The organism is Vulcanisaeta sp. (genome assembly GCF_049966235.1).
Lineage (GTDB): Archaea > Thermoproteota > Thermoprotei > Thermoproteales > Thermocladiaceae > Vulcanisaeta > Vulcanisaeta moutnovskia.
In genome coordinates this window covers 1-43,957 of the sequence record NZ_JBMFVA010000018.1, presented here as the reverse complement: position 1 = coordinate 43,957, position 43,957 = coordinate 1, and the positions used below count along the sequence as shown (strand labels likewise).

The 43,957-nt window shown below is 41.8% G+C and carries 43 protein-coding genes; 18 read left to right on the top strand and 25 right to left on the bottom strand.

Going from position 1 to position 43,957, the window contains the following annotated elements:
- On the bottom strand, positions 1-1,175 hold a 1,175-nt coding region (locus tag ACP5L5_RS09440), incomplete at its 3' end, for a hypothetical protein (protein ID WP_428763324.1).
- Between the two features lie 500 nt (positions 1,176-1,675).
- Between ACP5L5_RS09440 and ACP5L5_RS09435 the strand changes: the two genes are divergently transcribed.
- Complete coding sequence (locus tag ACP5L5_RS09435; protein ID WP_428763322.1) at positions 1,676-1,930, top strand: hypothetical protein; 255 nt, start codon at positions 1,676-1,678, stop codon at positions 1,928-1,930.
- On the opposite strand, the gene ACP5L5_RS09430 is transcribed toward ACP5L5_RS09435, so the two are convergent.
- On the bottom strand, positions 1,919-3,019 hold the full coding sequence (locus tag ACP5L5_RS09430) for an AAA family ATPase (RefSeq protein WP_428763320.1): 1,101 nt from the start codon (positions 3,017-3,019) through the stop codon (positions 1,919-1,921). The two genes, ACP5L5_RS09435 and ACP5L5_RS09430, sit on opposite strands and share 12 nt — an antisense overlap.
- Before the next feature lie 157 nt (positions 3,020-3,176).
- Here ACP5L5_RS09430 and ACP5L5_RS09425 point away from each other — a divergent pair, with 157 nt between their 5' ends.
- Positions 3,177-3,734 (top strand): ADP-ribose-binding protein, encoded by a 558-nt coding sequence (locus ACP5L5_RS09425; RefSeq protein ID WP_428763319.1) that lies wholly within the window; start codon positions 3,177-3,179, stop codon positions 3,732-3,734.
- A 25-nt stretch (positions 3,735-3,759) separates the two neighbouring features.
- On the opposite strand, the gene ACP5L5_RS09420 is transcribed toward ACP5L5_RS09425, so the two are convergent.
- From ACP5L5_RS09420 to ACP5L5_RS09385, 8 genes are all read right to left on the bottom strand, one after another.
- Positions 3,760-4,296 carry a hypothetical protein gene (locus ACP5L5_RS09420; protein ID WP_428763317.1) on the bottom strand — a complete coding sequence of 179 codons (537 nt, stop codon included), beginning with the start codon at positions 4,294-4,296 and terminating at the stop codon, positions 3,760-3,762.
- A gap of 167 nt (positions 4,297-4,463) precedes the next feature.
- Positions 4,464-4,907 (bottom strand): 30S ribosomal protein S12, encoded by a 444-nt coding sequence (locus ACP5L5_RS09415; protein ID WP_428763315.1) that lies wholly within the window; start codon positions 4,905-4,907, stop codon positions 4,464-4,466.
- A 44-nt stretch (positions 4,908-4,951) separates the two neighbouring features.
- Positions 4,952-5,404 (bottom strand): NusA-like transcription termination signal-binding factor, encoded by a 453-nt coding sequence (locus tag ACP5L5_RS09410; RefSeq protein WP_013605420.1) that lies wholly within the window; start codon positions 5,402-5,404, stop codon positions 4,952-4,954.
- 5 nt (positions 5,405-5,409) lie between these two features.
- Entirely contained in the window at positions 5,410-5,721 is a 312-nt protein-coding gene (locus ACP5L5_RS09405; protein ID WP_013605419.1) for a 50S ribosomal protein L30e, read from the bottom strand.
- A 62-nt stretch (positions 5,722-5,783) separates the two neighbouring features.
- The gene (rpoA2, locus tag ACP5L5_RS09400) at positions 5,784-6,941 is read right to left on the bottom strand and encodes a DNA-directed RNA polymerase subunit A'' (RefSeq protein WP_428763329.1); all 1,158 of its coding nucleotides are present in this window, start codon (positions 6,939-6,941) and stop codon (positions 5,784-5,786) included.
- 24 nt (positions 6,942-6,965) lie between these two features.
- Entirely contained in the window at positions 6,966-9,641 is a 2,676-nt protein-coding gene (gene rpoA1, locus ACP5L5_RS09395) for a DNA-directed RNA polymerase subunit A' (RefSeq protein ID WP_428763312.1), read from the bottom strand.
- Between the two features lie 39 nt (positions 9,642-9,680).
- Positions 9,681-13,070 carry a DNA-directed RNA polymerase subunit B gene (locus ACP5L5_RS09390; protein WP_428763327.1) on the bottom strand — a complete coding sequence of 1,130 codons (3,390 nt, stop codon included), beginning with the start codon at positions 13,068-13,070 and terminating at the stop codon, positions 9,681-9,683.
- Between the two features lie 155 nt (positions 13,071-13,225).
- Positions 13,226-13,498 carry a DNA-directed RNA polymerase subunit H gene (locus ACP5L5_RS09385; RefSeq protein ID WP_428763310.1) on the bottom strand — a complete coding sequence of 91 codons (273 nt, stop codon included), beginning with the start codon at positions 13,496-13,498 and terminating at the stop codon, positions 13,226-13,228.
- A 137-nt stretch (positions 13,499-13,635) separates the two neighbouring features.
- Here ACP5L5_RS09385 and ACP5L5_RS09380 point away from each other — a divergent pair, with 137 nt between their 5' ends.
- Positions 13,636-15,567: an arginine--tRNA ligase gene (locus tag ACP5L5_RS09380; protein ID WP_428763308.1), complete on the top strand. Its 1,932-nt coding sequence runs from the start codon at positions 13,636-13,638 to the stop codon at positions 15,565-15,567.
- Between the two features lie 8 nt (positions 15,568-15,575).
- Here ACP5L5_RS09380 and ACP5L5_RS09375 read toward each other — a convergent pair whose 3' ends face one another.
- The 4 genes from ACP5L5_RS09375 to ACP5L5_RS09360 form a co-directional block, all read right to left on the bottom strand.
- Positions 15,576-16,793: a redox-regulated ATPase YchF gene (locus ACP5L5_RS09375; protein WP_428763307.1), complete on the bottom strand. Its 1,218-nt coding sequence runs from the start codon at positions 16,791-16,793 to the stop codon at positions 15,576-15,578.
- A gap of 62 nt (positions 16,794-16,855) precedes the next feature.
- The gene (locus tag ACP5L5_RS09370; RefSeq protein WP_428763326.1) at positions 16,856-17,485 is read right to left on the bottom strand and encodes a mechanosensitive ion channel domain-containing protein; all 630 of its coding nucleotides are present in this window, start codon (positions 17,483-17,485) and stop codon (positions 16,856-16,858) included.
- A 120-nt stretch (positions 17,486-17,605) separates the two neighbouring features.
- The gene (gene thiE / locus ACP5L5_RS09365) at positions 17,606-18,223 is read right to left on the bottom strand and encodes a thiamine phosphate synthase (protein WP_428763305.1); all 618 of its coding nucleotides are present in this window, start codon (positions 18,221-18,223) and stop codon (positions 17,606-17,608) included.
- A 56-nt stretch (positions 18,224-18,279) separates the two neighbouring features.
- Positions 18,280-19,227 (bottom strand): aldo/keto reductase, encoded by a 948-nt coding sequence (locus ACP5L5_RS09360; RefSeq protein ID WP_273301789.1) that lies wholly within the window; start codon positions 19,225-19,227, stop codon positions 18,280-18,282.
- A 120-nt stretch (positions 19,228-19,347) separates the two neighbouring features.
- On the opposite strand from ACP5L5_RS09360, the gene cutA reads away from it, so the two are divergent.
- Together cutA and ACP5L5_RS09350 are read left to right on the top strand one after the other, a co-directional pair.
- Positions 19,348-19,677, top strand: coding sequence for a divalent-cation tolerance protein CutA (gene cutA, locus ACP5L5_RS09355; protein WP_013605409.1), 330 nt, complete (start codon positions 19,348-19,350; stop codon positions 19,675-19,677).
- 49 nt (positions 19,678-19,726) lie between these two features.
- Positions 19,727-20,971, top strand: a complete 1,245-nt coding sequence (locus ACP5L5_RS09350) for a 2,3-bisphosphoglycerate-independent phosphoglycerate mutase (protein WP_428763303.1) — start codon at positions 19,727-19,729, stop codon at positions 20,969-20,971.
- A 23-nt stretch (positions 20,972-20,994) separates the two neighbouring features.
- On the opposite strand, the gene ACP5L5_RS09345 is transcribed toward ACP5L5_RS09350, so the two are convergent.
- Together ACP5L5_RS09345 and ACP5L5_RS09340 are read right to left on the bottom strand one after the other, a co-directional pair.
- Positions 20,995-21,546, bottom strand: a complete 552-nt coding sequence (locus ACP5L5_RS09345; protein WP_013605407.1) for a GNAT family N-acetyltransferase — start codon at positions 21,544-21,546, stop codon at positions 20,995-20,997.
- 50 nt (positions 21,547-21,596) lie between these two features.
- Positions 21,597-22,031, bottom strand: coding sequence for a signal peptidase I (locus ACP5L5_RS09340; RefSeq protein WP_013605406.1), 435 nt, complete (start codon positions 22,029-22,031; stop codon positions 21,597-21,599).
- 87 nt (positions 22,032-22,118) lie between these two features.
- On the opposite strand from ACP5L5_RS09340, the gene thsA reads away from it, so the two are divergent.
- Both thsA and ACP5L5_RS09330 read left to right on the top strand, forming a co-directional pair.
- Positions 22,119-23,780 carry a thermosome subunit alpha gene (gene thsA, locus ACP5L5_RS09335; protein WP_428763301.1) on the top strand — a complete coding sequence of 554 codons (1,662 nt, stop codon included), beginning with the start codon at positions 22,119-22,121 and terminating at the stop codon, positions 23,778-23,780.
- A 57-nt stretch (positions 23,781-23,837) separates the two neighbouring features.
- Positions 23,838-24,191, top strand: a complete 354-nt coding sequence (locus ACP5L5_RS09330) for a DNA-directed RNA polymerase subunit K (RefSeq protein WP_013605404.1) — start codon at positions 23,838-23,840, stop codon at positions 24,189-24,191.
- A gap of 5 nt (positions 24,192-24,196) precedes the next feature.
- On the opposite strand, the gene ACP5L5_RS09325 is transcribed toward ACP5L5_RS09330, so the two are convergent.
- Positions 24,197-24,541, bottom strand: coding sequence for an arcadin 1 (locus tag ACP5L5_RS09325; protein WP_428763299.1), 345 nt, complete (start codon positions 24,539-24,541; stop codon positions 24,197-24,199).
- A 138-nt stretch (positions 24,542-24,679) separates the two neighbouring features.
- Here ACP5L5_RS09325 and ACP5L5_RS09320 point away from each other — a divergent pair, with 138 nt between their 5' ends.
- Both ACP5L5_RS09320 and ACP5L5_RS09315 read left to right on the top strand, forming a co-directional pair.
- The gene (locus ACP5L5_RS09320) at positions 24,680-25,177 is read left to right on the top strand and encodes a hypothetical protein (RefSeq protein WP_428763298.1); all 498 of its coding nucleotides are present in this window, start codon (positions 24,680-24,682) and stop codon (positions 25,175-25,177) included.
- A gap of 10 nt (positions 25,178-25,187) precedes the next feature.
- Positions 25,188-25,742 (top strand): GTP-binding protein, encoded by a 555-nt coding sequence (locus tag ACP5L5_RS09315; protein ID WP_428763296.1) that lies wholly within the window; start codon positions 25,188-25,190, stop codon positions 25,740-25,742.
- A gap of 53 nt (positions 25,743-25,795) precedes the next feature.
- Here the strand turns inward: ACP5L5_RS09315 and albA are convergent, their stop codons facing one another.
- Together albA and ACP5L5_RS09305 are read right to left on the bottom strand one after the other, a co-directional pair.
- The gene (gene albA / locus ACP5L5_RS09310) at positions 25,796-26,083 is read right to left on the bottom strand and encodes a DNA-binding protein Alba (protein ID WP_428763295.1); all 288 of its coding nucleotides are present in this window, start codon (positions 26,081-26,083) and stop codon (positions 25,796-25,798) included.
- Positions 26,084-26,137: 54 nt separating this feature from the next.
- On the bottom strand, positions 26,138-26,497 hold the full coding sequence (locus ACP5L5_RS09305) for a hypothetical protein (RefSeq protein ID WP_013605399.1): 360 nt from the start codon (positions 26,495-26,497) through the stop codon (positions 26,138-26,140).
- Positions 26,498-26,569: 72 nt separating this feature from the next.
- Here ACP5L5_RS09305 and ACP5L5_RS09300 point away from each other — a divergent pair, with 72 nt between their 5' ends.
- The 9 genes from ACP5L5_RS09300 (at position 26,570) to ACP5L5_RS09260 (ending at position 36,770) form a co-directional block, all read left to right on the top strand.
- Positions 26,570-26,902, top strand: coding sequence for a hypothetical protein (locus ACP5L5_RS09300; protein ID WP_273301798.1), 333 nt, complete (start codon positions 26,570-26,572; stop codon positions 26,900-26,902).
- 6 nt (positions 26,903-26,908) lie between these two features.
- The gene (locus ACP5L5_RS09295; RefSeq protein WP_428763293.1) at positions 26,909-28,219 is read left to right on the top strand and encodes a heat-shock protein Hsp70; all 1,311 of its coding nucleotides are present in this window, start codon (positions 26,909-26,911) and stop codon (positions 28,217-28,219) included.
- A 72-nt stretch (positions 28,220-28,291) separates the two neighbouring features.
- The gene (locus ACP5L5_RS09290) at positions 28,292-28,978 is read left to right on the top strand and encodes a hypothetical protein (RefSeq protein ID WP_428763291.1); all 687 of its coding nucleotides are present in this window, start codon (positions 28,292-28,294) and stop codon (positions 28,976-28,978) included.
- Positions 28,965-29,147: a hypothetical protein gene (locus ACP5L5_RS09285; RefSeq protein WP_273301802.1), complete on the top strand. Its 183-nt coding sequence runs from the start codon at positions 28,965-28,967 to the stop codon at positions 29,145-29,147. Before ACP5L5_RS09290 ends, ACP5L5_RS09285 begins: the two co-directional genes overlap by 14 nt.
- On the top strand, positions 29,137-31,620 hold the full coding sequence (locus ACP5L5_RS09280) for an AAA family ATPase (protein ID WP_428763289.1): 2,484 nt from the start codon (positions 29,137-29,139) through the stop codon (positions 31,618-31,620). The genes ACP5L5_RS09285 and ACP5L5_RS09280 overlap by 11 nt, the downstream gene beginning before the upstream one ends.
- Before the next feature lie 41 nt (positions 31,621-31,661).
- Positions 31,662-32,531: a dihydrodipicolinate synthase family protein gene (locus tag ACP5L5_RS09275; RefSeq protein ID WP_428763288.1), complete on the top strand. Its 870-nt coding sequence runs from the start codon at positions 31,662-31,664 to the stop codon at positions 32,529-32,531.
- Between the two features lie 137 nt (positions 32,532-32,668).
- Positions 32,669-34,345: a hypothetical protein gene (locus ACP5L5_RS09270; protein ID WP_428763286.1), complete on the top strand. Its 1,677-nt coding sequence runs from the start codon at positions 32,669-32,671 to the stop codon at positions 34,343-34,345.
- A gap of 97 nt (positions 34,346-34,442) precedes the next feature.
- Positions 34,443-36,095, top strand: coding sequence for a hypothetical protein (locus ACP5L5_RS09265; RefSeq protein WP_428763284.1), 1,653 nt, complete (start codon positions 34,443-34,445; stop codon positions 36,093-36,095).
- A gap of 87 nt (positions 36,096-36,182) precedes the next feature.
- A complete protein-coding gene (locus ACP5L5_RS09260) occupies positions 36,183-36,770 on the top strand; it encodes a DUF99 family protein (protein ID WP_428763283.1) in 588 nt (195 codons plus the stop codon).
- Here the strand turns inward: ACP5L5_RS09260 and ACP5L5_RS09255 are convergent.
- The 6 genes from ACP5L5_RS09255 to ACP5L5_RS09230 all read right to left on the bottom strand — a co-directional run bounded on the left by ACP5L5_RS09255 (position 36,757) and on the right by ACP5L5_RS09230 (position 43,893).
- Positions 36,757-37,815: a hypothetical protein gene (locus ACP5L5_RS09255; protein WP_428763281.1), complete on the bottom strand. Its 1,059-nt coding sequence runs from the start codon at positions 37,813-37,815 to the stop codon at positions 36,757-36,759. The two genes, ACP5L5_RS09260 and ACP5L5_RS09255, sit on opposite strands and share 14 nt — an antisense overlap.
- 2 nt (positions 37,816-37,817) lie before the next feature.
- A complete protein-coding gene (locus ACP5L5_RS09250; RefSeq protein WP_428763279.1) occupies positions 37,818-38,183 on the bottom strand; it encodes a hypothetical protein in 366 nt (121 codons plus the stop codon).
- 219 nt (positions 38,184-38,402) lie between these two features.
- A complete protein-coding gene (locus ACP5L5_RS09245) occupies positions 38,403-39,326 on the bottom strand; it encodes a DNA double-strand break repair nuclease NurA (RefSeq protein ID WP_428763277.1) in 924 nt (307 codons plus the stop codon).
- 1 nt (position 39,327) lies between these two features.
- On the bottom strand, positions 39,328-39,984 hold the full coding sequence (locus ACP5L5_RS09240) for a hypothetical protein (RefSeq protein ID WP_428763276.1): 657 nt from the start codon (positions 39,982-39,984) through the stop codon (positions 39,328-39,330).
- Between the two features lie 11 nt (positions 39,985-39,995).
- Entirely contained in the window at positions 39,996-43,421 is a 3,426-nt protein-coding gene (locus ACP5L5_RS09235) for a hypothetical protein (RefSeq protein ID WP_428763274.1), read from the bottom strand.
- 166 nt (positions 43,422-43,587) lie between these two features.
- On the bottom strand, positions 43,588-43,893 hold the full coding sequence (locus ACP5L5_RS09230) for a nucleotidyltransferase domain-containing protein (RefSeq protein WP_428763272.1): 306 nt from the start codon (positions 43,891-43,893) through the stop codon (positions 43,588-43,590).
- Positions 43,894-43,957 lie beyond the last annotated feature (64 nt).

The window sequence follows — 43,957 nt, the reverse complement described above, 5'->3', positions numbered from 1 at the left end:
ATGTCCGTCCCAGGTATTGTAATTGAGCTTCTGCCCAACTCCTTGACCTCCATGTTAGCCAACTTGATTATTCGCTTGAGCTTCTCGCCGTCCGGTAGACTTGAACCTAACTCGACTAACTCCTTAATGTCTTGTATTGAGAACCACTCCTTGGCGAGCCTAACGGCCTTGCTTGATCTAATTTTGACTTCGATTATGTTTTCTATGCGTATCGTAAAGCCTAGCTCGTTGATTAACCTCTCGATTATGCCGTACCATAAGTCGTACTTGCTTAAACCTATTAAAAGATTCATATGTTTTGTCTTTCCCTTAATGTAAACATGGCCATCACCCCATATTGCAGATACTATAAATGACCTTAGATCTTTATCATTGAATTTGAGCACTTCTTTAACGATCTCCTCCTTAGACATTATCTTGTGGCTGTTTGCGGTTAAGTGCCATTTAATTGAAACGTCCTCCTCATTAATGCTTAAGCCGTTTATGTACATATGGATTTCGCCAGGGTAGCAAAGCGACCACAGGGCTGCTTGCCACGGCTGGTTCGTACTCATAGTTGGGTGGCCGTCTTGAACGCTCCCATCCGTCAATGCCCAACCGTGCTGAACGGCCTTTAATACCTTTTTGTCACTGAAGGTGTTAGATAATTTAACAGTATCTCCTTCAGACCCAGACAGCGATAAGCTTATTGTGATTCTCCCATTTGTTGATACCTTATTTACTATGACCGCTATGTTCTTGTTGAATAGATGGACTATGAATGACTTATTTCCGCTATTACTGCCAGTCACTATGATGTCCGTTGTGTTCCTCTCGAGCGAATTCATGAGCTCAAGAAATTGTTTCCAGTAGATCTCGCTCCATTTCTCCCTGAGCTTCCTTAAAAGCCATATCATGAATTTGACTACTCTTCTTGCAACCTTAGCCTTCTTGCCGCCATCCTTTTTATGCGTTTCGAGCCACTGTTTTAACTGGCTAATTATCTCATCAATGAAGCTACCACTCTTTAGGGCGTCTTTATGCTTCTCAATCCTCCTTTCTAATTCCTCGACTAATTCCTTGACCTTCTCGATTGTTGCTTCATCGGTCACCGGTTCCTTACAAACAAGTTTTCCATCACGCCTGGCGCCCCAACAAATCCTAGGCTTGTCGGCATTCACCTGAGCCGAAGACATCAAACGAATCAATGCATAAACTCTTTAAAAATCTTACCATTTTATCAGAAAAAATTAAATAGAGTTCAGCAAAAGTTTTGGCTAACCCCTATTCACGCAATTAAGCCCTACAAACACGACGGTTACGCTGTGCAGTTAGATATAGAGGTGGGGAAGCCCTACGCAGAAGTCAACGTACTGCAGACCGAATGCTCCTCATGGAGAGCCTCGTGCTCGTAGCAAAAAATTCGACAAATCTGACAACTTCAAACATTAAGGCTTAAGGAGATAAAGCAGCAACCCAATAATTAACAAGCATTATGAATTAAATCAACAAAATCTCACCACCCAAAATTAAATTCTATTTCGCGTAAATCCTAAAGGATTAACTGGTAAAGGTTCGATGGGAATTCATAATTATTACGCTTTTTCTTTACAATAATCATAAATGTACAAATACTTCAACACATCATCTGGATTAACCCAAAGACCGCCACTTAGTACAGTATTAAAGATGATGATTGGATCAAACTAACCAACAAGAGTTTTTCAGTTGGGCAACATCGATCGTGTGGAATGGGGCTGTGACTGGCGGTAATGTGTTAGGTTCATTACTGACAGGATTGCTTGCTCAGTACTATGTCCCGGTTTATGGGCAGGTTGGTGCTTTAGAACATGCATTATTAATAATACTGATACTAGCTTTCATATCTGGGGCTTTGTGGGTTGCTGTACCAGGGCCACCAAAGAGAAGCAGGGTACCACTATTTGGCTGAGCTGGCTTCAAAGGCCTTAGCTATAAGTGGGTCACTTGGTTTATAGATATCATTTTCCTTCATTAGGAATGAGGAGTCTACGAGATTTTGCAGCAGTTCAGTTATTTTCTTATCATCAATACGAACACCCTCTTTCGCCTCCAGGTATCTCTTAGCATCGCTCCACCTACATCCATGACTACATATCATCATCAACGTATAATAACGTTCTCTAGCCTCCTCCCTATTTTTAAGGAAATTCTCAAACTCCTGCTTAATTAAGTCAATGGCATATTCAAGGGTTCTCCTAATACTTTCGTAATGATTACCTGACTGTAAATAATTAAAACCATAGAACGTCAGCCAACCAGGTATCCCACCTAAGTTGTTATACGCATCCTCTAAATACTCATCAGAAACAGACAATCCTACCTCTCTAAATCCAGCCTTAAGGAATTTAATCGCTTGCTCCCTAGTGAATGGCTTTATGAAGACCTCATACATAGCTCTACCGAATAGTGGCGAGTCTGGATCGTTAAGCCTTAAGAACCGGTATACCATACCTATTTGCGACCCAGTAAGCAGGAAGTGGAGTTTAAGATTATCATAGGCATATGCCAACGGATACAGTATGTTGTAGCCCTTAAGCTTCCTTAACTCTTGCGACTCATCAAACACAACAATAACCCTCTTACTCTCGCGCTCACTAATCTCAGATAATTTATCGAATAAGTCGGCTAGCTCAACTCTATTCTTACCCCAACTCAACCTTAGCTCAATACCTGGGTCTGAAATATTAATACCACGGATACCATGAAGCAGTTTCCTTAACCATTCAGGCCACGTATTTAATGCTCTCTCAACCTCGTTAATTAAATGCCTATATGTTAAGTATGCATTTCCTTCGTATTTCCTGAGGTCGATGTATAACCAAATATTGTTGTTCTTCCCCTCGTTCATTAATACCTTAATTAGTGAGGATTTACCACTTCTCCTAATGCCAAGCAGGAGGGTGATTGGGTAATTTAGACCAAGCCTTAATTTACTTAATTCCTCATCTCTATCAAATAGATCTTCCCTCTTCTCTTTAGGCTTTGGGTCAAATAGCACTGGCTATCTACCCAGTAACTGGTTATCTAACCAGCTATAAACTTTAAGCATCCCTTAAGGCACATGCCCACCTATCTATGCCATTAACCCTTATTCAGCATTGCGACAATGTATACGATAGGAATACATTAAAAGAAGACAGGGGAGTAATTCGTCGATGCCTACCTTTAGATTCCCTAATGGTACTGTGGTGGATGTAATTAAGGGTGATATTACTGAGGTTGAGACTGACGCAATTGTTAATGCGGCTAATTCATACCTTGAGCATGGCGGTGGTGTTGCGGGGGCCATTGTTAGGAGGGGTGGTTATGAGATTCAGGAGGAGAGCCGGGAGTGGGTTAGGAGGTATGGTCCGGTTCCCGTGGGTGGTGTTGCTGTTACGAAGGCTGGCAGGTTGAAGGCTAGGTACGTAATACATGCCGTTGGACCTAGATGCGGCATTGAACCCATTGAGAAACTAGGTGATGCAGTAATTAATTCACTTAAGAAGGCCGAGGAACTCAGCCTAACCAGTATAGCCTTTCCAGCCATCAGTACGGGGATCTTTGGATGTCCATATGATGAAGCCGCAAGAATAATGGCCAAAGCCATTAAAAACGCCGTGCAAGGTCTCAAGAGCGTTAGGAGGATAATAATTTGCCTATATGGAGATGAGACTTACAGCATTTTTACTAAAATATTTAATGAAGAATTAAGTGAATTCAAGATTAATTGAATTTGAGTCTTAATTAGTAAAAGACTTAATCTTCATTGCCTTGTTCGTTATCTCCCTGGTTATTGTATGACGTATTATTATTGTGCCCCTCCTCATGTTCACCGGCGGGTTTTATCGTTATTAATGGCTTATTAGTGACGTTAGGTGGACCGTGTGGATTCATGCTAACGGTATAGTAGACCGTAATATTCACAGTGTAATTGCCTGGTATTAAGTAAACTGAGGCTTCATCCCTATGTAGATTGAGTGTTATGGTTTGATTTCCAATTGTTATCACTACTGTGAAATTGCTAAACACATGTTCAAACCCTTCATCATGAAGGTGTATCTTGAAGTATCCTGATGAGTTAACGTATAGATAGGCCGTAGCACTTACGCTACCGCTTTCTCCCGGTGTTAGATTACCGAGATTTATGTAGGCCGACACGGTCTCGTATGCCGGCGGTGGTGGTAATGCTAGGTGATAACTTATATATGCTAATACCCCATTCATGTTTGCAGCGACTGCCATACCACTTAACCCAGCTGCAAAGGCCAGTACTAGTAGTAACCAGGTCTTCATATTAAGAAGAGAAATTGATTGAGATATTATAAAGGTTGCGCAGCATAGGAATTTAAAGAGAACAACGCATTACTAGTTCGGTGATGTAAAGGTTTCCGGCCTGATTAATTGATGAATTCATCCCTTGCTGATAAAACCAATTAATTAACTGTGAGACAGATAGAAAATTATCTAACAGGTTTTTGTTTCTTTCCCAATAGGATCGCCTTTAGGCTAACACCATTAACCATAATGACCCTAAACCTAACACCAGGCAAGTCACCATAGGCCCTACCCTCTGGACCACCTATTCTCTCAATTATTACCTCATCATGTTCATTAATTATATTAAGCCCACCATCCCAAGGTACGAATGCCGTGACAACCTTTCCATTCTTCGTTATTTGGACCCTGACGCATTTCCTCACGGCAGCATTTGGTTTCCTTGCTTCCACACCAACCTTCTCGAGAACTATTCCCCTGGCCATTGGTGCTCCCTCTAACGGGTCGAACTTCTTGGCTATGCCAAGCATCCTCCTTTTATAGTACGTGTCACTCCACCTAAATCTCTTCCTCTTCTCCTTCAATCCCCTAGCAGCGAACATGCCAAGCGGTGATTTTTTACCGGGCATTGCTATCACCGTTGATTTAAGTGCTTATTTACTTTTTCCTCACGTCACTGGCTTTGTTCCGGCGATACTATCTTTATTTTATCAATATCGAAGTACCGCTTAGCCAGTAGTTTAGCCCTATTAATGTTCCTTCCCTGCTTACCTATTGCTATTGCCTTGTCCTCATTATGTACTGTGGCTATGGCAATACTGCCATTGTTAGGAAGCTTTGTTATTTTTATTGAAAGTACCCTTGCTGGATATAGACTGTTCTTAATTAACTCCTCAGGCGTTTCTCCATACTCAACAACCTCGACATCCTTACCAGTCAATTCCTTTAGCTTTCTAATATTAATACCATTTTTACCAACCGCCAGTGGTGCGAAGTTCTTATCAACTATGAATATTATCCTATTATACTGGCTATCAATTACAGTATCCCTTGGTGTTATTCCAGTTATCTTTTCAAACAATGCCACGTATCTAATTTCCTCTTCTGTTAATCTAATGCTCGGCATGAATATCACCCAGTACGTTGCGCTACTAAAGCCAATATATTGCTTTCTCCTGGATCGATTATAGCTATTGTTGAGACCTTGAAGGGCTTTCTAACGGCTGCACCAAGGTCCCAGCTTGATCCCTGAAACACGTACACCGGCACATTTGACATTTTTGCATAGTACTGTACCGTATTCATCACCTCAGCAGGCGCATTTGAAGCAAGTATTACTAGCTTTGCTGATCCATCAATTACTGCCTTAAGTGATTCCCTATAACCAAGCATCACCTTACCCGTGTTCAACGCGACTTGTAGTTCTCGTGAAATATCAATCATTCAAGACAGCCCTGAAAAAACCCTATTTAAACCTAATGCCAACGATAGGCTTAAGTATTATTTTACTCAAATTCCATTAGCAACTGAACAATACCAGTACCAATAGGTATATACTTACCAGCAAGAACACTCTCAACAACACCTCTGAAATTCTCCAACTCGCCCTTAATCGAAGCCTCAACCAGATTCTTAACCGTAACCTCAAAGGCAGCCCTAGCTAACGGGCTCTCCTTCTCACCAACTACACCATGCCTACCAACCTGTCTAACCTTACCTGTCCAGGTCATTACGTCTGAAACAAGCATTAAATGCCTTAGATCCGTATCCAGACCCTGCTGATCAAGAACCTTCTTTAACTCTCTCATTATCACTGTCCTCGCTGCCTCAACACCCAACACCTCAGCAACCTCATGTATGTCATTGGATATTGTCCTCCTATAGTCAACACCATCTATCGTGAGAACGGCCTCAAGGTTAGTGCCCTCAGTCTCTATTATCCATTCACCATCTCTCTCACTGTATCTAACCAGTGACTTCTTCACATTCTTAATCCCAGCAAGTCTGGTCTGCATTACCTTATCCCTAATCCTCCTAAGCTTTATTATGTCGGCCTCCTCAAGCGTGATCCTTATTACGTTACCCTCAATCTCCACTTGAGCACCCTTACCCTTAATTCTCTCAACGACCTTCCTAACATCCTCCATACTCAAACCTCTCTGGCTAAGTTCGTTCTCATCAATCTCAATGGTTATTTGCGAATTGATGTAATCAACCTCAACACTCTTGGTGACATTTTCTATCGTTGTTAGCTGAATCTTATAGGCAACCTCCTGGGCCTTATTTGGATTATTCCTATGCTCTTCATCTAGGTATATCGTCATCATGGGTACTGACGGCTTTCTCCTGGCATCAACAAGTTCAATCATTCTTGGCAAACCAAGTGCCATTGAGAATTCCCTAAGTCCTGCGAAGTGGAATGATCTAAGAATCATCTGTGTACTTGGCTCACCAACAGACTGCGCAGTGACTATGCCGATCGCCTCGCCTGGATCGATTAACATTTTATAATACTCATTAATTAGGATCCTAATGAGATTAGCCAATTGCTCTCTAGTTATTTCCATGCTTGATAATTTATTTTTCAATTCATTAATGATCTTCGGAGGCAATACATTGGCTAATTGGGCTAATACATTGCTCACTTCCTCCTGGGAGACCAGATTCTTTGCCTCAGCCATGCCTCATCACCTACTTAAACCAGCCCTTCTAAATATTTCATCAAGGTTAAGCCTACCATGATCACTCTTACTAACATCAATACTATCCTCAGCATACTTAGTCTGTATTATGGAGCCTGAGGCGTTCCTAACGGTGCCATCATATGTAACGTAGATATCCTGCAACGCATTAATGAGCCTCCTTTGCATATAACCACTCTGTGCTGTCCTAACGGCAGTATCTACTAGGCCATCCCTACCACCAGCTGCATGGAAGAAGAACTCAAGTGGTGTTAACCCGGTCTTAAAGTTATTTCTAACGAAGCCCTTGGCTATGGGACCAAGATCGCCAGGTTCAAAGTGAGCAGTCGTCCTGCCAGCGAACCCTCTCTTGAAACGTTCGCCCCTTATTGTTTGTTGCCCAAGCATTGCAACCATTTGGGTTATATTAACAATGCTACCCCTAGCGCCCGTCTTTGCCATTATGTAAGCCTCACCATCCTTATTGATGTACCTCTCGGCAACACGAGCAGCTGCCTCCCTTACACGACTTAACTCTATAGTAATATCATTCTCCAGAGTCTCATCAATTGTTAGACCCGGTTCGGCCTCAAGCCTACCCTCCTTATACTTCTGTATATAATCAAGAACCTTCCTTTCACTTTCCTCATACAATTTCTCAAGCTCCATATAACTCTCTCTCGGCATTTCTAGTGAATCAATACCCATTGAGAACCCTCTTAGATCTAGGAATCTGAGTAATGCCCTTAGTATTGAATCAACCCACCTCCTCGCATAGTCATTACCATACCTCTTAACTACAACGTGCCAGAGCGAATCAACTTGCTCAGCGCCAATTGACTTCTTATCAAGGACTCCAGTGGCCATATAACCATTAACAATGATTATATACTCATCAGTATAGCAATTGTATGGCTCCTTACAACTCTCCTTGATCGCCGTCGGCTGAACCCAATTCAAATCCTTAGGTAGGAGCATTGAGATTACTTGCTTACCTGTCCAAAGCTCCTTCGGATGCATTATCGCTGGTTCATCAATTTCACCATCATAATTAGCCGCAGCTAATAAGTATGTAAGTAATTCCTTATTTATGAGATTATCCTTTCTAGTCAGTAGGTAACCGCCCGTTATATAGTCCTGCCTTGCACCTATTATTGGCCCACCGTACCTAGGCGTTATTATGTGGTTCTGAACAAGCATTAGTGTTCTAGCCTCGGCCCTAGCCTCCTCATTCTGAGGTACGTGCAGATTCATCTCATCTCCATCAAAGTCCGCGTTATATGGCGGACAAACAGCTAAGTGAAGCCTAAAGGTCCTGCCTGGTAATACCCTAACAATGTGACCCATCATTGACATCCTATGGAGACTCGGCTGTCTATTGAATAGCACTATATCGCCATTCATTAAATGTCTCTCAACGACGAATCCAGGGGCTAACTTATTGGCTAATTCACGCCTGTCTCTGAAGTATCTAAGGTCAACCCTTCTACCGTCTGGATAAATCACGTAATTAGCACCCGGCCAAACCTCAGGTCCATTAAGTACCAGTTGCCTGACCAGCTCAAGATTCCATTCAGTCACCATCATGGGCACGGTTAATGTCTTAGCAATATCGATTGGCACACCAACCTCATTAATGCTTAGGTTTGGGTCTGGGCTAATCACGGTTCTTGATGAGAAGTCAACCCTCTTACCAGATAGGCTTCCCCTGAACCTACCCTCCTTACCCTTAAGTCTCTGGGCCAGGGTCTTAAGCGGTCTTCCACTTCTATGCTTAACTGGTGGTAGATTTGGTAATTCGTTATTGAAATAAGTAGCCACATGATATTGCAGTAGGTCCCATAATTGATCAACGACACTACTTGGCGCACCAGATTCAATTGCTGTCCTCAGCTTCTCATTAACCCTAACAATATCAACAAGCTTATGCGTGAGATCATCCTCACTCCTCTGACCAGTCTCTAATTGTATTGACGGCCTAACCTGTGGTGGAGGCACTGGTAATACGGTTAAAATGGCCCATTCAGGCCTTGCAAACTTCGGATCCCAACCCAGCAACACTAGGTCACTATCTGGAATCTTCTCAAGTCTCTCCCTAATCTTCATGGGATCAAGTTTCTCCAAGACACCATTCTCCTTCTCCTCATAGAACGTATACGGCCTCTCAAACCTAACCTTGTATTGCTTAGCGCCGCAGTGTGGACATACGGTCCTCTCCATGGCCTTCTTCCTAATTCTCTCAATAAGTCTATCAGAAAGTAACTTCCACCTGGCCCTCAACCTCTCTAGTCTCTTGCTATACTTCTCAATCTCTTCATCCGTCAATAATATCCTACCACATTCCCTACATGTTGTCCGGAGTAAATCATGAACGTATTTTGCATATTCAACATGAATTACTGGTCTCGCTAATTCAATCCTACCAAAATGACCAGGGCATTTATCGGGCGGATTACCACAAGTTTCACATCTAGCGCCTGGCTCTACTACACCGAGCCTTCTATCCATTAATCCGCCAACCATTGGCCGACCTGCTTCATCATAGGTTTCCGATGTGGTTATCTCCATAACTGATAAAGACCTTATAATATCTGGTGAAAGTATTGAGAACTTAATGGCCTTTATCGTCTTGAGCGGTATTTCCTCTTCCCTTACAGAAACCTTCTCGGTCTGTGTCGCCATTATCCATCACCCACCTGACCAGCCATTAAATAAACCTTATCAAGCCCTTCTCTCCTCAATTAGATCACCTGCTTCAATCCTTGGGTAAATACCGAGACTCATTAACTCATGAAGCAATAACTTAAATGCATAGGGCACAACAATCCTCACAATCCTGCCCTTATCACCATGTATTGGACATACAGGCTTGCCTTTATTAGCATCGTACCAAGCAATCATGCCGCAGTCCTCACAAACATACATAACATACTTGTCACTAGACTCAACAAGTCTCTCCTTAAGTAATGCAGCGGCACCATGTGCTATTAATACATCTCTCTCCATCTCACCAAGCCTAAGGCCACCCTCCCTAGACCTACCCTCAGTTGGCTGCCTAGTCAGTATTTGCACAGGACCCCTAGCCCTGGCATGTATCTTATCAGCAACCATGTGATGAAGCTTCTGATAATAAACAACACCAATGAATATATCGGCCTCAAGCTTCCTACCTGTTAACCCACTGTACATTACCTCCTTACCATCCCACCTAAAGCCAGACCTGGTTAGTAAGTCCCTAAGCTCCTCCTCAGTAACGCCCTCAAAGGGAGTTGCGTCAATAGTTAATCCCCTAAGTGCAGCCACCTTACCTGCCATTGACTCCAGTAATTGACCAACTGTCATTCTACTCGGCAATGCATGCGGATTAACTATTACATCGGGTGTTATTCCATCCTCCGTGAATGGCATGTCCTGCATCGGTATCATCATGCCCATCACACCCTTCTGCCCATGCCTACTGGCGAATTTATCACCAAGCTCTGGAATCCTTAACTCCCTAACCTTAACCTTAACAAGCTTATAACCTTCATTGGTCTCCGTAATCACAACACTATCAACAATACCCTTCTCACCACGCCTAACTGTTATTGATGAATCCCTCCTGGCGCTGGACACAACGGCTTCCGTATAGACACCATAGAACCTGGGTGGTGATGTCTTACCTATCAATACTTCACCGCCCGATACGAACACTTCAGGCGATACTATACCATCCTCATCCAAGTGTGCGTAAGCCTCAGGTCCCTTGTAACCCCTGACCTCAGCTGATGGTATTTCTATCCTATCCTCCTCACCACCTGGATATCTCATTTGTTCTGTCTCGTATGTCCTAAAGAATACGCTTCTGTACATTCCTCGCTCTATCGACGATCTGTTAAGAATCACAGCGTCTTCCATGTTATACCCGGTATACGTTAATAGTGCAACCACAGCGTTTTGCCCAGCGGGTCTTCCCAGGTATCCATTGAGTTCCATTCCCCTAGTTATTACTAACGGTCTCTCAGGATATATGAGCAAATGCCCTCTACTATCCATCCTGAATCTATAATTGGCAGCCGGAAATCCTAGACTTTGCTTTGCCATTGCTGCTTCATATATATTCCTTGGTGATTGATTATGCTCCGCATATGGTATTACTGATGCCACAGCGCCTATCATAACTGATGGAATGATCTCCATATGCGTGTACTTGCTCATGTCCTCCTCAGGATTAATGGCAACAAGGGCATTCTCCTCCTCATCGCCATCCAAGTACTCTATTATTCCATTGCTAATTAAATCACTCCAAGACCACTCACCCTTCCTTATTCTCTCAATATGTTCAGGCTTTAATCTTGGCTTTCCATCTTCAATAATTAGCAATGGTCTCCTAAGTCTACCGCCATCACAATTAACCCTCAACTCATCTAAGTATTCATTTTGTATTCTCGCAATATTGATTTCATGGCTTATCTGGCCTCTTCTTCTCATTTCCCTTACCGTACCTACTAATTTTTCTGGTTCTGTGTGAATACCTATTAACCTACCATTTAGGTAAACCTCTGTACCCTTAACACCCTCCTTCCTGGCCTTTAGTATTGGCACAACGCCTAAGTCATAAAGCATTTTCTCGACCTCGTTCTCATTAACACCAACAGTTATTGTAGAGAGTAATGCTAGGTTCTTTACTAAACCACAGTTTTGACCCTCTGGAGTCTCAATTGCACAAAGCCTACCCCACTGGGTTGGGTGCAGATCCCTTGCTTCAAAATGGGGTTGTGTCCTGCTTAGGTTGGATACGATCCTCCTTAAATGACTTAAGGTTGAAAGAACATTAGTCCTGTCAAGCATCTGCGAGACCCCGGTCCTACCCCCTATCCAGTTACCCGTGGCCAATGCATGCCTTATCCTCTCCGTTATTATATCAGCCCTAACCAACGTGACTAGGCTCGGTATTTTACCCCTTGAATAATGCCTCTCCAATTGTTGCCTAATGTCCTGGAGCACTTGCTTAAACACCGCCCTAAACAATTGAGCTAGTAAATCACCAACTAACCTAACCCTCTTGTTGGCAATGTGATCCTTATCATCCGGCTGCCTACGCCCAAGATACATCTCAATGACCCCCTTAACCATCTGACCAACCAACAAGGCCTTCTTTACCCTAGCCTCCTCGGTAGTACCAAGGTGAGGCAGGAAATATCTATCAAGCACTTGCTTTGCTCTCTCAATCCTAACCTCCCTGGGTTGCCCAATGGCTACCTTACTACCTATGAAGTCAAGGGCATCATCGATAGTACTGGCTATTTGCACTGAGAATTGAAGTGATGGTAATAACTCATTCTGAATGTCAGGGTCATCACTAACGGCTAATACAATATCCTCATCGGTTTCCAAACCTAATGCTCTCATTATTATTGGGAATGGAATTCTCGTGGCTATTGCTGGGAATGTGACGTATATAATGCCATCCCTATGTCTTTCCACAGTCACGGTAGTCTTATAGCCAGCGCCAATCGATATTACCTTGGCCACATTGGTAATGCTGGCCTTATCACCCTTGTCGAAAAACGGCTTATTAGGCGCCAGATCCTCCTGAGAAACAATAACCCTCTCACTACCATTGATAATGAAGTAGCCACCTGGGTCGTCCGGGTCCTCAAGCTTACTGATTAATTCCTGCCGCTTAAGTCCATATAGGTTACAGAACTTTGATTTGATCATTATTGGTAAATCACCTATATACACCTTCTGTCTATCAACCTCCTCATCATTAACATAAAGTACCATTGTTAAGTAAAGTGGCGCCGCGTAGGTTAGGTTCCTGAGTCTAGCCTCCATCGGGTAGAGAATGTGCTCACTGGCGTCAGCCTCCCTAACCCTTGGCTTACCAACCTCAATCCTCTCAAGCTTTATGTAAAGGCCCTTAACCTCTGTCTCAATTAAACTATTTTCATTAACTACCTCTTGCAGTTTCTTCTCAACAAAATCATTAAATGAGTCAATCTGATGCCTAACTAGTCCTCCCTCCCTAATGAATGCATCAACTAATGCCCACCTATCATCAGATGATGGAAAAACTGCATAAGCCCTTTTAGATCTCAGTATTGGTATTGGTACGGAATCCAGCATGTTATCATGCCCAATATTAGGATTATCTATGGACATTATTAATCACCCCATGCTTAAATCAATATTTAAACTCTTTCCGCTATATTTTCCCATAGTTTGAAGAACCATGGTTTCTTAATCTCTCTTGCAAAAGGGCCTTTAAATTGCTTTGTATATTAACCTGGAACTACGAATCTATACGTGACAAATTCACCAGCCGTATCTGACTTCCTAATTATCCTAATGACATTACCAGGCTTAGCACCTATAGCCCTGGCCAGTGGATCGCTTGCCCTAATCCATGGTAACTGAAAAACCTTAGCATTCAATTGCTTGAGTATCTCCTTAACCTCCTCCTTAGGCACGATTTCAGCCTTGGGCATGTACTCATGCTCAAGAATTCTTTTAAAACGCTCCTCTGTCTTCTTCCTCCTGCCTCCAGTACTCACGGTATTACGTAAATCATAAGCCTATATAAGCCTTACATCAATCAACTGACAAGTCGAGAGGCAAGTCTCGCCCCTTCCGGGGATGAGAGGAGGTCAGAACACTAAAATATTTAACTATAGATCTAACATGCACTACAATGAGTAATCCATATAATGAGGTAATTAAGGATGTTCAGAGACTACTTGAATTTTTAGGTACAGAGATTAACACTGACTTGGCTAAGTACGTAAATGAGGTTATGAGGGCACCATCTCAATATGGTTACTTAACAATTCCAATGCATAATGTAGTAAGGGAATATGGTAATCTCGAAGAGATAATAAATAGTAAGATAATTCCTAAGCTTAGGCTAATTAATAAGGCTGTATTGATTAATGGTTATTTAAATATTGATATTAATATAAGGGATTATGCGAATATAGTATTATCAACAATCAATAGTCTCAGTGATAAATATGGCATAAGTGAGAAATGCCCAAGCAGTAGCTACATTATAGAGCATACTAGCGCTAATCCCGCTAAACCCATGCATATTGGTCATGGTAGGAATGCCGTACTTGGTGATTCACTGGCAAGGCTTCTTCGTTTTTGCGGCGCCTCTGTTAGGGTTCATTTCTATGTTAATGATTGTGGAGATCAAATGCCGTATGTTGGCATTGGTTATTACGTGGCTAAAGACCTTGTGCTTAATAGAGTTAATAATGGTTGGAAGCCTGATGATGTCATGGGCATTATCTACTCAGTAACCTACGCAGTAAGCGAGATTAAGAGATTGAGTAAGCAGATTGAGCAATTTAAGAATGAGGGTAAGTATGAGGATGCGAATAAGCTGATTAGTGAAAGGGATGAGTGGATTTCCGTAATTAATAACTTCATGGAGAGGGATAAGGAGCTTACCGAGACCTTACTCAAGGGGTTGGGTAAGTTCGAGGACCTTCCATTAATGGTTAAGCAATGGTCTAGGGCTTATGAGGAGGGTGATGAATTTGTTAGAAAGGTCATTAGGGAAGCCGTGGATATAGTACTCAAGGGATTCAGAATTACACTGGACAGATTAGGCATTAGCTTTGATTCATGGGATTTTGAAAGCGAGGTTGCTGTGGATAATGGCGGTACATCTAGGGTAATCAATGAATTGCTTAGAAAGGTCCCTCAATATGTTGAGAGAGATGATGGCGCCGTGGTATTCAGAGCCGATAAGTATGCCCAGGATCTAGGGCTATGGAATGAACTTAAACTTCCCAAGTACATACCAAAGGCTACATTACTTAGGAGCGATGGAACAAGTCTATACCTAACGAGGGACATAGCATACGCTCTATGGTTCTGGGATAATTTTAAGTTCGATAGGTTAATAAGGGTCATCGGCTCTGAACAGGCCCATCCACAGGCTCAACTTAAGTTGGCGCTACATGCTATGGGATACCACGATTTAGCTAAGAAACTGATCCACTACTCCTATGAAATGGTTAATTTAGCAGGAATGAAGATGAGTGGTAGAAAGGGAGTCTATATTTCACTTGATGAGCTACTTAATGAGGCTAAGGATAGGATAATGGAAATTGTGAAGAACAGGTTCTCACCTGATGAGGCCAATAGGGTAGCTGAGGCCGTAGCTACTGGTGCAATTAGGTACTCATTCCTTTCCGTAAGTCCAAATAAACCATTAACATTCTCATGGGATAAGGTACTAAACCTAAAGCAGAATAGTGGACCATTCGTTCAGTATACCTATGTTAGGACAAATGGGATCCTTGAGAAGGCTGGCGAAATTCCTAAACTTACGCAAATACCCAATAATATCACTGGTGAGGAGAGGGAATTGATACTATTGCTTGGTGAATATCCTGAGGTCATTGCCAGGGCTGCCCAGGAACTGAGGCTTGAGAACATAATTGAGTATGTGAATAAATTATCCTTAGTATTTAATAGCTATTATGAGAAGTACCCCGTGCTAAATGCAGAGACAGGCATTAGGGAGTTTAGGATAAACCTTGTGAATGCCATGAGAACAGTACTTGGTAATGCCATGGACATACTTGGAATACCCAGGTTAAGGAGGATGTAAAGACTACGTTACTTCGATATGTAAACTCTCACGACAGCCCTATGCCAAAGTTTCGAATTAACGCCAAGTCTCTTACCAGTAATTGCATCAACACCCGTGACGGCCTTCTCAGCAATCTCACTATGGATCGCCTTAGCTAAATCCAGTACAGTAGCATCCCTGGGTAGTAATAATACGTCAGGTAGCACATTGCCCTCAGTATCTGTGAACTTTCTCTCATCAGCCACTGGATAAACCGCGATCATGCCGAGTACGTCGAACACGGCGGTATTTAACGCCTTTATAACACCAGTACCACCCCACCTATGCATGAAATCCCTAATCCTCTCTAGGGCATCCCTTTGAGCCTTTGTTAAGTTGCTCACCATAACTTCAAAATCGTCATCACCAGGTATGTACTTAATTAAATTCGCCTTTGCAGCCCTCCTCAGAGCCAGCTCATAATCAGCACTTACTGGAATTACCCTATATTTATTACCTACATCCTTAACAACCCTCTTATAATTATCCTCAGCCTCAGGAATATCCATCTTATTCGCCGCTATGACCATGGGTTTACTCAACTCCCTAAGCATTGTCACGAAGCCCTTAACATCATCATCACTCCACTTACTGAGAGGCTTCGTATCGAGACCCAACTTAGTAAGCGCATCACCTATTTGAGGCTGTGTTATACCTAGTCCACTAAATCTATCGTATAAGACCTCCAACAATGGCTTCTTTGCGTAATCCACAAGCCTAACCAACTTATCCCAATCCTTACTGAGCATCTGGACCATCCACATGGTAACCTCATTACTAAGGAACTCGATATCATCCAGTGGATCGTGAGTACCTGGCTTAACTAACCTACCCTCTTCATCCGTTGCGCCTGCCATGTCAACCACATGAATAAGCACAGGAGCTCTCCTCAAATGGTCAAGGAATTGATTACCTAAGCCCCTACCCTGCCAAGCTCCAGGGACTAGGCCAGCAACGTCTATTAATTCCACTGGTATGAACCTATTACCATCAATGCATATTGAATTCCTGGGATTATCCTTAACACCCAAGTCCCTGCACACGCAGGGTATCCTAACATACCCAATACCCACATTAGGCTCGATGGTAGTGAATGGGTATGGCGCAATCTTAACGTCGATCATCGTTGCCGCAGCAAAGAAAGTGGACTTACCAACATTAGGTTTACCAACAATACCAATCTGAACATGGCTCTGTAAAGGCACGAGGAATAAGGAAATATACCAATTAATAAATTTAATATTGTATTATATTTTAACCCAACGAATCATTTCTGCTGTTGTTGCTGTTGAGGCTGCTGCTTAGGCAGTAGGTATATCTTGTTACCGATTATTGAGTTATTCGGTATCAGGACTTTAGTACCGTCACTCTTAATAACCTCAGTGAATAAAATCGCAACGTCATCAACAATACCATCTTCACCAAGTAAATTTACATGATCATGTATTCTAAACGGCCTAGCCAATAACAGGAATAGGCCAGCCACGGCCTGCCCAAGGACTTGCTGAACAGCAAAGCCTATCACAATACCGAGGAAGCCACCAACAGCCACACCAGCAACTCCTCCACCAATGGCTCCAGCAATCGCCGCAACCAACGCACCAATACCTATTAGCAGGAATACATTCCTCATGGCCCTAGCAGTTGGGTGATCATACCTAAACCTCATAGACCAGTAAATAACATCGGCGAAGGCGGACACGATTAAGTAGCCAAAGGCCAAAGCGAGTAGTACATTCACATAACCTTCATATGGCTTAATATTTACGTGGAACATTGGTAGTAAGGATACTATTATCCAGTGAACTATTGCAGCCACAACAACGTATACGATTATGTATATCACGAGCTTAACTATGGCATTAGCATAGTATCTAGCGATCTCCTTCCTACTCATTTCAGGTGTAGTAGTTGCCACGTTTTATTTGCTAAATATCAAGTATTAATAAACATTACCTCCATGCATTATGAATATAGTCCTCTGTATACAATGCATAAATTACAATAATAGAAAGAACTAGGCATTCTCCCAGGCCTCAACAAATGCTCTAGCCATTTTAACCGGGTCCTTAGCAGCAAGTATTCCCGAAATAACTGCTGCTCCCCAGGCACCCGTTGCCTTAATAGCAGGTATACTCTCGAGTGTTATACCGCCTATTGCATATACGGGAATACTGACTGATTGCACGATATTCCTTAAGCCAACAAGCCCAGTAACCCTGTAATCCGGCCTAGTTGGGCTTGGAAATACCGAACCTGCGCCTATGTAGTTAGCACCAGCATTCTCGCCCTGTATGGCCTCATCAACAGTACTGGCACTAGCACCGATTACTAGGCCACTAAACCTTCTCCTAATCTCATCCACAGGCGCATCATCAAGCCCCACATGAACTCCATCAGCATCACTGAGTATTGCTATGTCAATCCTATCATCAACTATGAACACTGCGCCGTACTCATTACAAAGTCTCCTAATAGCCCTAGCCTCCTCAAGCAGTATCCTAATACTCCCCTCCTTACGCCTATATTGAATAATTCTGACTCCGCCTTCGAGGAATGCCCTAGCAGCATCTACATGACTCTTTACAGTATAACTAGTATCCGTTATACCATAAATTCCACGAGGAAGTTGCATACGTGATATTACCCATGTAGGCCTTAATAAAGCTAGTAACTGTAATGCGTAGATAATTACCAGGTGACATACGTTATTGTTAAGGAACTACTTGCCTCATTGAGCCTCCTGAAGTCCTCCTCACTCAACCTCCAATCAACAGCACCAGCATTCTCAACAACCTGTGCGGCATTCTTAGCCCCTGGTATTGGCACTACGTTACCATGCATTACAAGCCAATTAAGCGCTATTTGGGCGGGTGTTTTACCGTACTTTATCGATAACTCCCTAACCACTGGTATTAATTTCGTGCTTATTTCCCTAAGATTATCCAGGTAAAACACAGGTTCATTCTCCCTCAGGTCACCTCTAGGCCTATTCTCCGGGCTGTACTTACCCGTGACTGCACCCTTTGCCAGTGGACTCCATGCAATGAATGTAATACCTTCACGTTGTAGGTAGGGCAGAAGTTCCTTCTCGGCATCTCTCTCGATTAGGTTATACCTGTTCTGGGAGCTAACTATATCGTTCTTTTTAAGACATGAGCGGGCAGCCTCAAGTAACTGAAGCGGATAGTTACTAACGCCAATATACCTAATTACACCATCCTCGACCAACCTCTCCATCGCCTTCATAGTCTCGCAAATCGGGACATTATGCCAGCAGGCAGGCCAATGGAGCTGAAGGAGGTCAATAACGTCAACACTAAGTCTCTCCCTACTTCGTCTTGCTGCCTTGAGCACATCGTCATACCTATGCCAATCACCCGGTATCTTGGTGGCAATAACAACGTGATCCCTAATCCCCAATTCCCTAATTGCCCTGCCCACGAATTCCTCACTACGTCCACGCCCATAGACGGCCGCAGTATCTATGAAGTTTATACCAAGCTCAACTGCCTTGGCAATTACCTCCTTGGCAATGCCGTATTCGTAGGGCCCCCATGCATCGCCACCAAATTGCCACGCACCGAGACCTATCCTCGATATTTTTATTCCAGATTTTCCAAGGTTTATGTACTCCATCAAGGATTACGTTAATTACTTCACATTTAAGTATTATTATGAAGCTCATTAATTATTAATCTAGTCCATAGCAGGGATAATGCTTTAGTAAAACTGCCCTTATAAATCACAGGAGAGGTCATGGATGAGGATAGTTATATTGTCGTCCTTGTTACGGTGCCTAACAGGGATGTTGGCGTTGAAATTGCTAGGTCGCTCATCAATAATAAGTTAGCTGCATGCGTAAATGTCATTGATGGACTAAGGAGTATTTATTATTGGGAGGGGAGGGTTGAGGAGAACAATGAGACATTGCTCATTATTAAGTCGAGGAGAGATAGGCTTAATGACTTAGTGAGATACATTAGGGAGAGGCATCCGTATAAGGTTCCCGAGATTATTGCATTGCCAATAATTGGTGGTCTTGATGATTACCTGAGGTGGATTGGTGAGACGTTAAATCGAGACTGAATTTTCACTTAAGGTAAATGCTTTTAATGCTCTTAATGCAGTATTACGTATGCCAAGGGCATTACTGGTAATTTTGGATGGTTGTGCTGATCGCCCGGTTAAGGAACTTGGTGGAAAGACCCCATTGGAATTTGCTGTTAAACCTACGATTGATAGATTAACCGCTGAGGGTTCCTGCGGTCTCATGGACGTTATATCGCCAGGGATTAGACCCGGCAGTGATACGGCTCATCTGGCTATTTTTGGCTATGATCCGTATAAGTACTATCCCGGCAGGGGTCCATTTGAAGCATTAGGCGCTGGGTTAATGCTTAGTCCAAGTGATGTTGCGTTTAGGGCGAACGTGGCTACGGTTAATAACGACTTAATCGTTGTTGATAGGAGGGGTGGTAGGTATATAGATCCCAGTGAGGTTAAGGAGATAGAGAACGTAATTAATAATGAAGTATTACCAGCGTTAAAGAGTAAATATGGCATTAACGCGGTCTATAAACAAACCGTGGAGCATAGGGGTGTTCTAGTTCTAAAAGGTGGCGTTTCACCGCATGTTAGTGACACTGATCCGCACGTTATTGGCGCCAAGGTCTCTGAGGCTAAGGCATTAAGTAGTGATGCTAAGATCACTGCTGACTATATCAATGAATTCACCAGGCTTGTTTATGAAAAGTTAAGTAGTGCTGAGTTTAATGAGAAGAGGAGGAGGGATGGTAAGGGCCCAATAAACATGGTCCTCCTCAGGGGTGCGGGTTCCCTGAAGAACTTTGAGCCATTAAGCTCGAGGTATAGGATTAAGCCTGCCATTATTGCTGGTGTTGCGTTGATTAGGGGTATTGGTGTAGCACTGGGTATGGAACCGATACATGTCGATAATTACATAGGCTCTAAGGATGATGATTTCACAGCCGCATTCCAAGCTGCTGCAAGAGCCTTAAAGGATCATGACTTTGTATTTCTACATGTTAAGCCAACCGACTCCATGTCACATGATGGTGATGCTGAGGGTAAAGCCATGATTATAGAGAGGGTTGATACTGGATTAAGGAGGTTTCTCGAGGAGGCACCCAGCGATACTTACATATTCATAACCTGTGACCATGCAACACCAATAGTGGTTAAGGAACATACGGGTGATCCTGTCCCATTTATGGCGTGGGGCCCGGATGTTATGAGAGACGATGTGACCAGATTTAGTGAGAGAGACTGTATCAAAGGCTTTTGGACCAGGATTAGGGGTATCGACGTTATGAATATTATAGCGAATTATCTAGGCACTCTCGAGAAGTTCGGAGAATAGGCCTAATTTTTACCCTCATTACCCTATATATTATCAAGCGGTCTTGCCATTATGTACGCATCCTCACCATCGTGATAATAACCCTTTATTAGGTCGACTATTTTATAGTTCAATTTCTTATAAAGGTTAATGGCTGGCGTATTGGAGACCCTAACTTCAAGATAGACCTCCTCAGCGCCGTAGAAATGCTTCATAGCTCTCATGCCCCTAATCATCATGTTATATGCAATACCCACCCTTCTGGCTTCGGGTAATACGCCAATAGATATTACATGACCCTTCCTTGTTGGCTTGCCCCTCCATATATAGCTCCAGCCAAACTCAACCCTATTCATCATATAACCCACTACCTCGCCATCAAGCTCAGCAACGATGAAAGCCTTGGGAAAGCTCCTGTAATGCTCAACAAAGAAGAATTCAGGGTAATTCTCAGGTAGTACCCTCCTATTTATCGTAACTACCGTATTTAAGTCAGTTATTTCAAATTCCCTAAGCACAAATACCCTACCATCCCTACCCCTTATCTGCTCACGACCACTCAACTTAGTGGTAATATCTTGAACGCCCTCGCCCATTAAAAAACCCGATTCATGAGACTTAATACATTTTTCCTCATAAGGCAAAATCATTTATCAAGTAGGTACGCTGGGATTATTACTAGGATTATGATGCCCAGCATGTATAAAGCCGCGGTAAATGTTCTATATGAAAGGCTTAACAGGCCTAATTGGGGTATTACGAATACGACAACACCAACAATATTATTATAGGGCACTGAATAAGGATCAGGCCCTAAATTCGCATCACCCTTAAAGGTATACGTACATCCCTGGGCATTGTTGATGGCTATCACCCTATGTACAATATAGTCATTAAATACTGGCGAATAATATATGGCAACATGACCTAGAAGGAGATTACATGATAGACTCGGTGGTGTTATTATGACTAGGTCACCAACTTCAAGTGTTGGTTCCATCGAGTATGAACTAACGACTGCCCACGGTATTACAAATAATGATGCAATCATTAATAGGGTTAATACATACTCAATGCCCATTGAGCCCAATGGTATTGTTGTAATACTTATTTTTTACTCGCCTTAATTGAAGAAAGGTTTTTATAGAAGTGCTTTACGGACTCGCCGATGAGTAGCGGTACACAGCAAAAGGGAGGAGTACCAGTGATGGTTCTTAAGGAGGGTTCACAAAGAACAACAGGCGCAGACGCCAGGAGGAGCAACATAATGGCTGCTAAGGTAATTTCCGAAATACTATCAACAAGCCTAGGACCTAGGGGAATGGATAAAATGCTCATTGACGCCTTTGGCGACGTAACAATAACTGGTGATGGAGCTGCCATTTTAAAGGAGATGGAGGTTCAACACCCAGCTGCGAAGTTATTAATAGAGGTTGCTAAGGCTCAGGATGCAGAGGTTGGTGATGGAACAACAACTGCCGTAGTACTAGCCGGTAGATTACTAGAGCTCGCGGAAGAATTACTTGATGAGAATATTCACCCAACAATAATCATTGATGGTTATAAAAAGGCCATGGACTACGCAATACAGATTGCCAACGAAATCGCCCAGCCAATAAATGTTGAAGACAAGAATCAATTGGCCCTAGTCGCAATGAATTCACTGAGTAGCAAGATTGTTTCTGAGGCTAAGGACTACCTTGCGAAGATTGCCGTTGAGGCATCAGCCATAGCTGTTGAGAAGGTTAGTGATAAGTACAACCTTGATCTGGACTGGATTAAGCTTGAGAAGAAAAAAGGTCAGTCACTCTTTGAGACCCAGTTAATACAGGGTATTGTGCTTGATAAGGAGGTTGTTCATCCAGGAATGCCAAAGAGGGTTGTTAATGCCAAGATCGCTGTTCTAGATGCACCACTTGAGATCGAGAAGCCTGAGTGGACCACGAAGATCTCCGTCTCATCACCACAACAGATAAAGGGATTCCTCGAGGAGGAATCCAACATTCTGAAGTCTTATGTTGATAAGCTTGCCGAGATTGGTGCTAATGTCGTCATTACGCAAAAGGGTATTGACGAAATAGCTCAACACTATTTAGCAAAGAGAGGTATTATGGCCATTAGGAGAGTTAAGAGGAGTGACATTGAGAAGCTCGCCAAGGCCACCGGGGCTAAGATAGTCACAAGCATTAAGGACATAAGACCTGAGGACTTGGGTACGGCTGGACTTGTTGAGGAGAGGAAGGTTGGTGAGGAGAAGATGGTGTTTGTTGAGCAGTGTCCAAATCCAAGAGCAGTAACAATACTTCTGAGGGGTGCTGCTGATAGGATTCTTGATGAGGCCGAGAGATCAATGCAGGATGCATTACATGTAATTAGGGATCTTTACAGGGAGCCTAAGATTGTACCTGGTGGTGGAGCCTTTGAGATGGAGATCGCCAAGAGACTTAGGGAGTGGGGTAGGAAGTTACCTGGTAAGGAGCAGTTGGCTGTGCTTAAGTTTGCTGAGGCCCTTGAGCATATACCAACAATACTAGCGTTAACAGCCGGTTTAGACCCTGTCGATGCTATTGCTGAGTTAAGGAGGAGGCATGATGCTGGTGAATTTGATGCAGGTGTTGATGTATTAAGTGGTAAGATCGAGAATATGGCCAAGATCAATGTTGTTGATCCATTACTAGTTAAGTCTCATGTAATAAGGAGCGCGGCTGAGGCTGCAATAATGATACTCAGGATAGATGATATAGTTGCCGCAGCTCAAACAAGGACGGGCGGTCCCAGCAAATCAAAGACTGAGGGCGGTGAGGAAGGCGAGTCGAAATCATCTGATTAGTAAAAATAATTATTCATAAAGTTAGATTTTTAAACGATTTTATTTCCGTATTCTCCAATGTCGTCATCAAATCAGACATCAGATTCAATCCTTAAGGAGGATGCATTGATCAGTGTTTTAAATATAATTAATGACTTAGCCAAGGGTAAGTTAACATACCCACCTAGAATAACTAAGTATGAACTTGCTAGGATAGTGGCGGCTAGGGCAAAGCAATTGGCAATGGGCGCTCAACCGCTCATTAATCCACAGGAAATAGGCACATACGACCCAGTAGACATTGCTCTTGAGGAAATCCGTAGAGGCTTAATCCCATTTATTGTTGTTAGAACATTGCCAAATGGTAGACATATAAGAATTAAACTAAAGGATTTGTTAGATTTAAGTAGAAAGTTTGATGTAAAATTATAAGAGAATTATATCTTAACTAACTCTAGTTTTCCGTTATCTATCCTAATTTCCACGGCATCACCAACATCCAACTTAGGACCTAGTGCTTCTGCCTCGTCCTCATTAAGCCAAATAAGAAGTCTAGGTATTGGGACCTTACCACTCATTAACGGACCAACCATGGGCATAGACCTAAGTAGTTGCTGGACGAGGGGCATCACGTCCCTCATCATTTGAGAACTCTCATCAGCACCAGTAATTACCGGACCTGGCGTTTCCCTCTCTTCAACTATTTGTATTGCTATCATTCTTCCGCCTGTTGGGTCATTAACCAACGTCTTACTAACAACATAACCCCTTATTGTTATCATCCGTAGTACTTCGCATCATACATTTAAAAAACTTATTATGCTTCGTAATTGATTGTATTAAATGAATTGAGGATGATGTGCTTTCGTTCATGCAAGAAAAATCGAAAGATTTAAAAATTATAATAAATAGAAAGAACTGTGAATAGCGATATTCAAAGAATCATAAATGAGATTCGTTCATCAGCTGAGGAGATCATTTCGGAAAGTCCTGATCAGATAAGGGCTGTTTATATAATGGATAAGGAGGGCACGGTAATAGCCTATGCCACCAATACAATATTTATTGGTGCAAGTAATACGTTTTTTGCAGCGCCAAGATTCATATCATCATTAAGAGGATTAGTGTCAACATTACCCATTAGTAGTATTAACTATGTATTAATGCAAGGTGCCGATGGCATTATTCAATTAATGGATATTAAGGAGATGGGTTATGTAATGGTAATTAGTGGCACCGATGCATCAATAGGACTAACCAGGATAATCCTTGAGAAGTATACTGATAAGCTATACGACCTACTAAGCAAGTTACTTAACATTAGTGAGAAGGAAATAATTGAAGTTATTAACGTTGAGATAACTCCCAAGGACATTGAAGACGTTATAAACTTCATAAGAAGTAAGGTGGCATTATAGGGTGATTGAAATGCCGATAAAGACCGTGAAGATCGTAATAGCCGGACCCTACGGCGCTGGTAAGACGACCTTCGTTAAAACACTAAGTGAGGTATTACCTATTGAAACTGATGTGCCTATAATGAAGAGCTCCATTGATGGTAAAAAGAGTACCACTGTTGCCTTTGATTATGGTAGGATGAAGGTTAGGGAGGACCTTGTTGTGCATTTATTCGGTGTTCCTGGACAGGAAAGATTCAGCTTTATGTGGAAGATAATTGCCAGGGGTATGCATGGCTATTTATTTATAGTTGATAGTTCGAACGAGGAGAAGGTTAAGGAGTCGCTGGGTATGTATAGTTTCTTCAGGGAGAACTTTCCATCAACACCTCACGTGATTGCCGCAAATAAGCAAGATGCGCCAACAGCAGTTGATATATTTACTGTTAAGAGTATATTGAAGGTTCCCTATGAAGTTAAGGTAATGCCATTAATAGCCACTAATAGAAGGAGCGCCTTATTTGTTCTCGTTACACTTCTCGAGGAAATTAGAAGTTATCTCCTGGAGATATCTAAGTATAGATAAATTAATTGATTTTGTATTATTATATTTTGAAGTCAGTTATTAATTGTATCTTATTATGCCCTCTCTAGAACTATCTCAATGGCAGCCACTGACCTCTCCTTGCCTCCCTGGCCAGTTACCCTATCAGTTAGTAGCTTTATGTCGCTTATCCTTACTTGGTTTGGTAGGAACTTGTCCCTTATCATTACTGCCGTTGAGACTGCCCTGGCTATTGCACCGCCTCTAGCCTTTAGTATTACCTTCTTGGCTCCTGCGTTGAAGCTCATTACTGTGGCTATTACGTAGCTTGTAGTTGGTTTTTTACCAACCAGTATTGTAGTTTCTTGTTGTTGCGTGCTCATACTTCTTCCGCCGTATTCGGTACCTCCCTAACCCTTTAAAAACTTAATCCTAGATCACTTAATCAAAAGCCTTATGGAGTATCCACCATTTAATTTATTAAGTAATTCAGCACCATTAATCACATAACCAAGCACATTAACCTGCTCCCCTAAATCAATATTATTCAGTGCAATTACTAGACTTCTTTTCTTAACCCAATAACCAACTTCGTAAGGCTTTAAACTCGTTCTCTTACCCTCACTAACTAGACCAAGGTCCAGTGGAATTATTATGACCTGGCTATACTTTATGGCATTTGCCCTTGCTGGTAATGATTTCCCTAACCTTGCATATGTTAATGGCGAAATGGCTGGTTCTAGTTTTATGATTATGTTTCCAAGATCCCTAACCTCAAGAATTAATTCATTCTCCATAGAACTATACACCTTATAATCTCGTCACAAGAGGCGCAATCTCCTTATAAACCTTATTGCTAATAAACTTATGTGAGTTGCCAAAAGTGTGAGGTTGGCGAAGTAAAGGATGAAGATGATATTGTAAGGGAGAGCCGTAAATTTATATCATGCATATTAAACGGGCTTAATCTTAAGCCCTTAGTAATAGACAATGGAATCAAGTATCAGGCAATGTATTACGTAGAGACAACAGGTGAGCATATCAAGGATGTTTTAAACCAAGTATTAAACTGCATAAATGAATCAGCTAGTTCATTACCTGACAAAATAAGGGATTACTTAAAGCCTAGGGTTAAGTCGTTTGATGATACGTACGTAATAATGTTTAATAATGAGTTCATTACGATTAAGGCGATCTGGTGATTCGGCATGATTGACGAGAGCAAGTATAAGCTTAACTACGTGTATGCTGAGGACTTTGGCACTGGGTACTTCAAGTACGGTCCAATAACCCTCAGGGACAAGCCATACATGATCCAAAGTCGTGGGTTATTCCTTAGGGATTTACCCGAGAGCATTAAATTGCTGGTTCCTAAGGAGGTTCTTGAGAGAGGTGTTGTTGTTGGTGATGATATACCCAAGTACCTAAGTTCGATTAGGGATGCCATTAGGAACTTGCGCTACCCGCTTAAGGATGGCATCATTAGGAAGGAGGATGAGGACTCCTGGAAGATAATTAAGGAACTCGCTAGATATGGATTCTCACAATTTTACTCAGACTTCGTTAGAAGAGCTGACTTCAAGGGATTCTTCTTAGTTGTTGCCTTATCAGCACTAGCCCCTGACTATATGAGAGATAGAATGATAGAGATCCATAGGGAAATTGATGAGGAATTCGGCGGCAAGCTACTTCAAGCTGTTACGATAATAGACCAACCATTTGCCGTCGCGATTGCCGAGAAGGCCGTGACATGCACAGTAATTGAGGCTGGTCACGGCAATATACAACTTGTACCTATTAGTTACGGTCCCATTAGGGAGGGCATCGTCGCACTCAATAGAGGTGGCGCTGAGGCAAATGCAGTCACTAGGGAGGTGCTTAAGGACTCAGGCTATGGTGATTTGGCAAAGGATGAGTATGTAGTTGAGATGGTGAAGAGAGCCGTGGGCTTAATACCTAAGAACCTTGATGATGCTGTTAAGAAGGCTAGGGATGACCCTGATAGATTTGCTATTAAGGTTAGGATAAATCCGTTAATTGAGATCGAGTTGAGGGATACTGCATGGATGAGATTTCTAATAGGTGAAGTTGTCTTTAATCCAAGACATGATATCTTTACGAGTTATATGCAGCAGGGTAGGCTTGTTATTGAGGATACCACGGTAGGAGATATGGTGTTTTATGGCGAGATGGATATTGCTGAAGCATTAATAACGAGTATCAGGAAGGTTCCTGTGGAGATACAGGATAAGATAATGAGTACGATAATACTCAGCGGTGGTGCGTTTAATTGGTCAGTACCACCTGGTTTGGAGGATATCGCTGTTAATAGTGTGGATAAGACCAGGTTAATGGTTTCTGAGAAATTACCTGATCTAGCTAATAAGCTGAGCATTAGCATTGTTAAGGATCCACAGTTTAGTGTTTGGAAGGGGGCAATAATTTATGGCTATGCATTGCCTAATAATGTGAAGTGGAATGAGAGGACTAAGGAGGGTTGGTATTACCTTCATCAATAAGCACGTTTAAATGAGTTTATTGATTCAATTAGGTTAAAAAGTAAGTTGTTAAGTAATAATTATGTAGGTATAATGAGCATTGAACTTGCGAAGAAGCTACTTGAGGAATGGTTATTACAGAGAGGATTTAAGATACTGAACAAATTAAGTGATAGGGAATTAATCCTTACGGAGGGTAATAACACGGTTTACCTTAGGATCTCAATTGAGGAATTTCCCACGGACTCCTACATAGTTGATGAACTCAGTAATGTTATGAGGAATAGATTTAATTACAATAAGGCATACATAGCCTTCCCACAGAGCGCCAGGGATTTAATCAATGGTAAGTTATTTAGGAGCAATAGGGTTGGTGTTTACATATATGACCTATCATCAACTGATACTGAAAAGGCCGTGGAGGAGTTAATACCAAGTATACCGATACAATTACAACAGGAAGTTAATGAGGACATTAAAGGTAGAATAGATGAATTAGAGAGAGTTATTAATGATGTGAAAAACGCATTGTCAAGCATCAATATTCAACCATTAACTAAGGATATCAATGAACTTAGGGATAGAGTAATGAGAATTGAACATACATTGAATGAATTAATCGAGAGAGTTAGTAGGCTTGAGAATTTGGGATTACAAAGCATGAGAAATTCAATAATTAGTACACAGGGGAGTTCATCGGTTAGTAATGAATTACCTGACTTCCTCAGTAATAATCCCTGGGTTGATGTATTAAGGAAGAGAGGTGGTGGAAGTGGGTGAACTTGATGAATTAATCATTAAGTTCCTTAGGGATAGGCTTGGTCAAGATGCTGAATTGGCTATTAAGCTTTACATGGCTTATAAGGAGGGTGGTAGGAGGGGTGTCATTAAGGCAATTAATGAGGAGTTGAGTAAGGTTGGTGTCGAGGTGAATGAGAATGAGGATTAGAATCAATGAATTAATTATTAGGGATTTTAGGGGATTCATGGGTGAGAATAGGATTTCCTTTAATGACGGTATTAATATTATTCATGGTCCCGTGGGTTCTGGAAAAACAAGTATTGTTCAATCCATTGAGTACGTACTCTATGGTACACAGTTGGAAGTTAAGGAGAGAGTTTCAAAACTGGCTGATTTGATTAATGAGGAAGCCAATTCATTACTTGTTAAGTTAGTACTTAATAATGGTATTGAGGTGATAAGGGAACTTAAGAAATCGGGCGAAAATGTGAGAGAAAGTTCCAGTGCAATCATTAATGGAACTAGGTATAAGGATGATGAAGTTACTTCTAAAATTATCGAGACTCTTGGTGTGGATGATGATGATTTCGAGAGATTCGTATTGGTTACCCACAGGACACTTGAGGCATTGGTTTACGGTAGCGTTACAAAGAGGAGCTTATTCATTGATAAATTATTTGGCCTTGAGATACTGGACAATTTAAATAGGTCGTTACCAATGTCGCAAATTGAGGACTTAATTAATAAACTTAGGCAGAGACTGGTTAGTGTTAAGGAACTTCCAGAAATAATTGTTAAGTATGGTTCTATTGAGAGAGCACAAGGAAAAGTTAGTGAGCTTAGGAATGAGATTGAGAAACTAAGGAAGGAGGAGAAGGAACTTAGTGATGCTTACAACGATCTATTGAGAAAGAGGGAAGAGTTACTAAAGGGTTTTAGGGGTATTGAGGACACCTACAGTAATTATATTGCCACTAGAATCAGGAGAGAGAACCTTGAGCAGGAGCTTGAGAAAGCCGGTGTTAAGGAGGTTAATGAGATAAGCATTAAATTAAGACTTGAGAGACTTAGGGATTTATTAATTGAGAAACTTGAGGAATTTGCACTTATTAAGGAGGCTGACGTTGTTAGTAAGCTCGTAATAACTAATGATAATTTATCCGAAGCAATTGAGAAGGTATACAATGCCTTTGAGGGGCTCGCGAAGCTTAAGGATAAACTTATCGAGGACAAGGAATACCTTAACAATATTCGTAACGATCTAGAGCTTCAGTCCGAATCCCTGAAGGCATCCCTAAGAGAATTAGAGAGCAGAATCTCGCAGGAGGAATCTAGGGTTAGGGAATACAAAGCGCTAGTTAACAAATATGGAGAGCCAATTAAGATTAGGAGGGATATTGAGGAGCTAAGGAGAAGGCTTGAGAAGCTTAGTGCTGAGGAAGGCTTTAGGTCGTCATTGTTAAATGTCCTTCAATACGTATTAAGTAATCACGAGGAGAGGTGCCCAGTCTGTAATAAACCGTTAAGTGAGGAAGATTATGAGGCCATTAAGAAGAGGATTGAGGAATTGTCCAGAAGTCGTAATGATGAGATTGAGGATATGAAAAATAAACTGAACGAACTAGAGAGAGTACTAACTAATATAGAGACTTTATTACCTATTGTTAATGATTATGAGGCTACTATTGAACGCGCACGCGATATTAGATCAAGACTCGAGACTGTTCTTTCGAAACTAGAGACCATTGAGAAGTCCATTAGGGATATCGATAGGAGAATTCAGACGCTTACTAGGTTTGTTGATGAGTTTAGAGCTGAGGTGGATGAAGTCGATAAGGAAATTTCATACTTAAAGAGATATAGGGAGCTTAACTCCCTGAGACGACAGGAGGAGGAGCTTAGACAACAGCTTAGTAATCTTGGTGTTGATACGAGGGCAATAACGAGTATTGAGGATCAAATTAGGTATATTGATGATAGACTAGCCCAGGTTAGGGCTAAGTTAAGTGATGACTCGGCGGAATTAAGCAGACTGGAACTGGCTTTATCAAGTATAGGATTTGATAAGGAGGACCCATCAACACTAAGGAAAAGGCTTGACTTTCTAGAGGACTTCTACAATAGGTTAACAAGAATTAGGGCAGGTATTAGGGATGTTCAAGCAAGGGTTAGGGATGAGATGATTAAGATTGTTAGAGATAATGTTGGCTCAATATTTGAAATGCTATATCCGTATGGTGATCTTGAGGGCGCGGGTATTGAGGTTACCGTGAAGGATAAGGGCATTATTGGCGTTGTTAGTGAGTATACACTTTATGCCTTCAGGCCTGGCGGTAGGAAGGTTACAATATCAAGGTTAAGTGATGGGCAGAGGTTAACAATAGCACTTTCATTTCTACTAAGTGTCTATAGGGCCACTAACCATAATATTGATTTTCTACTAATGGATGAACCAATACCGTATGTTGATGAAAATATTAGGAGGGCCTTCGCATCATTATTAACGAGATTCATTAGTGAGGGCTTGATCAGCCAAGTAATAATTACGACACAGTCAGAGGACTTGGTTAATGACATTGTGAATGCAGCTAGGGAAGCCAATGTTAGGTATAGCATGATTAAGTTAATTAAGGAAGATAATAAGAGAAGGATTGTTCAGATTACTGATTATGATATGTAAGTAAACAGTTTTATTAAGGGCCTAGAACCCGTATCTCCTTGATGGAGGGAATATTTGTAGCCCTGGCAATTCCGTTTAAAAACGGTAAATTAGACACGGAGTCTCTTGCAAGACACGTTGATTCCTTAACAAAGGCTGGTGTTGACGGTTTCTATCCATTCGGAACAACGAGCCAGGGGCCATACCTAACAATTGAAGAAAGGAGGATAGCCCTTGAGACAATAATGAAGCACACCAATAAGCAATTGATAGTTCACGTATTCTCCTTTGATTGGAATGAAGTCGTTGAAACCATCAGATTAGCCGAAAGGTTCGGCGCTATAGCCATATCGTCAATACCACCAATCTACTATAAACCAGACTACGAAACATTAAGGAGATATTACACAAAACTCTCTGAAGCAACTAAATTACCAATATACATATATAACATACCGCAGAATACAGGATTCAACGTGACGCCAGATCTCGTGGCAAAGCTCATCAGTGACGGCGTTAAAATAGCCGGTGTTAAGGATAGTACTGGCGACATAACGCAAATAATGGGCCATGTAAGGCTCGGCATAACCGTACTAAATGGGGCAGACTCAACAATACTACCAGCCTTAATGGTGGGTGCCAAGGGATGCATATCGGCCATGGCAAACGTACTCCCTGAGGTGATGAGAAGTATGTTCGATGATTTTAAAGCTGGCAGGTTACAATCAGCCATGGAAAAACAGGACTTGATAGCCAGGGTTAGGGAATTGACTAGGGATTATCCGGGCGTTGATGGCTATTACAAGCTGGTTCACCTGCTTCGTTACGACTTTGGAACCGTGAAGGAGCCATACCTAAGGCCGTTAAGTGAGCCTGAGGTGCAAAGGCTTAGGGACGGATTAATAAGGCTAGGCTTAAAGCCCAGGACGTGATATCGCCGTTGATTAAATAATCGTTCAATTGCGCTCGATTCACTTTTTATGAACACCAGAAGCAAAAAAGCTTGCTGAATTGAGGAATATTCTTGATGATTACGAGTACTAACTATAGACGGATCGTTACAGTAGTAATGTTGATTATATCCATCGTCACCACTGCCATCCTCATCACGGTGTTTGCTCAACCATTAAGCCCCAGTCCAATTTTAACAATCAGTACCAATGAGTACCAGGTTTATTACTACAACGTAACAAGCCTGAGAAAGCCAATACTCATAGTACGCGGATACCTAAATAATAACCCAGTACCATTCACCATAAGCCTATTTGCACTAGGCAACGGACATATGTATACAGTTGGTTACTACTATGGGGTCGGCTTAGTAAACATAAGCCTAACGTCAAAACTAGTAGTAAACATAGCGAAGGAAACGATAAAGATCATGATATCTAACGGGAACCCACCCAATACGGTATGGCCCTCCATACTTGCACTGATTACCTATTTCGACAAGTCTACAAATGAGACAAGGACCGTAGTAGTGGCAATACCTTATGACCCAACTTGGGTAATAAACAATGCATCAATAACCATAAGCCTAAACATAGACTTTAATAAAGTAATGCCAGTAAAGGTGGAAATAGCACGTAATTACAGCGCTACATCAACGACAAACTTACCTACAGATCCCTATGGCTTCGTAGGACCATACAACTGCCTTGGGAATAGCAATGTTCAGAATGCCGCTCCATCACCAATTCCCGCAGGTGCGGGAGTCTTTTATTGGCAGCCACGTGCATGTGCAGGGTTTAATGGTTCAGTACCTATTTTATGGGTTGCCTGGGGTAAGGATGCATGGAACAATAATATTGGTGGTGGGATTGTCCTAAGTATAGGTGGTTATGCTCAGCAGGGCTCCGGCCTTTATGGCGTGGCTAATGTACCCGGCTCTGGACTTGAGGTTGTTGGGCCGACACTGCAATTTTCAAGCAACTTACCCATTTATGGAGGTTATAATGGTTATAATTATGTCGATAATATTTACGTAAATTTCGTATTTTCATCCAGCCCCTCATTATCATACTCATACCCGAACTTATATTACTACGTTAATAAGGGTCCAGGCTTCCTCTATTTGGGTATTAATGGTACCCTAGCCTTAATTCAATTCCAGGAATATTACATGGACCAGTATGGCTTCACCTACCCAATTAATGAGCACGCAAATGCCACGGCAATAATCAACCTATTGCCGGGCACGATACGTAATAGCATTCTTTATCTATGGCCAGGTATTGATCTTGGTAATGGGATTATGAGCTTCATAATGAGCCAGACGGCACCTAGATTTAATTTAATAAGTCCAAGCTATGTCTATGACTACGTATTCGTATCAAGGGATAGTTACGGTAATTATCACTACAGCGGATTATGTACGTCAAATCCCAATATAGTATGTACGTCGTCAGGATGCTACTTCCCAATTAGTGTAACTACGTCTACATTCAATCCTAATCCCCTAGGAATAGCCGCGATTTTTGGTAAAAATCAATTTCCGGCGGGCCTAGCCACATCAGTAGCCCTCGGCATAGCTGGCTTGATAGTTCCACCGCCAAGCTCTTCATCATTCTTCTACTTCAATACCAACGTAAATCTAGTCGCTAAATATGGTTCAAGCTATTACGTGGCATTTTACAGAACACCAGTTAAGTACGAGTACGGCTCAATAACCAGTGAAGCGTTCCCTGTGGGTATAATCATAAACTCAACCCAGCCCTACTCAGGAAGCATTCACTGCAATAAGTAGGATAACAATATTATTGTAAGTTAATTCCATGTTCATACCGCTCTACCACGACTCGAAGCGCAATATATATCAGATAAAATAATTCATTAATCTGATCATGAGAAAGCTAGGGCTCATATCAATAGTGCTTGCCATAACCATAGTCTCAATAGTACTCTCACTACTTAGCACTATACAAATTCAACCAAGTCCCGTGGAAGTAATTAGGATTGGTGCCAGTGCAGTATCGTACTATAGCACACCACCATTAAGTAGTATGGTGCCAGGTTTGGTGATTAGGATCTACCTTGTTAACGGATCCTCAATAACCCCTGTTAACGCCTTTGTTAGTGTGTACGCAAATGCGCCAAGCGGCATAGTACCCATACTTCACACATACGGTAACGTAATTAACGTACCATTCAACAATAGTAATTGGGCTTATGCAGTAAGTAAGTGGCTTGAGACCGGTATGCCCGTAAATGGCTATAATACATCATTGCTTATATTCATAACTTACCTCCAAGGTTATGATTCGTGGATCGTACCAATGGTGATTCCTTACAACGTTGGTTGGGCCCTCGCGGCGCAAAGACCTGGCCTGGTACCTGGTGTGAGACCTATGTATATATTGGCTACCGTGTACATAAACATAAGTTCAATAAAGCCGTTTAAGGTCGTAATGACTAATCACATAGTTAATTTAACGGATCCAGAGATCTTTGGTACCTACAATGGTTATACGGTATATAATTGCAGTTTAAGTGGGCCGCAACCGAATGCATATTTAGGGTTGCCATATGAGTTCTGGCCAGAGAGCACGTGCGTAGGCATTAACGGGTCATTACCGTTGGCTTGGGTAACCTGGAGTGGTGATGTTTTAAGTGGCGATAGAGGGTTGGGGATTACATTGGCTATTGACTTTTCGGGCACTATTGATTGGAACGCTATTGCGGCGGGTTATGGTGATATAGGTGCATCTTACAGCACGCAGGAGAATTGGGTTGGGAATACCGCGGAATACGTACTTGGCTCCCAAATAGGTGAGCCAGGTTCTGTTTATTACTATTATGAGGATGCTACCTGGGCTATTGTTCAGTATAGCGCCTGGTACGTTGACCCAACGACTGGATATACGGAGTACTTGGGTACGACGACCGTTTCTGAGGTTCTCTATGTACCTAGGTATGATGCTTATAATGTCGCGCTTGATTATGGTAATGGAACAATCAGTCTGCTGTATTACGGTGCAGTACCGTTGGCTGAGGAGTACTTTGGATATTCGGCGCTGAATGCTTCCTCCGTTGTTGATTATGCCAGTTTTGAATACACAAGCACCGGCTCTGAGTACCTCTATGAGTGTAATGGCCCTGTTGGCGCATTTAATGGGTATTACCAGATACAGCTTAGTGGTGTCAATACTGCATACGGTTTAAGTGCGCCGCAGCTGGGTACTGGGCTTGCTGGGATAACCCTCGGCCTTGCGGCATTGATACCCAATACTGCGCCTCTCGATGTTTTGCTAAGCGTTGGTGGCGCATTGTTCAGTGTCGCAAGTATGTTATTACCTCCATCAACATCATCAACGGTGCAGCAGACCTGGGTTGAGTTCTTCAATGTTGGTGTTGGTACGAACCTATACATATCTGTGGTTGACGCATCGCAGGTATATGGTTTACCCACCTTCGGCTTCATACTCAATGCGACTAATTATTATGGAAATCCACAGTCATATACGTGTAAATACGGCGAAGTTATCCAAATTAGTTAATGATACGGAATTCTTCATTGCGATACGCTTTAACCTGGAACAATTATTAAACCTATTAAATTCGCTTAGTTTGTAGTGATTAATGGAATGAGCGTTGATTCATTGATTAGTAAGCCGGGTATAAGGGCTCTTGGCATAGCAGAGAGTTTTAGGCTCGATCTTAGGCACTCAATACTTGTTGGTGTCATAATGAGGAGTGATGGTGTTATTGATGGTGTGTCATTGGGTAGGACTACCGTCGGTGGTTTGGATGCCACAGATGCCGTAATAAGTCTATACAAGTCATTTAATAGGAATGACATTCAATTGGTAATGACTGATGGATGCATAATATCTTGGTACAATATAATTGACCTTGAGAAGCTAACGGATACACTGGGCTTACCAATAATATGCCTAACCTTCGAGGAGCCCGAAGGCGATGTCATAAACGCACTAAGGAAACTATTCCCAAATGACTCGGACACGAGGATAAGGCTTTATGAAAAGTTAGGTAAGCCCAGGGAGGTGCTGTTACCTGGTGGTTTAAGGATTTATGTGAGGTTTACGGGTATTGATTATAGGGCAGCTAGGACGATAATTAGGAAGTTCACTAAAGAAGGCAAGAGACCTGAACCCATTAGGATTGCCAGGTTAATAGCAAATGCATTACTCAATTATTCTAGAGAACCTTAATCCTCTCACCACTTAGGTATGATACGGCAACCTCAATGTAGGCAATAAATACAAGGATTAAGGATATAATGATTAATTGAAAACTAACTAGGTAGTAAATTGCTCGTAATATTGCCGATATGAAGAGGAGTGTTGGTATTTCGAAGCCAGCAATTCCGTAGTGCCTCATTGAGAACCAGAGAATCCCTGGGTTGAGCATTGGTATGCATAGTGATGACATTATCACGGCTATAAACCCTATGAAGAACATATGAATGGCATCACCCAGCGGAACACCAATTAATGATAATATAGCAGTAATGATTAGCGATACCCTACCAAGCGAGGAACCGATTGAGTATGCCCTAGCGTATATCGTGTTAAATGCCTGACCAAATCTCCTTGGTACTCCAATAACCACCAACGTGAATAGGGAAAATACTGCCAGGACTATGGGATTATCGAGGAAGTACGTCATCACGGGGAGTAAGACCGTGTATGGAATGTCAACGGCATAAATAGGCCTTTGCCTACTCTCAACACGCCTCATGAGACTTACTATTGATGCCACGGGGAAAACCAATAACCTAAAATCGCTCATATAGAAAGCAATTGCAAGGCTAATTAGGCCACTTAAGAAAAACGTGTTAGGCCAATAAAGTGGCTTTCTGCCTAAACCACCCCTAATGATTAATAATAATGCATAGTAGAGAACTAAAATCACACCCACTATCCAATTAAACCATAGGCCGAGTGTATACGTTATAATCCACGTAACTGCTAACAAGCCAATTAATATTGACGCGAATGGACTTGGCATAACCCTGGTAAAACCAGGATGTTGACTAAACATTATACCCACATAGAAAAGCACTAAGCCGCCGAGCATTAAATCTCCATGCAGACTTCCATACCTTAACATTAGCACTGTGGAACCGGCTATGAATGATACCATGGAAATAATAATTAACGCCTGAGAAACCCTCATTTGATAAACAAACCAACTCCTATAAACATCCTGTGGTAATTTATCGAAAATACCTCCGAAAAACACCTGCCTAAGCATTATTACTCACCGGAACACGCAACTTCAGAATTAACCTCCATAGCCTTATTAAGCATGTTTTTGAGGGTATCTTTTACACCCTGCTTAATACTGAGCCTATCAAGGCAATCAATAATATACTTAATTACTGACTCTGAGGGTTCCATACTGCACTGTGAACCAACACAAAATATACAATAAAGGAAACTACCCTCTACCTGTGTGCATGATCTTGACGCTTCACTAAGTATTGCATTAGCCTCATCATTACTAAGCCTAACCATCCAAGTACCATAGGTCTTATTAATGTATGCCGTGCACTCAAACTCATCATAAACAGCCAGGCACCTCCTAAGCTCATTCATTGCACGTACAATGTAAATCAACATCCATCAGAATAAAATCCGCAACGCTTTATTTACTTAATGGTCATTGCAAGAAATAAAACATTAAATATAGAATAATGCATTATTAATGGATGATTAGGTCAGGGACGCTACTGATAATGTGATGAATTGAACCCGGGATGAAACTTGAAATTGCACATCCATATACCTTGAAGCAATCTTCCTGACCTTATTTCCTATTCGATTAAATTTGGATGAAGATCATTTATTCTTTACATACTCATTCAGTCCTATCTTCAGGTACATACCCCTTAATTCACTCAAAACCTCACCACCTAATTTTTCCATGATGAGTCTCACCATACTCCTGAAGTCCATGTTTACCTTAGCAAACCTATCAACTACATACAGTGGGGCTGGATACCCAAGCCTCGGCATTATTGATAGCGGCGCTATGCGTGATATTACATGTTGAATCATGCCAGGATCACCAATATACTCGGTGTATATTGGTAATGCGGCCGGTAGGTATTGAACATAGAAGCCATAGACCTCCTTATCACCAATCTTACCAACTACGTAGGGTTTCGTCATTAATGCATTGTCGTTTTTGACCCTATCTCTGTAGGTCTCCATTATTATGTGCATTATTAATGGCTCCTCCATTATTTGCAACGCCTTGTTAATATAGTTCTTAAACTCAGTATCGATTATTCCCTGTGAATACCTATTGCTTTTAACATCTTTAATATGTGCAAGTACTGGTACATTAAATTTGCCCACGTAGTTCCTCCCTATTAATGCCCCATCGAGCAACACAACATCTATTGGGAAAATCCTTGACGCTTCCAATGCATACTTAACCTCCATGTCCAGGGCAATTCTCTCTAATTCCTCACTCGAAATCCCTAGTAATGCCTCAAACCTAGTTAGTATATGTCCCTTACCGTTGGTATTCATTAACATTGCTATGTTAATAACAGCTATCCTAAAACCGAGATAAACTATCTCTGTAAACCCCGAGTCTACGGCTATGAATTTAATAAACCCCCTATTCGGTGTAACCTCAATTATATTCTCCATGAAATTATTAGCATCATTAAGCAGACCAAGTGCCTTATCCCGTATTTGCGTAATCCTCGTCTCAATAAGCTCCAGCATGTTTATTATTACGTCATTAAACATCTTAATTCCTCCTCGGATAAATCCTAGTCTTCACCTCACTGATTATTCTCTCAATCAACTCCCTATTGATATTATCACCCTCCACGGCGCCAACACTCATTAATATATCAACTATGTAAGGTGGTAACTTACTTACATTACCATCCTGGAGAAATTCCTCAAGGTATGCTAATGTGCGTGAAACCTTCTTACTACGTCTCTCAGATATTATTAATGAGGCTAGTTCATCCACGGCATCACTAATACTAACACCTGACTTAGCATTACTTAATAATAGTTTTAGTTCATTAATTAAGGGTTCCTGATCATGAAGCAGGTAAATAAGCAATGGCTTTGCAAAGAGTATTACCTTACCATTCAGCGAAACTCCAAGCGCCTCACCCTTAGTACCCTTAATAACCGCATCACCACTAAGTTCTCCAAGACCTATTAATGTCCTTAATACTGTATTTCCAACTATTATTTCATCAATGAAATACCTCTTAACGGGTACTATGGATTCCGGTTTTGAAGATATTATTAACTGAGCCCTTGTATTTAGTGACTTAAGGCTACCGTTTAAGTCAATTATCACTGTTGCACCATCAACATTACCATTACAATTAAATTCATCATTACTCACACAATCTCTTCCTAGCCCAAGTACTGTAACCTTCATTGCTCATCACCTCATGTCACATACTTCCTATCAATTAAGCCAACCCTCCACATACTTTCTAAGTACTTATTAACCGTGGAGACATCCATACCGAATTCCTTAGCAATGGTCTCCTCGTCAATACCCACATTAGGCCCTAACGAGACTATACTAATGAGCAAATCCCTGGGTATATTAAGTTCCTTACTAATTCCATCAATTGCTCTATCCACAATTCTGACCGCCTCACCTATATACTTCGCATTATCAAATGTTGGTGATGGATTTGGTATTTCAGGAGTCCCACCGCTCAATAACTTACTCACTAGCTTATTTCTGGCTCTCTTCTTAAGCCATGCTGTTATCTTCACGTACTTATCAATCAATGTATTAACATTACTTAAGATGTCGCTGAGTTCCTTACGCCTAAGCTCCACGATGCGTATAAGCTCATTTAGGTAGTTATTCAAGGCATTTAACGAACCAAGTCTCACTAACGGTAATAGGTCATTTACAAAATCATCGAGATTCATTGTGGTGATCTCAGTACCTATTATTGTTGATGCATTACCTAGGATATTTGTTAATTCCATGTATTCCTTAATTCTATCCTCAATATCCCTTAATATATTCACTAAATTAACAATATCATTAACCTCAGAATTTATTGTATCTAGTATCGTTGGAAGGCTCTCCTTAACATTCTCCAACTCAAGACCACTAAGTCTCGAGATATACGCCTTAATTCTCTCAACTAAATTATTAATTTTGGACTCTATCTCGGTGGATAAGCCAGTTAGGTAATCATCAATTCCTTTCCTGACGCCACTAAGTTTGTTCATTACCTCCTTAATGGCATTATTTAAGGATGATGATAATATTGACAACTCATTATTTAACTCCTCAAGCCTTTGATCAATCTCACTCTCTACTCTATCAACACATAGCATGAAGAACGAGTATCTCTTAAGGAACTCACTTGATGTTTCTGGGACAGCCTTAAGTAGCGCCAATGCCTTTTCACAGTCATTTCCTTGTACGTTAATACCTGGCTTAATCTCGATATTTATTTTCAATTCATCAATACTTATCGTTAATGGCTTATAAAGCGACTCGTTAAGCCTATTTAGGTAATTACTAAGTACATTTAGTACCTGCGGTACAAGTTCAGGGGAGTATGGCGCGTATTCCGTTAAATCAGCATTAATGGGTAATAGCAGACCTCTAAGACTAAGCAACTTTATTAAGTCAATCTCCCTAAACTCTCTCCATAGGTGCGTTGGGTATAACCTCCTTACTAGGTACTCAAGCTCCTTACCTGTAAAACTCGACTTACCCAATGACTTAAGATAATTAATGAAACTCGACTCAACAATACTTATTTTAGCCCTACCGCCTTCATCCCTAAATATCTCGGGCTGATCATTGAGATTTTCACCCTTAACCCACGCCTCAACGATCCGCCTAATAACAACGTCCTTAGACTCCTTAGCACCGCGTTTAACTGCCATCGTGTACTGAAGAACCCTCTGCCTAACCTTATCTCTAAATGCCAGGATCTCATCCCTATAATCATTAAGTCTTTCTAGAAACACGGAGTACTCCCTTGGAACTTTATCCAGTCTTTCAAGCCTGGACCCAATCACTATGGATCTAAGCTCATCAACCTTATCAGAACCAAATACTGAGAAGTATGTAAAGTCCGTTACTGGACCAAGCACGAACTTCCAGGATAACCTACTAACTGGCTCAACAACATTTTTCATAATATCTCCTGTGAGCAACGTTCTTGACATTATAATCACCAATAATGAATCAATGAATCTTTCCTGCCCATTAATGATCATTGCACCCTCATTCACAACCTTACTCAGCAACTTAATGAGCTGGTTAGGCTCACCATCAATACTCACTATAACGCCAATCCTAGCATCAAGTGGATTCTCAATAATACCAAACCAGGCACCTGATGATGGATAAAGCGTTACTTGAGAACCAAGTGCAGCTCTAACAACCTCCATGGCTAGATCCTCGCGGAAGGTATTAACAATACTAATAGCCTTACTAACCTCCTCCTTAGCCCTAATAATCTCCTCGGGCTCCTTACCAAACACGAGAATCCTATGCAATCTAGGGGACGCTTGATAGGCCTTGACAATGCTTATCGCTGATGAAATCTTAGCACTGCTTGGAAAAATAACGTAGATCACGGGTTCACCTTCATATGCCGTGTAGTACGAACCATAGCCTATCGATATATCCCTCAAATCACCCTCAATAGGCGCCAACCCTAACTTAATTAATTCATTATTGACTCTGCTTAATCCATCACTGTCAAGCTTAAACCTAGCGACTTGCACCTCCTCAATAAGCCCCGCCTTAACCATTGCATTTATGTAGGAAGTCACATCATACCCAAGCTCCGAACTCAAGTCATTGATATCCCTAGGAACACCTGACAGTAATAATGCCTTAAAAACCCTGGACCCCCTCTCATCACTAGGACTCTCATTAATCACATCCAGATATGCCTTCAACTCGCCACTGGAGACCTCGCTCTTCAGGAACTCCTCAAATAACTCGTAATTAAGCTCCTTACCCCTCTCCACAATCATGTCCAGGAGCTTAGACGTGAACTTAACCAAGGCCCTCGGCGAAGCCTTACCGCCCTCAGTGTTAGCCACCAACTCATAAAGCGTGGCCAAGTACTCACGCCTCAGTGGATGAAGAGCATTAATTAAGCCCTTTCTCACCAGGTCAAGTCTATCATCGGTTGAGTAGGCATTGAATCGCTGTAGTAGCATTGCTTCATAGAGCCATAGGGGCATTCTCTCATCAAGCACTATCTCCATGTATACCCTACCCCTCGTTATGTCAAACACGTCAGGCACCATGTTCTTGAGAATGTTATAATAAAGCTGCGGTGTGAAAGCCAGCACTACCATAACCTTACTAAGTCTCTTTGGATCCACACCTAATACATCCCTGTAATTCCTAGGCTCAATCAACGCCCTAATCAAAGAACCGAGCTTAATGACCAAGTCCCTAACCTTAGCAGCATCACCAGGGCTAAGCGCATTACTAAGCTCAACAGCCCTACTAACCTCATCAGCCTCATCAATAAGCACGAGTAGAGGCTCACTGGAGTTACCGCGGGCCTTAAGCAATGAGTTAATGACAACATTAATATCAAGACCAAAGGACAGCGGAAGCCTAAGAACCCTAAGCCCAAGGCCCTGCGCCACGGCCTCCACAGCATCAAGCAACTCACTCTTACCCCAACCATACTGCCCAACAATTACAACAGCAATATTATCACCACCCCTAAGAAAAGCATTAATCGCTGCCCTAACCCTCTCAAGCTCACCCTCAAAACCCACAGGCGAGTACCTACGCTCAATAGGCGGAACTCCACTTGGATTCAACGGCCTATCAATAAACCCAAACCTACTATACATTATCAATGATTGAATTATTATGAACCATTAATTAAGAAATCAAACAAAATAAACTAACCTACAAAACCAGGGCATCAACATTCATAATCACCCTCACCTGCTAAAGTCCACCGCATAGGACACGCTCTGTACGATGCTTAGAAAGTGTGAGTTAATCATATCTTAATTAATTACTAAACCTCTCGTAATAAACCAGCTTATTGGGCATCCTGACATGCACCTCAAAGGGAGGCCCAATACCTGCTCTCCACAACTTCTCGAGAATAATTCCTGGGTCAGCATTGGTTATTATCAATACATCAATATCACTCGATAATGCGTACCTATTCTCAGCAACAGAACCGAATAGGTAAACCTCAGCATCAGGGTCTATGGACCTAACAACCTCCTTAATGATGCGAAGGTACTTATCAAGATTCTTGAATACGTCCTGACGCATCCTAGCATCCTCAATTAAATAATCATAATTCACCACTCATTATTTCATTAACAACCCTAATTAACCCTTCAGCCTACTCTCTCGTATATTCCCTTGG

Excerpts from the sequence above, each read along its gene's own strand:
- ACP5L5_RS09235 (WP_428763274.1), bottom strand. The coding sequence starts at position 43,421 with ATGTATAGTAGGTTTGGGTTTATTGATAGGCCGTTGAATCCAAGTGGA.
- ACP5L5_RS09245 (WP_428763277.1), bottom strand. The coding sequence starts at position 39,326 with ATGTTTAATGACGTAATAATAAACATGCTGGAGCTTATTGAGACGAGG.
- ACP5L5_RS09345 (WP_013605407.1), bottom strand. The coding sequence starts at position 21,546 with ATGGGCGAGGGCGTTCAAGATATTACCACTAAGTTGAGTGGTCGTGAG.
- ACP5L5_RS09290 (WP_428763291.1), top strand. The coding sequence starts at position 28,292 with ATGAGCATTGAACTTGCGAAGAAGCTACTTGAGGAATGGTTATTACAG.
- albA (WP_428763295.1), bottom strand. The coding sequence starts at position 26,083 with ATGAGCACGCAACAACAAGAAACTACAATACTGGTTGGTAAAAAACCA.
- ACP5L5_RS09260 (WP_428763283.1), top strand. The coding sequence starts at position 36,183 with ATGAGCGTTGATTCATTGATTAGTAAGCCGGGTATAAGGGCTCTTGGC.
- ACP5L5_RS09270 (WP_428763286.1), top strand. The coding sequence starts at position 32,669 with ATGTTGATTATATCCATCGTCACCACTGCCATCCTCATCACGGTGTTT.
- ACP5L5_RS09295 (WP_428763293.1), top strand. The coding sequence starts at position 26,909 with ATGATTGACGAGAGCAAGTATAAGCTTAACTACGTGTATGCTGAGGAC.
- ACP5L5_RS09250 (WP_428763279.1), bottom strand. The coding sequence starts at position 38,183 with ATGTTGATTTACATTGTACGTGCAATGAATGAGCTTAGGAGGTGCCTG.
- rpoA1 (WP_428763312.1), bottom strand. The coding sequence starts at position 9,641 with ATGGCGACACAGACCGAGAAGGTTTCTGTAAGGGAAGAGGAAATACCG.
- ACP5L5_RS09380 (WP_428763308.1), top strand. The coding sequence starts at position 13,636 with ATGAGTAATCCATATAATGAGGTAATTAAGGATGTTCAGAGACTACTT.
- ACP5L5_RS09415 (WP_428763315.1), bottom strand. The coding sequence starts at position 4,907 with ATGCCCGGTAAAAAATCACCGCTTGGCATGTTCGCTGCTAGGGGATTG.
- thiE (WP_428763305.1), bottom strand. The coding sequence starts at position 18,223 with ATGCAACTTCCTCGTGGAATTTATGGTATAACGGATACTAGTTATACT.
- ACP5L5_RS09240 (WP_428763276.1), bottom strand. The coding sequence starts at position 39,984 with ATGAAGGTTACAGTACTTGGGCTAGGAAGAGATTGTGTGAGTAATGAT.
- ACP5L5_RS09410 (WP_013605420.1), bottom strand. The coding sequence starts at position 5,404 with ATGCCGAGCATTAGATTAACAGAAGAGGAAATTAGATACGTGGCATTG.
- ACP5L5_RS09405 (WP_013605419.1), bottom strand. The coding sequence starts at position 5,721 with ATGATTGATATTTCACGAGAACTACAAGTCGCGTTGAACACGGGTAAG.
- ACP5L5_RS09350 (WP_428763303.1), top strand. The coding sequence starts at position 19,727 with ATGCCAAGGGCATTACTGGTAATTTTGGATGGTTGTGCTGATCGCCCG.
- ACP5L5_RS09275 (WP_428763288.1), top strand. The coding sequence starts at position 31,662 with ATGGAGGGAATATTTGTAGCCCTGGCAATTCCGTTTAAAAACGGTAAA.
- ACP5L5_RS09420 (WP_428763317.1), bottom strand. The coding sequence starts at position 4,296 with ATGAAGACCTGGTTACTACTAGTACTGGCCTTTGCAGCTGGGTTAAGT.
- ACP5L5_RS09325 (WP_428763299.1), bottom strand. The coding sequence starts at position 24,541 with ATGATAACAATAAGGGGTTATGTTGTTAGTAAGACGTTGGTTAATGAC.
- ACP5L5_RS09315 (WP_428763296.1), top strand. The coding sequence starts at position 25,188 with ATGCCGATAAAGACCGTGAAGATCGTAATAGCCGGACCCTACGGCGCT.
- ACP5L5_RS09330 (WP_013605404.1), top strand. The coding sequence starts at position 23,838 with ATGTCGTCATCAAATCAGACATCAGATTCAATCCTTAAGGAGGATGCA.
- ACP5L5_RS09370 (WP_428763326.1), bottom strand. The coding sequence starts at position 17,485 with ATGAGTAGGAAGGAGATCGCTAGATACTATGCTAATGCCATAGTTAAG.
- ACP5L5_RS09340 (WP_013605406.1), bottom strand. The coding sequence starts at position 22,031 with ATGGGCATTGAGTATGTATTAACCCTATTAATGATTGCATCATTATTT.
- thsA (WP_428763301.1), top strand. The coding sequence starts at position 22,119 with ATGAGTAGCGGTACACAGCAAAAGGGAGGAGTACCAGTGATGGTTCTT.
- ACP5L5_RS09265 (WP_428763284.1), top strand. The coding sequence starts at position 34,443 with ATGAGAAAGCTAGGGCTCATATCAATAGTGCTTGCCATAACCATAGTC.
- ACP5L5_RS09280 (WP_428763289.1), top strand. The coding sequence starts at position 29,137 with ATGAGGATTAGAATCAATGAATTAATTATTAGGGATTTTAGGGGATTC.
- ACP5L5_RS09255 (WP_428763281.1), bottom strand. The coding sequence starts at position 37,815 with ATGCTTAGGCAGGTGTTTTTCGGAGGTATTTTCGATAAATTACCACAG.
- ACP5L5_RS09305 (WP_013605399.1), bottom strand. The coding sequence starts at position 26,497 with ATGGAGAATGAATTAATTCTTGAGGTTAGGGATCTTGGAAACATAATC.
- ACP5L5_RS09425 (WP_428763319.1), top strand. The coding sequence starts at position 3,177 with ATGCCTACCTTTAGATTCCCTAATGGTACTGTGGTGGATGTAATTAAG.
- ACP5L5_RS09360 (WP_273301789.1), bottom strand. The coding sequence starts at position 19,227 with ATGGAGTACATAAACCTTGGAAAATCTGGAATAAAAATATCGAGGATA.
- cutA (WP_013605409.1), top strand. The coding sequence starts at position 19,348 with ATGGATGAGGATAGTTATATTGTCGTCCTTGTTACGGTGCCTAACAGG.
- ACP5L5_RS09390 (WP_428763327.1), bottom strand. The coding sequence starts at position 13,070 with ATGCTGGATTCCGTACCAATACCAATACTGAGATCTAAAAGGGCTTAT.